The sequence below is a fragment of the Methylocystis iwaonis genome, assembly GCF_027925385.1.
Classification (GTDB): Bacteria; Pseudomonadota; Alphaproteobacteria; order Rhizobiales; family Beijerinckiaceae; genus Methylocystis; species Methylocystis iwaonis.
In genome coordinates this window covers 1,723,060-1,780,055 of sequence record NZ_AP027142.1, presented here as the reverse complement: position 1 = coordinate 1,780,055, position 56,996 = coordinate 1,723,060, and the positions used below count along the sequence as shown (strand labels likewise).

At 64.7% G+C, this 56,996-nt stretch carries 52 protein-coding genes (2 of these 52 only partly in view); 21 read left to right on the top strand and 31 right to left on the bottom strand.

Translation table 11 applies throughout. The annotated features are described in order from the left end of the window. The 11 genes from QMG84_RS08490 to QMG84_RS08440 all read right to left on the bottom strand — a co-directional run. On the bottom strand, positions 1-523 hold the start of the coding sequence (locus QMG84_RS08490) for a zinc-dependent alcohol dehydrogenase (protein WP_281931790.1). Its footprint begins 653 nt before the window's first position; 523 of the gene's 1,176 nt are visible here — the first part of the coding sequence; its start codon is at positions 521-523; its stop codon lies off the left edge, out of view. Between the two features lie 430 nt (positions 524-953). After that, positions 954-2,486: an exopolyphosphatase gene (gene ppx / locus QMG84_RS08485; RefSeq protein WP_281931788.1), complete on the bottom strand. Its 1,533-nt coding sequence runs from the start codon at positions 2,484-2,486 to the stop codon at positions 954-956. Next, positions 2,479-4,713, bottom strand: a complete 2,235-nt coding sequence (locus tag QMG84_RS08480; RefSeq protein WP_281931786.1) for an RNA degradosome polyphosphate kinase — start codon at positions 4,711-4,713, stop codon at positions 2,479-2,481. Before QMG84_RS08480 ends, ppx begins: the two co-directional genes overlap by 8 nt. A 176-nt stretch (positions 4,714-4,889) precedes the next feature. After that, positions 4,890-5,585, bottom strand: a complete 696-nt coding sequence (locus QMG84_RS08475; protein ID WP_281931784.1) for a P-loop NTPase family protein — start codon at positions 5,583-5,585, stop codon at positions 4,890-4,892. 6 nt (positions 5,586-5,591) lie between these two features. Further along, positions 5,592-6,839: an AI-2E family transporter gene (locus QMG84_RS08470; RefSeq protein WP_281931782.1), complete on the bottom strand. Its 1,248-nt coding sequence runs from the start codon at positions 6,837-6,839 to the stop codon at positions 5,592-5,594. Between the two features lie 2 nt (positions 6,840-6,841). Next, positions 6,842-7,390, bottom strand: coding sequence for a CDP-alcohol phosphatidyltransferase family protein (locus tag QMG84_RS08465; protein WP_281931781.1), 549 nt, complete (start codon positions 7,388-7,390; stop codon positions 6,842-6,844). A 28-nt stretch (positions 7,391-7,418) separates the two neighbouring features. Further along, a complete protein-coding gene (locus QMG84_RS08460) occupies positions 7,419-8,201 on the bottom strand; it encodes an ABC transporter permease (protein WP_281931779.1) in 783 nt (260 codons plus the stop codon). Next, positions 8,198-9,112: an ABC transporter permease gene (locus QMG84_RS08455; protein WP_281931777.1), complete on the bottom strand. Its 915-nt coding sequence runs from the start codon at positions 9,110-9,112 to the stop codon at positions 8,198-8,200. Before QMG84_RS08455 ends, QMG84_RS08460 begins: the two co-directional genes overlap by 4 nt. A 232-nt stretch (positions 9,113-9,344) precedes the next feature. Beyond that, positions 9,345-10,394, bottom strand: a complete 1,050-nt coding sequence (locus tag QMG84_RS08450) for an ABC transporter ATP-binding protein (RefSeq protein WP_281931776.1) — start codon at positions 10,392-10,394, stop codon at positions 9,345-9,347. After that, the gene (locus tag QMG84_RS08445) at positions 10,391-11,098 is read right to left on the bottom strand and encodes a class I SAM-dependent methyltransferase (protein WP_281931773.1); all 708 of its coding nucleotides are present in this window, start codon (positions 11,096-11,098) and stop codon (positions 10,391-10,393) included. The genes QMG84_RS08450 and QMG84_RS08445 overlap by 4 nt, the downstream gene beginning before the upstream one ends. Continuing rightward, positions 11,095-11,679, bottom strand: coding sequence for a DNA polymerase III subunit chi (locus QMG84_RS08440; protein WP_434085979.1), 585 nt, complete (start codon positions 11,677-11,679; stop codon positions 11,095-11,097). Before QMG84_RS08440 ends, QMG84_RS08445 begins: the two co-directional genes overlap by 4 nt. A gap of 40 nt (positions 11,680-11,719) precedes the next feature. On the opposite strand from QMG84_RS08440, the gene QMG84_RS08435 reads away from it, so the two are divergent. Then, positions 11,720-13,198: a methyltransferase domain-containing protein gene (locus tag QMG84_RS08435; protein WP_281931771.1), complete on the top strand. Its 1,479-nt coding sequence runs from the start codon at positions 11,720-11,722 to the stop codon at positions 13,196-13,198. A 4-nt stretch (positions 13,199-13,202) separates the two neighbouring features. Here QMG84_RS08435 and QMG84_RS08430 read toward each other — a convergent pair whose 3' ends face one another. From QMG84_RS08430 to QMG84_RS08420, 3 genes are all read right to left on the bottom strand, one after another. Next, the gene (locus QMG84_RS08430; RefSeq protein WP_281931770.1) at positions 13,203-13,517 is read right to left on the bottom strand and encodes a BON domain-containing protein; all 315 of its coding nucleotides are present in this window, start codon (positions 13,515-13,517) and stop codon (positions 13,203-13,205) included. 68 nt (positions 13,518-13,585) lie between these two features. Then, positions 13,586-13,990 carry a DUF4383 domain-containing protein gene (locus tag QMG84_RS08425; RefSeq protein ID WP_281931769.1) on the bottom strand — a complete coding sequence of 135 codons (405 nt, stop codon included), beginning with the start codon at positions 13,988-13,990 and terminating at the stop codon, positions 13,586-13,588. Between the two features lie 193 nt (positions 13,991-14,183). Then, positions 14,184-15,728, bottom strand: a complete 1,545-nt coding sequence (locus tag QMG84_RS08420; RefSeq protein ID WP_281931768.1) for a leucyl aminopeptidase — start codon at positions 15,726-15,728, stop codon at positions 14,184-14,186. A gap of 366 nt (positions 15,729-16,094) precedes the next feature. Between QMG84_RS08420 and lptG the strand changes: the two genes are divergently transcribed. From lptG to aat, 7 genes are all read left to right on the top strand, one after another. After that, on the top strand, positions 16,095-17,180 hold the full coding sequence (gene lptG / locus QMG84_RS08415) for an LPS export ABC transporter permease LptG (protein ID WP_281931766.1): 1,086 nt from the start codon (positions 16,095-16,097) through the stop codon (positions 17,178-17,180). Beyond that, complete coding sequence (locus tag QMG84_RS08410) at positions 17,180-19,783, top strand: LPS-assembly protein LptD (protein WP_281931764.1); 2,604 nt, start codon at positions 17,180-17,182, stop codon at positions 19,781-19,783. The genes lptG and QMG84_RS08410 overlap by 1 nt, the downstream gene beginning before the upstream one ends. 124 nt (positions 19,784-19,907) lie before the next feature. Further along, on the top strand, positions 19,908-20,702 hold the full coding sequence (locus QMG84_RS08405; protein ID WP_281931762.1) for a DsbA family protein: 795 nt from the start codon (positions 19,908-19,910) through the stop codon (positions 20,700-20,702). Between the two features lie 158 nt (positions 20,703-20,860). After that, a complete protein-coding gene (aroQ, locus tag QMG84_RS08400) occupies positions 20,861-21,292 on the top strand; it encodes a type II 3-dehydroquinate dehydratase (protein WP_281931761.1) in 432 nt (143 codons plus the stop codon). 19 nt (positions 21,293-21,311) lie between these two features. After that, a complete protein-coding gene (gene accB, locus QMG84_RS08395; protein WP_281931759.1) occupies positions 21,312-21,923 on the top strand; it encodes an acetyl-CoA carboxylase biotin carboxyl carrier protein in 612 nt (203 codons plus the stop codon). 9 nt (positions 21,924-21,932) lie between these two features. Then, entirely contained in the window at positions 21,933-23,291 is a 1,359-nt protein-coding gene (gene accC / locus QMG84_RS08390) for an acetyl-CoA carboxylase biotin carboxylase subunit (protein ID WP_202072770.1), read from the top strand. Positions 23,292-23,550: 259 nt separating this feature from the next. Next, the gene (gene aat / locus QMG84_RS08385) at positions 23,551-24,219 is read left to right on the top strand and encodes a leucyl/phenylalanyl-tRNA--protein transferase (protein ID WP_281931758.1); all 669 of its coding nucleotides are present in this window, start codon (positions 23,551-23,553) and stop codon (positions 24,217-24,219) included. 168 nt (positions 24,220-24,387) lie between these two features. Here aat and QMG84_RS08380 read toward each other — a convergent pair whose 3' ends face one another. The 8 genes from QMG84_RS08380 to QMG84_RS08345 all read right to left on the bottom strand — a co-directional run bounded on the left by QMG84_RS08380 (position 24,388) and on the right by QMG84_RS08345 (position 30,799). Continuing rightward, positions 24,388-25,140, bottom strand: coding sequence for a DUF2155 domain-containing protein (locus QMG84_RS08380; RefSeq protein WP_281931949.1), 753 nt, complete (start codon positions 25,138-25,140; stop codon positions 24,388-24,390). An 89-nt stretch (positions 25,141-25,229) separates the two neighbouring features. Continuing rightward, positions 25,230-25,637, bottom strand: a complete 408-nt coding sequence (locus QMG84_RS08375; RefSeq protein WP_202072768.1) for an NADH:ubiquinone oxidoreductase subunit NDUFA12 — start codon at positions 25,635-25,637, stop codon at positions 25,230-25,232. A 111-nt stretch (positions 25,638-25,748) separates the two neighbouring features. Continuing rightward, positions 25,749-26,396 (bottom strand): hypothetical protein, encoded by a 648-nt coding sequence (locus QMG84_RS08370; protein WP_281931756.1) that lies wholly within the window; start codon positions 26,394-26,396, stop codon positions 25,749-25,751. After that, a complete protein-coding gene (locus QMG84_RS08365) occupies positions 26,393-26,806 on the bottom strand; it encodes a RusA family crossover junction endodeoxyribonuclease (RefSeq protein ID WP_281931755.1) in 414 nt (137 codons plus the stop codon). The genes QMG84_RS08370 and QMG84_RS08365 overlap by 4 nt, the downstream gene beginning before the upstream one ends. Positions 26,807-26,809: 3 nt before the next feature. Continuing rightward, positions 26,810-27,742 carry a YVTN family beta-propeller repeat protein gene (locus QMG84_RS08360; protein WP_281931754.1) on the bottom strand — a complete coding sequence of 311 codons (933 nt, stop codon included), beginning with the start codon at positions 27,740-27,742 and terminating at the stop codon, positions 26,810-26,812. 128 nt (positions 27,743-27,870) lie between these two features. After that, positions 27,871-28,458, bottom strand: coding sequence for an SRPBCC family protein (locus QMG84_RS08355; protein ID WP_281931752.1), 588 nt, complete (start codon positions 28,456-28,458; stop codon positions 27,871-27,873). A gap of 42 nt (positions 28,459-28,500) precedes the next feature. Next, the gene (locus QMG84_RS08350; protein WP_281931750.1) at positions 28,501-29,052 is read right to left on the bottom strand and encodes an SRPBCC family protein; all 552 of its coding nucleotides are present in this window, start codon (positions 29,050-29,052) and stop codon (positions 28,501-28,503) included. 91 nt (positions 29,053-29,143) lie between these two features. After that, positions 29,144-30,799, bottom strand: coding sequence for a hypothetical protein (locus tag QMG84_RS08345; protein WP_281931749.1), 1,656 nt, complete (start codon positions 30,797-30,799; stop codon positions 29,144-29,146). A 227-nt stretch (positions 30,800-31,026) separates the two neighbouring features. Here QMG84_RS08345 and QMG84_RS08340 point away from each other — a divergent pair. Next, positions 31,027-32,159 (top strand): IS3 family transposase gene (locus QMG84_RS08340; RefSeq protein ID WP_281927849.1). Its coding sequence is split into 2 segments (ribosomal slippage): positions 31,027-31,282 and positions 31,282-32,159, totalling 1,134 coding nucleotides; the frame shifts between segments, so codons are not numbered across the junction. 36 nt (positions 32,160-32,195) lie between these two features. On the opposite strand, the gene QMG84_RS21395 is transcribed toward QMG84_RS08340, so the two are convergent. Continuing rightward, the gene (locus QMG84_RS21395; protein WP_350356508.1) at positions 32,196-32,489 is read right to left on the bottom strand and encodes an ATP-binding protein; all 294 of its coding nucleotides are present in this window, start codon (positions 32,487-32,489) and stop codon (positions 32,196-32,198) included. Between the two features lie 112 nt (positions 32,490-32,601). Between QMG84_RS21395 and QMG84_RS08335 the strand changes: the two genes are divergently transcribed. After that, positions 32,602-33,372: a lysophospholipid acyltransferase family protein gene (locus tag QMG84_RS08335; protein ID WP_281931747.1), complete on the top strand. Its 771-nt coding sequence runs from the start codon at positions 32,602-32,604 to the stop codon at positions 33,370-33,372. Between the two features lie 117 nt (positions 33,373-33,489). Here the strand turns inward: QMG84_RS08335 and olsB are convergent, their stop codons facing one another. Next, complete coding sequence (gene olsB / locus QMG84_RS08330) at positions 33,490-34,380, bottom strand: l-ornithine N(alpha)-acyltransferase (RefSeq protein ID WP_281931745.1); 891 nt, start codon at positions 34,378-34,380, stop codon at positions 33,490-33,492. Positions 34,381-34,508: 128 nt separating this feature from the next. On the opposite strand from olsB, the gene QMG84_RS08325 reads away from it, so the two are divergent. Further along, positions 34,509-35,066 carry a hypothetical protein gene (locus QMG84_RS08325; RefSeq protein WP_281931744.1) on the top strand — a complete coding sequence of 186 codons (558 nt, stop codon included), beginning with the start codon at positions 34,509-34,511 and terminating at the stop codon, positions 35,064-35,066. Between the two features lie 474 nt (positions 35,067-35,540). Continuing rightward, positions 35,541-39,173, top strand: coding sequence for a vitamin B12-dependent ribonucleotide reductase (locus tag QMG84_RS08320; RefSeq protein ID WP_281931743.1), 3,633 nt, complete (start codon positions 35,541-35,543; stop codon positions 39,171-39,173). 171 nt (positions 39,174-39,344) lie between these two features. Here the strand turns inward: QMG84_RS08320 and QMG84_RS08315 are convergent, their stop codons facing one another. Beyond that, on the bottom strand, positions 39,345-39,626 hold the full coding sequence (locus QMG84_RS08315) for a GIY-YIG nuclease family protein (protein ID WP_281931741.1): 282 nt from the start codon (positions 39,624-39,626) through the stop codon (positions 39,345-39,347). 351 nt (positions 39,627-39,977) lie between these two features. Here QMG84_RS08315 and QMG84_RS08310 point away from each other — a divergent pair, with 351 nt between their 5' ends. Then, positions 39,978-40,553, top strand: coding sequence for a hypothetical protein (locus QMG84_RS08310; RefSeq protein WP_202072760.1), 576 nt, complete (start codon positions 39,978-39,980; stop codon positions 40,551-40,553). A gap of 42 nt (positions 40,554-40,595) precedes the next feature. On the opposite strand, the gene QMG84_RS08305 is transcribed toward QMG84_RS08310, so the two are convergent. Beyond that, positions 40,596-41,444, bottom strand: a complete 849-nt coding sequence (locus QMG84_RS08305; protein WP_281931739.1) for a hypothetical protein — start codon at positions 41,442-41,444, stop codon at positions 40,596-40,598. Between the two features lie 442 nt (positions 41,445-41,886). Between QMG84_RS08305 and QMG84_RS08300 the strand changes: the two genes are divergently transcribed. Continuing rightward, positions 41,887-42,228, top strand: a complete 342-nt coding sequence (locus QMG84_RS08300; RefSeq protein WP_281931947.1) for a septal ring lytic transglycosylase RlpA family protein — start codon at positions 41,887-41,889, stop codon at positions 42,226-42,228. 5 nt (positions 42,229-42,233) lie between these two features. Here QMG84_RS08300 and QMG84_RS08295 read toward each other — a convergent pair whose 3' ends face one another. Both QMG84_RS08295 and QMG84_RS08290 read right to left on the bottom strand, forming a co-directional pair. Beyond that, the gene (locus QMG84_RS08295) at positions 42,234-43,085 is read right to left on the bottom strand and encodes a hypothetical protein (RefSeq protein WP_281931738.1); all 852 of its coding nucleotides are present in this window, start codon (positions 43,083-43,085) and stop codon (positions 42,234-42,236) included. 106 nt (positions 43,086-43,191) lie between these two features. Continuing rightward, positions 43,192-48,663, bottom strand: a complete 5,472-nt coding sequence (locus QMG84_RS08290) for a GH36-type glycosyl hydrolase domain-containing protein (RefSeq protein ID WP_281931737.1) — start codon at positions 48,661-48,663, stop codon at positions 43,192-43,194. A 209-nt stretch (positions 48,664-48,872) separates the two neighbouring features. Between QMG84_RS08290 and QMG84_RS08285 the strand changes: the two genes are divergently transcribed. Further along, positions 48,873-49,622, top strand: coding sequence for a hypothetical protein (locus QMG84_RS08285; RefSeq protein ID WP_281931946.1), 750 nt, complete (start codon positions 48,873-48,875; stop codon positions 49,620-49,622). On the opposite strand, the gene QMG84_RS08280 is transcribed toward QMG84_RS08285, so the two are convergent. Next, a complete protein-coding gene (locus QMG84_RS08280) occupies positions 49,607-50,503 on the bottom strand; it encodes a metallophosphoesterase family protein (protein WP_281931735.1) in 897 nt (298 codons plus the stop codon). The two genes, QMG84_RS08285 and QMG84_RS08280, sit on opposite strands and share 16 nt — an antisense overlap. Before the next feature lie 167 nt (positions 50,504-50,670). Here QMG84_RS08280 and QMG84_RS08275 point away from each other — a divergent pair, with 167 nt between their 5' ends. The 4 genes from QMG84_RS08275 to zapE are packed head-to-tail and all read left to right on the top strand — an operon-like array spanning position 50,671 to position 53,436. After that, on the top strand, positions 50,671-51,186 hold the full coding sequence (locus QMG84_RS08275; protein WP_281931734.1) for an NUDIX domain-containing protein: 516 nt from the start codon (positions 50,671-50,673) through the stop codon (positions 51,184-51,186). Between the two features lie 40 nt (positions 51,187-51,226). Beyond that, entirely contained in the window at positions 51,227-51,706 is a 480-nt protein-coding gene (locus tag QMG84_RS08270; protein WP_281931732.1) for an EF-hand domain-containing protein, read from the top strand. A gap of 51 nt (positions 51,707-51,757) precedes the next feature. Continuing rightward, positions 51,758-52,255 carry a GNAT family N-acetyltransferase gene (locus tag QMG84_RS08265; protein ID WP_281931731.1) on the top strand — a complete coding sequence of 166 codons (498 nt, stop codon included), beginning with the start codon at positions 51,758-51,760 and terminating at the stop codon, positions 52,253-52,255. Next, positions 52,255-53,436, top strand: a complete 1,182-nt coding sequence (zapE, locus tag QMG84_RS08260) for a cell division protein ZapE (protein ID WP_281931729.1) — start codon at positions 52,255-52,257, stop codon at positions 53,434-53,436. Before QMG84_RS08265 ends, zapE begins: the two co-directional genes overlap by 1 nt. Here the strand turns inward: zapE and QMG84_RS08255 are convergent. Beyond that, the gene (locus QMG84_RS08255) at positions 53,411-53,704 is read right to left on the bottom strand and encodes a hypothetical protein (RefSeq protein WP_202072749.1); all 294 of its coding nucleotides are present in this window, start codon (positions 53,702-53,704) and stop codon (positions 53,411-53,413) included. The two genes, zapE and QMG84_RS08255, sit on opposite strands and share 26 nt — an antisense overlap. 266 nt (positions 53,705-53,970) lie before the next feature. Between QMG84_RS08255 and QMG84_RS08250 the strand changes: the two genes are divergently transcribed. Both QMG84_RS08250 and QMG84_RS08245 read left to right on the top strand, forming a co-directional pair. After that, complete coding sequence (locus QMG84_RS08250) at positions 53,971-55,764, top strand: putative bifunctional diguanylate cyclase/phosphodiesterase (RefSeq protein WP_281931727.1); 1,794 nt, start codon at positions 53,971-53,973, stop codon at positions 55,762-55,764. A 230-nt stretch (positions 55,765-55,994) separates the two neighbouring features. Then, positions 55,995-56,300, top strand: a complete 306-nt coding sequence (locus tag QMG84_RS08245; RefSeq protein ID WP_281931725.1) for a YkgJ family cysteine cluster protein — start codon at positions 55,995-55,997, stop codon at positions 56,298-56,300. 101 nt (positions 56,301-56,401) lie between these two features. On the opposite strand, the gene QMG84_RS08240 is transcribed toward QMG84_RS08245, so the two are convergent. Further along, a protein-coding gene (locus QMG84_RS08240) for a LysM peptidoglycan-binding domain-containing M23 family metallopeptidase (RefSeq protein WP_281931724.1) crosses the window boundary here: on the bottom strand, positions 56,402-56,996 show its end. The gene runs 1,019 nt beyond the window's last position; the window shows 595 of its 1,614 coding nt (coding positions 1,020-1,614); the start codon falls outside the window, past its right edge; its stop codon occupies positions 56,402-56,404.

Genomic DNA, 56,996 nt, shown 5'->3' with positions numbered 1-56,996 from the left:
CGGTGGGGAGAATGTCTCCCAGGAAAAGAAGCTGCTCGTCGCTGAGCCCTTCCGGCGCCTTGATGTGCGTTTTGTCGGCATAAGGCACGCGCACATATTCCGCCTGACCACCCGGATAGCCGCCCGTCAGATGGGTGTAGCCGAACAGGCCCGCCGTGGCGTGGCCGTAGACCTTGTCGGCGAGCTGCTTGTTGCGGTTCGTCGTCTCGCAGACCGAATAGTTGCCCCGCTTGCACTGCTCGCATTCGCCGCAAATGATGGTGAAAGGCACGACGATGCGATCGCCTTTCTTGAGGCTGCCGTTCATGCCCGAGCCGACCTCGACCACTTCGCCCATCATCTCGTGCCCCATGATGTCGCCTGGGAGCATCGCCGGGATGAAATTATGGAAGAGGTGAAGGTCGGAGCCGCATATGGCGCAGCTCGTCACTTTGACGATCGCGTCGCGCGGGTCCTCGATCTCGGGGTCGGAGACGCTGTCGCAGCGAATGTCTTCCTTGCCGTGCCAAACGAGGGCTCTCATGCGGCGCTCTCCCCATTCCAGCGGCGCAGCCTCGCACGGGCGTACGCAGCTTCCGGAACGGCTGGGGCGAGCCTTGGTTCCGCCGAGAGCGATGCGCGGAACAACGCTTGGCGATGCTGACGCGATTTCCACTTGAACAGCTCGCATTGGGGAATGTCATTCCCGGCGGGCTGAAAGCCCGACCGGGAATCCAGAGCCGCAAAAGCGCCGGTTCTGCTCTGGATTCCCGATCGCTCGCTGCGCGAGCGTCGGGAATGACAGCGAACCGATGACAAGGTGGCGTTGACGCCCCTCGTGCTTCGAGACGGCTGCTGCGCAGCCTCCTCAGCATGAGGGGCTTCTGCATTCGCGCAAAACACTTAGGCCTCATCCTGAGGAGCGAGCGAAGCTCGCGTCTCGAAGGACGAGACCGCCTGCGAGGTTTTGCGGGCTAAGCCTCGATCTCGATCTGCGCATCGACCCCCGCAAGCCGGCCAAGCGTTTTCAGCCGGCTGAGCACGCGGTCGCTTGCAAGATCGGCGAAGTCGCGCGGAAGCGTCAGAACGAGCGCATCCTTGCGAATGAGAATCTTCGTGCGCGGCAGGACGCCCGGCATCGATGCCGACAGCAGATAGGCCGCCCGCATCGCCGCGCCGAGCACGCGGGCGCGCACGAAGAGGCGGGTCGTCAGCAGGCTGCGCACGGCGCCGATGCCCTCCCCCGCTTCCGTTCCCTCGTGACGCATCACGATCGCAAGCGAGAGATAGGCGCGGCCCGGATGATCGACCGACACGAAGGGGCCGTGCGTGACGATGTTCATGGCGCGCTGCGCGCGATACTCGGGATGCGCGCGCCAGGCGATGTCGGAGAGAAGGCAGGCGGCGTGGCGCAAGCGCTTCTCCTCCGGCGTTTCGTCTATGTCGCTCGAGGCCATCAGCGCGTCGGTCCAGGAGATCAGCTCGTCGCCATAGCCCGGCGCGCGCGCGAACAGCGTCTCCAGCTCGCGCGAGGCCGAAATCAGCGGATCGATCTTGCGCTCGGCCTCGGAGAGCCGCTCGAACAGCATCCCCTCGCGCACGCCCGCGGCCGAGATGACGATCTCGCGCGGCTTGGCGCGGCGAATGATTTCGTCGAGCACGATCGCGCCATAGGCGAGAAGCGGCCGGCGTGCAGCGGAGACAATGTTGATGTCCTCGATCGCCGTACTGTCCACATGCTCGACCAGCGCGGCGAAATCCGACGCCTCGCTGGTCTGGATGCGGTAGTTGTGCATGACGCCCAGCGGATAGTTTCGCTGGCGCATGTGGAGTTTGGCGAGCGAGCGCCAGGTGCCGCCGACGGCATAGAAGGCGCGGCCCTTGAGATGCTCCAGAGGCTTCGCCTCTGCGATCGCCTTGCGGGCGATCCTGGTCGCTTCGCGCGGGTTGCGGCGGGAAGCGTCCATCAGAGCGAGGCCGCCGAGCGGCAGAGTGACGCCTTTGCCCAGTTGGTCGCCCGTCACGTCGATCAGCTCAAGCGAGCCGCCGCCGAGATCGCCGACGACGCCGTCCGGCTCATGCACCGAAGACACGACGCCGAGCGCCGACAGCTCGGCCTCGCGCTTGCCCGACAGCAGCGAGATTTCGCGTCCGATCACGTCGCGCGCCGCGGCGATGAAGGCCGGGCCGTTCTCGGCGTCGCGGGCCGCCGCCGTGGCGATGACCTCTATGTCCAGCACGCCCATCGTCTCGCAGAGGGCGCGATAGCGGCGCAGCGCCTTCAACGCCTTCTCGACGCCCTCTTCCGGCAGCCGCCCGGTGGTGACGACGCCCTTGCCGAGCCCGCACATGGCCTTTTCGTTGAAGATCGGCGTCGGCGCGCGCGCGAGCCCCTGATAGGACACGAGACGAACCGAGTTGGAGCCGATGTCGACGATCGCGACAGGCCGGGTCGAGCTCGGCGCCGGCTGCGCGATGCGCTGCGGCCGAAGAATGCCCTTAAACATCTTGCTTGCGCTTCAGAAGCGAACGCGGGCGCCAATCTTTGAGCGATTTGCCGCGGCCCGAGAGACTCGGATGCGTCATGAAATATTGATGCGCATTGAAGTGCTCCTCGCCCTCCCCCGGGCAGATGCGCTGCGACGAGCCGTCGGGGAGCACGCGGTAGCTTTGCTCATTGTCCATGAGATTGGCGAGCATGATCTGATCGAGCAATTGCTGATGCACCGTCGGATTGGTGATGGGCAGAAGAACCTCGACGCGGCGATCGAGATTGCGCGGCATGAGATCGGCCGAAGAGATATAGACATGCGCGCGCGGGTGCGGCAACGGATGGCCGCCGCCGAAAGCGTAGACGCGCGCATGTTCGAGAAAGCGCCCGACGATCGATTTCACGCGGATATTCTCCGACAGGCCCGGAACGCCCGGCCGCAGGCAGCAGATGCCGCGCACCACGCAATCGATCGAGACGCCGGCCTTGGAGGCCATATAGAGCGCGTCGATGATCTCGGGATCAACGAGGGCGTTGCATTTCAGCCAGATCGCGCCGGACTTTCCGGCTTTCACGAACTCGACCTCTTGCTCGATATGTTCGAGCAGACGTTTCTTGAGCGATATGGGCGAGACCGCCATGCGCTCGAGCCCGGCGGGCTCCGCATAGCCGGTGATGTAATTGAAGATGCGCGAGACGTCGCGGCCGATCACCGGATCGGCGGTGAAGACCGAGATGTCCGTATAAATGCGCGCCGTCACCGGATGATAATTGCCTGTGCCGATATGGCAGTAGGTCGCGAGCCCGGCGCCCTCGCGCCGCACCACCATCGACAGCTTGCCATGCGTCTTCAGCTCGATGAAGCCGAAGACCACTTGCGCGCCGGCGCGCTCCAGATCGCGCGCCCAGCGGATATTGGCTTCCTCGTCGAAGCGCGCCTTCAGCTCCACCAGCGCCGTGACGGATTTGCCGGCCTCCGCCGCCTCGGCGAGCGCGCGCACGATCGGGCTGTTGTTCGAGGTGCGGTAGAGCGTCTGCTTAATGGCGATGACGTTGGGGTCGCGCGCCGCCTGCTGCAGAAATTGGATGACGACGTCGAAGGACTCGTACGGATGATGAACCGCGAGGTCTTTCTGCTTGATGGCGAGGAAGCAATCCCCGCCATTGTCGCGCACCCGCTCGGGAAAGCGCGGATTATAGGGCTTGAACTTCAGATCCGGCCTGTCGAGCGCGACAAGCTCGGAGAGATCGTTCAGCGCCAGCATGCCGTCGATCTCGAAGGTCTCGCCCTCCTGCACGTCCAGCTCGTCGGCGACGAGGGCGCGCAGCGACTCGGGCATGTCGGCGGCGACTTCGAGACGAATCACGGAACCTCTGCGCCGGCGCTTCAGCGCGGTCTCGAAGAAGAGAACCAGATCCTCCGCTTCTTCCTCGACTTCGAGGTCGCTGTCGCGAATGACGCGGAAGAGCCCCTGCCCGCGCGGCAGATAGCCGGGGAAGAGCCGCTGCGCGTTCATCCCGATCAGCGCTTCGAGCTGCATGAAACGCGCACGCGCGCCGCCCTGGTTGGGCAGGCGCACGAATCGCTCGATCTTCGGCGGCAGACGCACCAGCGCCTGCAATGTTTTGCGGTCGCCTGGCCGCACCAGCTCCAGCGCCAAAGTGAAGCCGAGATTGGGAATGAAGGGGAAAGGATGCGCCGGATCAACGGCGAGCGGGGTCAGCACCGGGAAGATGCGGCTGAGGAAATAGTCTTCCAGCCATTCACGGTCGGCTTTGGAAACGTCGGCGGGCTCGACGATGACGATGCCGACTTCCTCGATCTCGCGCCGCAGCTCGCGCCAGCGGCGTAGCTGCTCGTTGGTCAGCAGCACCGCGCGCTCGTTGATCTTGGCGAGCTGCTCGGAAGGGCTCAGCCCGTCCTGCGAGACGGCGGTAAGGCCGGAGCGTATCTGGCTGCGCAGGCCCGCGACGCGGACCATGAAGAATTCATCGAGATTATTTGCAGAGATGGACAGGAAGCGCACCTGTTCGAGCAGCGGATGGCTCTTGTTGGAGGCTTCTTCCAGAACGCGCCGGTTGAATTCCAGCCAGGACAGCTCGCGATTGATGAAGCGCCGCGGCGAGAGGGCGAGTTCTTCCGGGCGTACCAGAATCTCGTCGGCCCGGTCCATCACTTCGATCGTCGCGGCCTCGATGGCCGTCGACGCCCGCTCGCTCGTCTCTCGCATATTGGCTGTCATGCCGCTTTCCTGATCGTTTCTATTCTTATGCCACAATCGCGCCGCCGGCGGCAGGGCGAAAGCGCCGCATGGGGAAGGACTGCGCTCGTCGCCGCGTGCGCGCCTGAAGGCGCGCGGTCCGAGATGCGTCCCCCTGGACCGCGCGCCTTCAGGCGCGCTTCTTGGCGATCGACCGCTCACTCATCCCCATTGGCGGACGCTGCGAAGGCCTCCATAACCTCAGCAGTAAGCGCGCGTGTGACAGGCCGGCGCTGGGCCAGCGCTTCGCGATCCAGCGCGGCGACGAAGGCGCGGGCCGAGTCGAGCGAGCGTTCGAGACGCAGCGCGGCATAGGCCAATGCCGGCGGCTCGACGAGAAGCTGCCGGTCGCGGAACAGCTTTTCCAGCACCGCGCGCATCAGATCGTCGTCCGGCGCGCCGATCTCCGCCATGGGCGCGCGTCGCAGCCGCGACAGGAGATCCGGCAGGCGCACCTCGGCGGCCGAGGGTGCGCGGCGCGCGGCCATCAGCACGAAAACGCGGTTTTCGACGGCGAAGTTCAGCAAGTGAAAAAGCGCCGTCTCGTCGGTGATGCGGTCGATCTCGTCGATGGCGATCGCCTGCGGGGCGGCGGCGACGAGCGCCTCCAGAGAGGGCAGCGCCCCGCCTTGCGCGCGCAACGCCGAGGCGCGCTCGGCCCAAATCGCGAGGAGGTGGCTCTTGCCGCTGCCGGGCGGGCCGATGAGCGTCAGAATGCGGTCCGGCCAATCGGGCCAGCGCTCGACCATGGCGAGCGCCGCCTCATTCGACGGCGCCGCAAGGAAATCCGCGCGCCCGAGGCGCGGCGCGAGCGAAAGCTCCAGAGGCAGTTGCGCCGGTCCCCCGTCGCCCATGGGTCTTTACGCCCGGTCCTGCGCGTAGGCGGAATCGCGATAGAGCGCGCTGGCGCGATAGCGGCGCGCGAGAAAACGCATCAGCGCGCCGATCGCCGCCGCGGTCGGCACCGCGACGATGAGGCCCGTGAAACCGAAGAGCGCGCCGAACGCCAGCAGCGCGAACATGATCCACACCGGATGCAATCCGACCGAGGCGCCGACAAGCCGTGGCGACAACACATAGCCGTCCAGGACCAGGCCGATGGAGACGACGACAATGGCCTCCAGCGGCAGATCGATCTGCGGCCAGGCCTGCACGACGCCGATGATGATGGAGAAAACGAGCGCCGTCAGCGTGCCCACGTAAGGGACAAAGCTCAGAAAGCCCGCGATGACGCCGATCAGAAAGCCGAAATTCAGCCCGATCAGCGACAGGCCCAAGGCGTACCAAAGCCCCAGAAAGACGCAGACGAGCGACTGCCCGCGCACAAAGCCCGCGAGCGCGCGGTCGATGTCGCGCGCCAGCATCCGCACATCCTCGCGATGCCGCGGCGGGACGAGATCGTCGATGATCTTCACCATATTGTCCCAGTCGAGCAGCATGTAGAAGGCGACGACCGGCGTGATGACCACCAGCGAAATCACGTTGATGAGCGCGTAGCCGCGCCACAGCAGCGATTTGAGAAAATCGGCGGCATAGGCGGCGCTCTGGCCTGCGAGATCGTTGAAATATTTCTCGACGTCGAGACTGACGCTCGTCCCCGCGAGCCCGTATTTCTCCAGGAACTCCTTCAGATATTCGTTGGAGAAACGTCCGCCCCAATCGGTGGCGAGGCCGTGCAGCGTTTGCAGATAGCCGGGCAGCGCCGCAAGCAAGCCAGTGAGCTGATGGGTGAAAATCGGCAGCAGCACGACAAGCGCCGTCACCACAAAAGCGATGAAGATCGCGAGCAGCAACAGCGCGGCGCCCAGGCGCGAGCACCCCAGCCGCTGCAGGCGATCGGCGATCGGATCGAACAGATAGCCGAGCGCCGTGCCCGCCACGAAGGGCGCAAGCACGGGGCTCAGCACATAGAGAACGCCGGACAAGACGAGAAGCGTCGCCGCCCACAGGCCGAGCTGGCGTTCGAGGCTCAAGCCCGCCCATTTCACGGCGACAAGCTGTACGGGCTCCGTCGGTGGGGCCTCGACGGCGGTTGCCGCCGAGGACAAATTCCGGGGCGCGCGCGCGCCTTGCGCGCGAGGGGCCGCCGGCCGCGTCTGCTTCGCCATTCTCAAGGCCTCATATGCTGGACCCAGAGCCACAGATAGACGCTGGCGGAAGCAATGGTCAATGCAGCGACGCTCGCGATCAGCGCGTCTTCCAGCGCCCCTATCCGGACGCCAAAAGCTTGGCCCGCCAATATCACGGCGGCAAGCACGATTTGGACGGCGGTCGTTATTTTCGAGGAGAAATGCGGCCTGATCTTGAAGGGGCGGGCAAGAAACCAAGCCACGAGGACGCCGCCCAGAATCAGCGCGTCGCGCGAAACGATGAGAATGGCGAGCCACGCCGGCAGATTACCGCCAACCGCAAGCGACACATAGATGGAGATGATGAGCGTCTTGTCGGCCAGCGGATCGAGAACGGCGCCGAGATCGGACTGGAGATGGAAGGTCTTCGCCAGCCAGCCGTCGAGCGCGTCGGAGACGCCCGCGACCACGAAGAGCGCAAAGGCTGCGCCCCATTTCTCGTCGATCACAAAGCCGATGATGGCCGGCGTGAGGACCAGCCTGCCAATAGTGATGAGATTGGGCAGGGACGCAAACCAACGAGAGGCCATGAGCCCTATGTGGCGCGTTACAGGGCTTTCACAATCCCCGGCGCTTGCCCGCCTGCATGACAAGCGCGGAGCCGCCCAGCGCAAGGGCGACCATGCCGAGAAGCAAAGTCGATATGGCGTTGATCTGCGGCGAAACGCCGAGCCTGACCTGGGAGAAAATACGCATCGGCAACGTCGTCGCGCCCGGGCCGGTGGCGAAGCTCGCGATCACGAGATCGTCCAGCGACAAGGTGAAGGCGAGCAGAAAGGCGCTCATCAAGGCCGGCGCGATTTGCGGGAGCGCAACGAGCGCGAAGGCCTGAAGCGGCGTCGCGCCGAGGTCCATCGCCGCCTCCTCCAATGCGAGATCGCAGCTACGCAGCGCCGAGAGCAGCGCCACGGTGGTGAAGCACATGGTCAGCGTGACATGGCCGATGACCAGCGTCGCAAAGCCGCGTCCGATTCCGAGCGCCACGAAGCAGGACAGCAAGGCGAGCCCCAGCACCACCTCGGGCAGGACGAGCGGCGCATGCACCGCGCCAAAAAACAGCATGCGCGAGCGGAAAGCCCCGAAACGCGCCAACGCCACCGCCGCCAGCAGGCCGAGGAACGTCGCAATGGCTGCGGAGAGAACGGCGGCGGCGAGGCTGATCTTCGTCGATTCGATGAGCGGCTCGTTTTCCAGCAGCGCCGCATACCATTTGGTCGAGAAGCCGCCCCAGACGGAGACGAGGCGCGAGGCGTTGAAGCTCATCGCCGCAAGAATGGCGATGGGCGCGTAGAGGAAGACAAAGCCGGCAGTTAGAACGCCGATGCGGAAGATGTTGCTCATCCGCGCCGCTCCTCTTCGCGCAACCGCGCGCGCTCCCATAAAAGCAAGGGCGCGAGCAGAATGCTCACCAGCGCGATCGCCGCTGCGGAGGCCGCCGGCCAATCGTGATTGGCGAAGAAGTCGTTCCACAGCGTGCGGCCGATCATCAGCGTATCGGAGCCGCCAAGCAGCTCGGGGATGACGAATTCGCCGACCGCCGGAATGAAAACCAGCAAGGCGCCGGCGATCACGCCGTCACGCGAGAGCGGCAAAGTGATGCGCAGAAAGACCTGCCAGGGCGAGGCGCCGAGATCTTCCGCCGCCTCACGCAGGCTCGCATCCTGACCTTCGAGCGCGGCGTAGATGGGGAGCAGCATGAAGGGCAGATAGGAATAGACGATGCCCACCACGACCGCGCCGGTCGTCGCGAACATTTCGAGCGGCGCGTGGATGAGGCCAAGCGCCATCAGCGCATTGTTGATGAGGCCCTCGTCGCGCAAGAGCGCGATCCAGGCGTAGACGCGGATCAGAAAGCTGGTCCAGAACGGCGCAGCCGCCATGCCGATGAGAAACGGGCGCCACTTGCGCGGGCTGCGCGCCATGGCGAGCGCGAAAGGATAGGCGACGAGCAGCGTCGCGAGCATCGAGACGCCGGCAATGAGAAGCGACGAGACATAGGCGTCGAAATAGAGGCTGTCGCCGACGAGCGCGCGATAATTGGCGAATGTGAGCGACTGGATTTTTGCCCAGATGTCGCCGAGCGTATCGGACGGCAGAAAGCGCGGCTCATAGGGCGGGCGCGCCAGCACCGAGTTCGAGAGCGAGATTTTCGCAATGAGCAGCATCGGCGCAAGGAAGAAGGCGGCGATCCAGAGATAGGGGATCGCGAGCGCGGCGCGCTGGCCGAGGGAGAGGCGGCGGGACGCTTTCATAGGGCAGAACCGTCATTGCGAGCGAAGCGAAGCAATCCAGAGCCGTGATGTGGCTCTGGATTGCTTCGTCGCTGACGCTCCTCGCAATGACGGCGACCCGGCGGGTTGCGGGTGTCATTCCCGACGCGCGGAGCGCGATCGGGAATCCAGAGCAGCATTCGAGAAAGCTGCCCTGGATTCCCGGTCGGGCTTTCAGCCCGCCGGGAATGACATTGACCGCCTGTGCAAGCGCTCATGCCGCCTCCGCAAACAGAACGCCCGCCTCGGGCGCGATCGTCAGCCTCACCTCGTCGCCAATGGCGAAGCGCCCGTCATAGGCGCCGACGCGCAGCACGGCGTCGGGCGCCACGCGCACGCGCAGCAGCGTATATTCGCCGCGAAAGACGTAATCCTCCACGCGGCCCGCGATGCCCTGCCCTTCCCGCGAAATCTCGATGCGCTCCGGCCTGATCGAGAGCGTCGCGCGCGCCCCTTCGGGAAGCGCGCATTCCTCGCGCGGCAGCCGCGCGAAGGAGGTCACGAAGGCCGCGCCGCCGTCCCGCGCCACCACGCCCTCGATGAAATTGGTCTCGCCCACAAAGCCGGCGACGAAACGCGTCGCCGGTTTTTCGTAGATGTCGATCGGCGACGCGATCTGCTCCAGCCTGCCCGCCCGCATCACGGCGATGCGATCGGCGATCGCCAGCGCCTCATCCTGATCATGCGTTACGATGACGAAGCCGGTCTGCGTCTTGCGCTGGATTTCCTTGAGCTGAAACTGCGTCTCCTCGCGCAGCTTGCGATCGAGCGCGCCGAGCGGCTCGTCGAGAAGCAGCAGCGCCGGCCGCGGCGCCAGCGCGCGGGCGAGCGCGACGCGCTGACGCTGGCCGCCCGAGAGCTCATTGATCCGCCGCGCGCCGAAGGACGCAAGCTGCGTCATCTCCAAAAGCTCGCCGACCCGCGCGCGGATCGCGTCCTCGCGCGCGCCCTTCCGACGCAGGCCGAAGGCGATGTTCTCGAAGACGTCGAGATGCGGAAATAGCGCGTAGGACTGGAACATCATATTCACGGGCCGCCGATAGGGCGGCACGCCGGCAAGATTTTCGCCGCGCAGCGTCAGACGGCCGGCGTCGGGCGCCTCGAAGCCGGCGATGCAGCGCATCAGCGTGGTCTTGCCGCAGCCCGATGGACCGAGCAGCGCGAAGAATTCGCCGGCGCCGACATCGAGCGTGATCTCGTCGAGCGCGACGACGGCCCCGTATCGCTTCGATACGCCCTCGACCGAGAGGAGCGGCGCGCTCACTTCGCGGGCTCCTCCTTGGCGAATTCAGCGCGCCAATGCCGCACAAGGCTGTCAGTGGCGGGAATATCCTGCAACGAGGCAAGACGCAGCCCGTCGACCGCGAGCGTCTCGATCTGCGCTTGCGTCAGCGGCCATGGTGGGCGGGCGCTCTGCTGGCCTTCGTCGCGGGCGCGGGCGATCACGAGCAACTTGCCGCCCGGCGCGACGAAGGACGCAAGCGCCCGCGCGGCTTGCGGCAGGAGCGCCGCCGGCAGCGCCTGCAATGTGTAAAGCTCGTGGACGAGATCGAAAGCGCCGCGCCATTCAGCCGGCGCGTCAAAGAGATCTGCCGCGCGATAGCGAACCGCGCTTTGCGGAAAGCGGCGCTGCGCCCATTCCACGGCGCGCGGCACGAGATCGAAGGCCGTGACCTCCGCCCCCGCTGCAGCGAGCGCCTCGGCATTGTCGCCGAGCCCGCAGCCGACGTCGAGCGCGCGTAGCCCCTCGATCGAATGCCCTTCCAGCCATTGGGCGAGCAAGGGATGCGGGATGAGATTGGCCCAGGGCACGCCCGCCGGATCGTCGGCGGCAAGCTCATAGACCGCCTCGAACCAACCCTTGCGCTGCGGATCGGCCTCGGCGCCGCCCTCGCGCATGTGGGGATCGATCGCGTCGAGCCGTTCTCTGGCGCGCGCGCGTCTGTCGCCGAATTCAGCGTCTCTCATGCTTTTGCCTTTGGTTCGCGCGCCTTCTCCACCCAACGGCCGCTCTCGTCCTGTTGCTGATAGACGAGCGTCTGGCCGGCGTCGCGCAGCTCTTTCCATTGCGCGCGGGCGTTGGCGAGCTCTTCCGGGTTTTCGCCGTCGAAGAGCAGCACCGCTCGCTCTATCGGCGCGGCTTCGCCCGCGAGAATCGGCGCGATATGCGCGCCTTCGACGAAGAAGCGCACATCGGCGTGGTTGGGATTATCGTTGCCGCTGGTGAGGTAGATCGGTTGGGTCTCGGGCGACGCGTCCCGCTTCGTTCCGTGCGGTAGAAAACTCTCGGGCCGATAGGACCACAACCGCTGATCCAGCGCATTCACCCGCGCGTCGCTCGTCGCCTGCACGACGACGCGCCAACCGCGCGCGAGAGAGCGCTCCAGCAGCGTGGGCAGCGTGTCTTCGATCTTGCGGGTCTGGTGGTGGTAGAAGGAGATATCGACCATTGGCCCCTCGCGACCGGCGGCGGGGCCTTTGATGGCCAATTCGGCGGCCGCGCGCAAGAGCCGAGCGGATGGCCAGCCCCGCACCAGACCGGCGCGCAATCTTCCTCCTCAGTTTTTTCCTGAAGAGGGATTGATTGAGATGGCTTTCGAACGCCCCGCCGCGCCTGCAACGAACGTCCAGAACGCCGGTCTTCCGGCCGCGAGCCCGATCGATCCCGCCGCATGGGAGGCCGCGAACCTCAGGCGCCAGGGTCTGTCCCTATGGGCGGTGGGCGCGCTCGTCGAAGCGACCGAACTCCTCGAAAGCGCGGCGCGTCTCGCGCCGGCCGATGCGCGCATTCTGAGCGACTTTGGCAGCCTTCTCTACGCGACCGGCCGGCCGGCGGAGGCCGTCCATTACCTCTCGACGTCTCTGAGGATCGACCCCGCCCATCCGCAAACCTGGTTGATGCTCGCCAACGCCGCTCACGCGCTCGGCGACATGAATGTCGCGGAACAGGCCTTTCTCGCCGCGCTCGACATTGCGCCGAATCTGCCGGGCGCCGTGACGGGCCTGGGGCTGCTCCATTTCGAGCTGCGTCGCTTCGAGAGCGCCGAACGCCTGCTCTCCGCCGTCGCATCGGACCAGGCCGCCACCGGGCCGGCAATCTATGCCTGTCTCGGCGAAGCGCAGCGCATGCTCGGGCAATTCTCGCAGGCGCGCGAGTCCTTCCAAAAAGCCGCCGCCGGATTTCCTCTCGAAGCCGGGATCCAGCGCAAATATGCGCGCGTTGCGCTCGTCGCCGCGGCGATCGACGAACCGGTCGAGGCGGCGTTGAGAGTCTATGAAACGGCCGCAGGCGACCATGCGGAAGACGTCGAAACTGTCTTGCGCGACGCCTTTCAGATGCTCTGCGGCTTCGGTCATGAGGCCGGCGCCATCCGGCTGGCCGAAGCGCTGCTCGATCTCGCGCCGGAAGATCGCGTCATCCGCTATCATCTCGACGCGCTCCAGGGGACGGCCCATGCGCGCGCGCCCGACGCCTATCTGACCGCCTGCTTCGATAAATTCGCCCCCAATTTCGAGACGCAGCTCATCGACGTGCTGGGCTACAGCCTCCCCGCCACCTGCGAGAAGCTCCTGTCCGAAACCGGGCGGCGCTTCGGTAAAGTCTTGGACCTCGGCTGCGGGACCGGACTTGCGGCGCCCTTCCTGGCGCGGCTCGGCGAGGAACTTACCGGCGTCGACATCTCTGCCGGCATGCTGGAAAAAGCTGAGGAACGCGGTCTCTATCACCGGCTTGTCGAGAGCGAAGCCATCGCCTTTCTCGCGGCGGACGACGCGCGTTTCGACCTCGTCACGGCGCTCGACGTCCTCGTCTATTTCGGCGATTTGTCGACCCTCTTCGAACAAACGGCGCAGCGTCTGACGCCGGGCGGTCTCTTCGTCACGAGCTTCGAAACTGGCGAAGGCGCGGACTACCGCCTGCGCCCCTGCGGCCGGTTTGCGCATGCGCCGGATTATGTCGCCGCCGTCGCAGGAACGCGTTTCGAAACGCTCACCCGCGTCGCGACGACGCTAAGGCTGGAGGCCAGCGCCCCAGTGGCCGGCGAAGTCGTGGTCCTGAGACGCCTCTGAGCGGTCACGCCCGCCCGGAGCCTGGGGTCCAGGAGGGCGGATCGCTAGCGGGGAAAGATTCGACGCCCGCTTCGTAAACCGTGTCCTCCTCCCCCTCATAGATTAGAGCGACGTCGAGTTCGCAGCGCATCTTGGCGCGGCGCGAGAGGCGCTCGATCGCCTCTTCCGCCGCCTGCTTTTCCTCCTGCGTGTTCACGGCGCCCTTCACCACGACCTCGTCGCCATGGACGTCGACGCGGATGCGCGACACATCGACCGCGTTCTCCCGCATCGCCTCCAATATCGCGGTCTTCACATCGTTCGGCAGCGCCGCCGTCATGTTCTCGACTCCGGAACCGATGGCGCGCCGCAGCCAAGCCGCGGCGCGACGTGATTGCGCCGAAACGCTCACATGTGAGCGGTGGTCACGCGGTCGGCTCCCTCCGACGGCAGCATGTAGCCGCCCCAGATCATCAGCGCCGAGATCGCGAGATGCAGCCAGTTGTCCGGCCCGTTGACGGCCATCCAGCTCAGCGCGTCGGTGGAGATGAAGCCGATGACTGTAATGATGCCGTAGACGATGCCGATGACGCGCAGCGCCATGCCGGAAGAGTTGTAAGAGGGCGCCGCCAGCAGAATGCCGCCGCTCACCAGATGGACGACATTGTGGACGGTGTTGACGTCGAAAAGGCCGCGCCAGGACACGAGCGGATTGGGAAAGAATCCCAGAATGCCCACGATGAGGAAGATGCCGCCGATGATCTTGGCCAGCGTGTCGGCGTTCACGTTCTGGCCGGCAATGCTGCGTTGCATTTCATGTTCCTTTCGCTCTGCCGCATCCAACGGATGCGCCGATCGACCGGGAATGCGCGCATTCCCTCAGGGCCGATAGGTGGGACGGAGCCAAAGGTTTTCAAATAAAAATCATGTGCTTGGGCGCGGCCGGCCGGACCGCGGGCCTTCAGGCCCGCACTCCGAGCGAGCCTGAAGGCTCGCGGTCCGGTTCTTACCCCTCGTAATGATCCTTCACCAGCCGATCGAGCAGCCGCACGCCGAAGCCGGAGCCCCAGCTCTGGTTCACGTCGCTCGAAGGCGAGCCCATGCCCGTGCCGGCGATGTCGAGATGCGCCCAGGGCGTCTTGCCGACGAAACGATGGAGGAACTGCGCCGCCGTGATGGAGCCGCCATGGCGCCCGCCGGTGTTTTTCATATCGGCGAATTTCGAGTCGATGAGCTTGTCGTAGTACGGGCCCATCGGGAAGCGCCACAGCTTCTCCCCCGTCGCCGTCCCCGCCTTCGTTAGCCGCTCGGAGAGATCGTCGTTGTTCGAGAACAGCCCCGCATATTCCTGGCCGAGCGCCACGAGAATCGCGCCGGTCAGCGTCGCCAGATCGACGACCGCGGCGGGCTTGTGCTTCTCGATCACATAAGTGAGCGCGTCGGCGAGCACCAGGCGGCCTTCCGCATCGGTATTGATGACCTCAATGGTCTGGCCAGACATGGATTTCACAATGTCGCCGGGCCGCTGCGCCTTGCCGTCGGGCATGTTCTCGACGAGGCCGAGCACGCCGACGACATTGGCCTTCGCCTTGCGCGCGGCGATAGCGTAGAGCGCGCCGGTGACGGCCGCCGCGCCGGCCATGTCGCCCTTCATATCCTCCATCGAGGCGGCGGGCTTGATCGAAATGCCGCCGGTGTCGAAGACGACGCCCTTGCCGACGAAGGCGACGGGCGCGGCGCCGGCCGCGCCGCCGTTCCAGCGCAGCACGACAAGGCGGCTCTCATTCTCGGAGCCCTGCCCGACGCCGAGCAGCGCCCGCATGCCGAGCTCCGCCATGGCCTTCTCGTCGAGGATTTCGACCTCGACGCCGAGCTTCATCAGCTCCGAGGCGCGGCGGGCGAATTCGGTCGGCGACAGAACATTGGCGGGCTCATTGACCAGCGTGCGGGCCAGAACCACCGCCTCGGCGGTGTGCGTAGCCTCGAGCACATGCGCTTTCGCGCTCTCCGCGTCGGCGACGCCGAGCTGGATCTCGATCGGACCGTCCTTGTCCTCGTCTTTCTTCTTCGTCTTGTATTGATCGAATTTATAGGCGCGCAGCCAGCCGCCGAGCGCGAATTGCGCCGCCGCAGCGGCTGGCTCGGACGGCGCTTCCGGCAGGTCGAACAGGACCACGGCCGCCGCGCCCACAGCCAGCTTCCCAGCCGTCTGGCCGCCGAGCGACAGATAGTCCTCGAATTTGGCGGGCTTGTCGGAATCGTCCGAATTGCCGGCCCCCACGCCGATAACAAGGAGCCGGCTCGCCGCCACGCCGACAGGCGCGAGGATCTCCAGCGCCGAACCGGCCTTGCCCTTGAACTTCGTCGCGCCCGCAGCGCGCTCGATCTGCGCCTGCGCCTCCTTCAGCAGCGCCTTGACGCGCTCCGACATGGCAAGCTCGTTTCCGGCGAAAACGACGAGGGTTCGCGGGCGGGCGGCGTCCTCGGGCGCGCGCAGAGCGGCCTCCGCCTCATCGAAGGAAAGGGCCTCGAATTTCGCATTGAGAGACATTGCCGCCTCGCTGGAGGGTCGCGCGGCGCTAGAATTGGCCGCGCTGAAGAAAACATTGGTCGCGCAATATCGCGGCCAAGGGCCCCGGTCAAATAGCCTCGCCGGGTCGCGCCCCCAAATCGCCGCGATCGGGCCAGAAAATGCCGACGTTGCGCAAAAGCAACGCTCGAGAAATGAATTAGTCTGAACCTCGACCGTATCCGGAGCGGCGCTTGCCTGGACGCGCGGGAGCGTCTAGCGATCGTTAATGAGCGTTTAACGCTGCGTTTTGAGTCACTTGAGAAGGAGCGAACCGAGGCCGATGGCGACGATGACGCGATGCCGCGCCCCGGCCTATGCCCCCGTCCGCCGCGCCGGAGCGCGGTCGTGATCGGCGTGACCATCACCCGCTATTTCGGCATGCGCTTCACGCGCGCCATTCTGGCGATTTTTTTCGCCATCTTCTGCCTGATGTTCGTCGTCGTCTTCGTCGAGACGCTGCGCCGCGCCAGCGACAATCCGGCGGCCGGAGCGGGAATGATCGCGCTGATGACGGTCATGAAGGTGCCTGCCGCGGCGGAGATGATTCTCCCCTTCGCCGTCCTCTTCGGCTCCATGGCGACCTTCGTCGACCTGACCCGCAAGCTTGAGCTGATCGTGGCGCGCGCCGCCGGCATGTCGGTCTGGCAATTCGTCGCCGCGCCGGCGCTCGCCGCGCTTCTCATCGGGATCGTCTCGGTGACGATCTACAACCCGCTCTCCGCCAAAATGAAGCAGCGCTCGGATCAGATGGAGCTCGAGCTGTTCGGGCGGGAGGGGAGCGTTCGCGTCGATCGCGGCGTATGGCTGCGTCAGCATGGCGTCGACGGCCTTGCCGTCATTCACGCGAATCTGACGGCCAACAGCGGCGTCGATCTCGAGGGCGTGAGCGTCAATATCTATTCTGCCGACGGGGGCTTCGTCGAGCGCGTGGAGGCCGGCAAGGCGCATCTCGAGCCGGGCGTGTGGGTGCTGCAAGGGGCGACGGTCAGCGCGCCCGGCGAACCCGCCCGCCAGGTCGATTCTTATATGCTCGCGACCGACATCACCCCCGAGCAAGCCGCCGCCGCCACGACGCCGGCGCAGGGCACGCCCTTCTGGGATCTCCCGGAAATGACGGCCCGCACGACCGAGGCTGGACTCGACGCGACAGAATATAAGCTGCAGTTCCAAACCCTTCTGGCGCGCCCCCTGCTTCTCGTCGCCATGGTCCTGGTCGCCGCGAGCTTTTCGTTAAGGTTCTTTCGGTTCGGCGGCGTGGCCAGGACGCTTTCCGGTGGCGTTGTGGCTGGCTTCGTGCTTTACATCGCCACTAAAATCTTCTCCGACCTCGGGGGCGCCGGGATGATCTCTCCACTCGTCGCCGCATGGTCGCCTGCACTCGTCGGGAGCATGTTGGGCACGCTTACTTTGCTCTATTCGGAGGACGGCTGATGTCTCGCCGCCTTCGCCGCCTCTCGGCTCTCCTCTCCAGCGTCGCCGCCTTAACGGGCGGCGCGGCGGTCTTTGCTTCGCTCGCCTCGGCCGCGCCGGAAGGCGCCGGCGCGCGCATGGTCGTCGAGGCCAAGGAGATGATCTACAACGAGAAAGCCAACACCGTCACGGCGCGTGGCCAGGTGCAGCTTCTCTACAAAGGCCGCCTGCTCGAGGCGGACCGCGTGGTCTATGACCGCAACACGTCACGGGTCTATGCGGAGGGCCACGCCAAGCTCACCGAGACCAATGGCACGATCGCCCGCGCAGAGCACTTCGATCTCACCGACGACTTCAAGGCCGGCTTCATCGAGAGCCTCCAGGTCGACACGGCCGACGACACCCATTTCAGCGCGCCGCGCGCCGAACGCACGGATGGCGTCACGACCTTCGACATGGGCGCCTATACGGCCTGCGAGGCCTGCAAGGACGACCCCTCGAAGCCGCGCACCTGGCAATTGAAGGCCAAGCGGATCATCCACGACAACGCCGAGAAGACGATCTACTACGAGGACGCGACCTTCGAGTTCCTCGGAACGCCGATCGCCTATGTGCCCTTCTGGTCCTCCGCCGATCCGACGGTGAAGCGCAAGTCCGGCTTGCTGACGCCCGTCTTCACCTATCGCTCACAGCTCGGCGCGGGCGTCGGGGTTCCCTATTTCTGGGCGATTTCGCCCGACTCCGACCTCACGATCACGCCCACCATCTTCTCCCGCCAGGGGCCCTTCCTGACGAGCGAGTTCCGCAAGCGCTTCGAGAACGGCGGATTTTCGGTCCGCGCCGAAGGCACGCATGTCGGCGATCCGAGCGCCTTCGCCATCGCTCCCTATGGCGCCCGCAATCGGGAATGGCGCGGCGCGCTCCAGACTCAGGGCGACTTCTGGCTCAACGACCGCTGGCGCGCCGGCTGGGACATAACGGCGCTCTCGGATCGCTATTTTCTGCAGGACTACAAGCAGTTCAACTATCTCCTGCAGAACTATTACTTCCGCGAATCGTCCTCGACGATCTATCTGAACGGCCAGGGTCCGCGCAGCTATTTCGACATGCGCGGCTATTACTTCCAGGGTCTCTCGCCCAGCGACGTGCAGGCCCAGCAGCCGCTCGTGCATCCGGTGATCGACTATAATCGTGTCTTCGACGTCGATCCGACCAAGACCGCCGGCGTCGGCGGCCAGATCGAAATCGACGCCAATTTCACGAGCACCTCGGCGGACGTCGCCAATTACGAGTCGATCAACCCGCGCACGCTGGACAGGATCTACGGCCTTTACAACGTCTGTCAGTCCTACAATCGCGACGTCGTTCCACAGCGCAGCACGTGCCTGTTGCGCGGCATCGGCGGCGCCTACCAGCACGCCACGGTCATGGGCGACTGGAAACGCAAGGTCATCGACCCCGTCGGCGGGGTCTGGACGGCCTTCGCCTTCGCGCGTTTCACCGGCAGCTATCTCGATTACGACCGGCAGGGCCTCTACCCGATCTACAATAGTTCCTGGCAACCGATCCCCAACGCCAATCAGGGCCTGTTTCTGGACGGCCTGGATCAGCGTTTCCGCGGTCAGGCGACGCCGGGCTTCGGCGCCGAATGGCGCTATCCCATCCTCGCGCGCAGCCCCATCGGCAATTTTGTCGTCGAGCCCATCGCACAAATTGTCGCGCGCCCGAACCAGACGTCGATTCCCTCGCTCGTCAATATGGACGCGCAGAGCCTCGTCTTCGACGATTCGACCTTGTTCGAATGGAACAAATTCTCGGGCTACGACCGCTTCGAGACCGGCACGCGCCTGAACTACGGCGGGCAGGCCACGCTGACGCTCGGCAATGGCGGCTTCGTCAACGCCATGGTCGGCCAGTCGACGCAGCTCGCCGGCGCCAATGGCTACGCCACCGCCGACGCCGCCAATGTCGGCCTGAACTCGGGCCTCAACAGGCGCACGTCCGACATCGTCGGCCGTTTCGCCTTTGCGCCCGCCTCCTTCATGAGCTTTGTCGCGAAGGGTCGCTTCGACAAGGAAAGCCTGATCGCGAAGCGCATCGATCTGTTCGCGACATTCAACTTCGATCCGCTGTCGCTGCAGTTGCAATACGCCAATTACGCGTCCCAGCCGGCGATCGGCTTCGACGTCCGCCGACAGGGTCTTTCGGCCACTGGCCGCTACGACATCACGAAGAATTATTTCCTGAACGGCACCGTCACTTTCGACATGAGCCGTTATCTCTACAATAATCTCACTCAAAACCCGTATCTCTACACCGCCTATACTGGCGCCAATCTCAACGGCACGGCGCCGCTCTTCTCGGTCGCGGCGCTGGGCGCGGGCGTCGGCTATCACGACGAATGCACGACGCTGTCGATCAATTACTCCCAAATCTATCAGCCGCAGGCGAACACCGGCCTGCCGGCGCGCAACCAGGCCGTCATGGTGTCCCTGCAGTTCCGCACGCTGGGCGAGGCGCGCTTCAATTACGGCCTCGGCTCGGTGCTCGTGAACGACGGCGTGCGCAACGCCACGTCGGGCAGCTCCTATTCGAGCGGCTACGGCGGAAGCTACATGCGCTGATCAAACGACGGCCTCGGCCCCCTGAATGACAGGGGCGAGGCCGTCTGTTAAAAGCGGCCTCACTCCAGAACACGCCCCGAATTGCGGAAGGCGCTTTATCGCCCCGCGCATGAAGGAGAAATCGATGCGCCTTTCCCCGTCCCTCGCTGCGTCCTGGCGCGCTCTTGCCGTCGCCGGCGCCCTTGCAGGGGTCATTTTCGCCGGCGCGACGCCGTCGCGGGCGGCCGACGCCTTTTCCGACCAGCAAAAGGCCGGCATCCAGAAAATCATCCACGACTATCTCGTTTCGAATCCGGAAGTGATCCGCGAGGCGATCGAGGCGCTCAAGAAACGCGAGGAAGCGGCGGAGCTGGCGTCGCGCGAGAAAGCCGTCGTGGAACACGGCGAGAAGATCGTCCATTCGGCAAATCAGGCCGTCGTCGGCAATCCGGACGGCGACGTCACGCTGGTCGAATTCTTCGACTACAACTGCGGCTACTGCAAGCAATCGCTCGCCTCGGTCGCGAAGCTCATCGAAACCGATCCGAAGCTGCGCGTCGTTCTCAAGGATTTCCCGATTCTCGGGGCGGACTCGGTCGATGTCGCGCATATCGCGACCGCCGCCCGCATGCAGCTCTCACCCGCGAAATTCTGGGAATTCCACAAGAAGCTGCTCTCGACGCGCGGGCACATCGGCAAGCAGCAGGCCATCGCGGCGGCGAAGGAGGTCGGCGCGGATATCGACCGGCTCGAGAAAGACGCCGACAGCGCCGAGACGCAGGCCGCGCTGAAGGAAGTCGCCGCTCTCGCCGAGCAGCTCAAATTCGACGGCACGCCGTCATGGGTCATCGGCAAGGAGGCCGTCGTGGGCGGCCTGCCCTTTGCGCAGCTCAAGGCGAAGGTCGACAACATTCGCAAATGCGGCAAGGCGACCTGCTGAGGACGCGAGGACCGCGAGCCTTCAGGCTCGGATTAAAGAGCGCGCCTGAAGGCGCGCGGTCCGGCGCGCCCTTTCCTGCCGGGCTTCCTTTGCGGGGCCAATGCGGCTAAGAGAGACGCGCTTCGCCCTTTGAAGAAAATCGATCGTTCGGGAAGGCAATGTCAGCCGTACACGTGCTCAACGGTCCAAATCTCAACCTTCTCGGCAAGCGCGAACCCGGGATCTACGGATCAGCGACCCTGGACGACATCCGCGCCCAGCTCGACCAACGCTGTAGCGCGAAGGGCGTCTCGCTCGTCTTCAAGCAATCGAATTTCGAGGGCGATCTCGTCACTTGGATTCAGGAGGCGGGCGCCGCGGGCGCGCCGGTCATCCTCAACGCCGGCGCCCTGACCCACACGTCGATCGCGCTTTACGACGCGATCAAAGGCGCGCAGGCGTCCGTCATCGAAGTCCATCTTTCCAATGTGCATGCGCGGGAGAGCTTCCGCCATCACTCGTATATTTCCCCGGCGGCGCGGGGAGTCATCGCGGGCTTCGGCCCGCTTTCATATTTGCTGGCCCTCGAGGCCATTCTCCAAAACATCTGAGAAAGACCTGGGAAAAACCATGGCGCGCAAAGCACAGCCCACCAAGACCACGCGCGGCCGCCGCTCCTCGGCCGCCGCCGCCCCCGTTCGCACGCCCGCCCCGACCCGTACGGCCGCGCCTCGCGCCGCCGTCGCGCCCGCGCCTTTGATCGACCCTGCGCTGCTGCGCACCATCGCCGAGCTCGTCGCGCAGAGCGATCTCACCGAGTTCGAGGTCGAGAAGGGCGATCTGCGCATTCGCGCCGCCCGCACGCCGGCGCCGCTCGCCGCGCCCGCGACCGTCACCATCGCCGCCCCGGCGCAGACGGCTTATGCGCCCGCGCCTGTCGCTGCGCCCGCCGCCATCGCAGCGCCAGCGCCCGCTGCGCCGCCGACCGAAGAATCCCTCGCCGAACATCCTGGCGCGGTCAAATCGCCGATGGTCGGCACAGCCTATCTGCGCCCCAACCCCGACGCCAAGCCCTTCATCGAGATCGGCTCGCGCGTTTCGGCCGGCGACAAGCTGCTGCTGATCGAAGCGATGAAGACCTTCAACGACATCGTCGCGCCGAAATCGGGCGTCGTCACCGCCATCATCGTCGAGGACGGCCAGCCGGTCGAATATGGCGAACCTCTCCTCGTGATCGAATAAGGCGCGCGGATGTTCGACAAAATCCTCATCGCCAATCGCGGCGAAATCGCGCTGCGCGTCTTGCGCGCGGCGAAGGAGCTCGGCGTCGCCACCGTGGCGGTGCATTCGACCGCCGACGCCGACGCCATGCATGTGAAGCTCGCCGACGAGTCCGTCTGCATCGGCCCGCCGGCGGCGCGCGATTCCTATCTCAATATCCCAGCGCTGCTGTCGGCCTGCGAGATCACAGGCGCCGACGCCGTGCATCCCGGCTATGGCTTTCTCTCCGAGAACGCCCGCTTCGCAGAGATCCTCGAAGAACACAACATCACCTTCATCGGCCCGAAGTCGGAGCATATCCGGCTGATGGGCGATAAGATCGAGGCGAAGGCCACCGCCAAGCGCCTCGGCATTCCCTGCGTGCCGGGCTCGGATGGCCCCGTGCTCTCCGAGAAGGAGGCGCTGAAGGTCGCGCAGAAGATCGGTTTCCCCGTGCTGGTGAAAGCGGCTTCCGGCGGCGGCGGACGCGGCATGAAGGTCGCGCGCGACGCGCATGACCTCGGCGTCGCCATGGCGACGGCGCGCACGGAAGCCAAGGCCGCCTTTGGCGACGACACGGTCTACATCGAGAAATATCTCGAAAAGCCGCGCCATATCGAAATCCAGGTTTTCGGTGACGGCAAGGGCCAGGCCATTCATCTGGGCGAGCGCGACTGCTCTTTGCAGCGCCGTCACCAGAAGGTGTTCGAGGAAACCCCCTCCCCCGCGCTCAACGACACGCAGCGCCGCGAGATCGGCGAAGTCTGCGCCAAGGCCATGCGCGAATTGCAATATGCCGGCGCGGGCACGGTCGAGTTCCTTTACGAGAATGGCGAGTTCTATTTCATCGAGATGAACACGCGCATTCAGGTCGAGCACCCTGTCACCGAATCGATTACGGGAGTCGATCTGGTCTGCGAACAGATCAGGGTTGCGGCCGGCTCGCCACTCTCGATGAAACAAGAAGACGTGCAGTTCTATGGCCATGCGATCGAGTGCCGCGTGAACGCCGAACATCCGTTGACCTTCCGCCCCTCGCCGGGCCGCATCGCCTATTACCATCCGCCGGGCGGCGTCGGCGTGCGCGTCGATTCGGCTGTCTATCAGGGCTATTCGATCCCGCCGAATTACGACTCGCTCATCGGCAAGCTGATCGTCCACGGCCGCAACCGCACAGAGGCGCTCATGCGCCTGCGCCGCTCGCTCGACGAATTCATCGTCGACGGCATCGACACGACGCTGCCGCTGTTCCGCACGCTGGTGCGCAACGCCGACGTGCAGAACGGGATCTACGACATCCATTGGCTCGAGCATTTCCTGGCGACAGGCGGGATCGAGCCGGAGGTTTGATTATCCTCACCGAGTTGCGGACGCCCGAGTAAGCGAAGGGAAGTCCGTCATTGCGAGCGGAGCGAAGCAATCCAGAGCGTCATCGCGGCTCTGGATTGCTTCGTCGCTGCGCTCCTCGCAATGACGGAGACCGCCGGAAGGACCGAACTCTCCCCCCACCCGCCGTCTCCGCATAAGTGGCGTCCGCGGCGACGACCTGATAAAGTTTGTCAGATAGCGACCGCTGCATTTTTCGAGATAAGGCGCTATCCTTTTACCTATGTCGAAACCCGGCGCCTCCTACGCCATCACGCCGCAGCTTTTGCTGCGCGCCTATTCCATCGGTCTCTTTCCCATGGCGGAGAGCGCCGAGGACGACCAGCTCTTCTGGGTCGACCCTGAAAAGCGCGCGATCTTTCCGCTGGACACATTCATCGTGTCGCGCTCACTCGCCAAGACCGTGCGCTCGGATCGTTTCGAGGTTGTCGTCGACCGCGACTTCGACGCGGTGATCGAGGCTTGCGCCGCCCCCACGCCGGATCGCGAGAAGACCTGGATCAACGACGAAATCCGCCGCCTCTATCGCCAGCTTTTCGACATGGGCTTCGCCCATACGGTGGAATGTTGGCGCGACGGTCAGCTCGTCGGCGGTCTCTATGGCGTGGCGTTACGCGGCGCCTTTTTCGGCGAGAGCATGTTCCATCGCGAGCGCGACGCGTCCAAAGTAGCGCTCACCCATCTCGTGGCGCGGCTGCGCGCCGGCGGCTTCCAGCTCCTCGACACGCAGTTCATGACCACGCATCTCGCCTCGCTGGGCGCAATCGAGATCTCGCGGGATTCCTATCATCGCGCGCTGGAAGAGGCGCTCTGCGTCGTGGCGAATTTCCACGTCTGGAAGCCGGACGAGAAGGTCTCCGGCCAACAGGCGCTCGCCGCGCTCGAGGATTGATTGCATTTCCGTTTGAACAGCGCGCGTGAGGATTTGTCATTCCCGGCGGGCTGAAAGCCCGACCGGGAATCCAGAGCCACAGATGAGCTGGTTTTGCTCTGGATTCCCGATCGCTCGCTGCGCGAGCGTCGGGAATGACAGCGAACTAATCAAGCGGATCCCGTATGATCAGAACGGCAGAAGCCCGCCCGGCTGTGGCTCCACAGGCGTCACGGCGGGCGACGACCGCCTCTTCTTTTTCTTCTGCGGCTGAGGCTGCGCCGGGGCTTCGGCCGCGCCAGCGTCGGGCGCGGGGGCGCCGTCCATGGCGGGCTGCGGCGGAACAGAATCGGACGGGCCGATCGGCGCGTTCTCCACCGGCGCCGGAGCCTTGGGCTCCACCTTGCGCGAGCGCTTCTTGCGGCCCGTTTCCGGTGCAGGCGCGGCGGCGCCGTCTACGGACGGCTCCTCGGCGGCGACTGGCGCCGGCGCGTTCTCCTTGCCGCCCTTACAATCGACGAGCCAGACGTCGTAGACCGGATGCTCGACGCCGTGGAGGCCGGGACTCGCCGCGAACATCCAACCGGAGAAGATGCGCTTGGCCTCCTGTCGCGTCTCGGGCTTGGCGTCCGCGCGCGCGTCCTTCAGCTCGGCCTTCGCCTGCCGCTCCAGCCGGCTCGCAACCTCATCGACCTCGACGAAGCTCGTCGTCTGCGGCGCTTCGGTCTGCGGCCGCGTGTTGCAGACGCGCGGCGTCACATTCAACGAGCCGAATTGGACGGTCTCGTCGATCGCCACGTCGAAGTTGATGATGCGGCCGGTGGTCTTGTCGAGACCGGCGAAGATCGCGGTGGGATGGCGGATGGGTTCGGCGGCGGCCACGCCAGAGAGCGCGGCCATGAAGGCGCCGAGCGCCAAGCCGTAACGAAGGGATGAGATCATCATGTCACCGCGCCGCGCGCAGCGGCCAGAGGAAAACGCTGGACCGACATAAACAGGCAAGAAAGGCGTTTCCGTGGACGGAAGGGGAATCAGCCCTCCGGCCGCCAGGCGACATAATCGCCGCCGCTCGGCGTTCGCTCGCCGGTCGAGAGTTGCGATCCCGGCGGACGGTAGGCGAGCGGCGTGCCGGTCAAATTCGCCTGATGCGGCAGCTCCCACTCCTTGCGGGCGTAGTTTTCCTTGGTGGGCGGGGTGTCGACCGTGTGATGCAGCCAGCCGTGCCAGCCCTGCGGAATCGCGGAGCCCTCGCAATAGCCGTTGAAGATCACCCAGCGGCGCTCGATGCCCAGCGCCTTGTCCTTCTTTCCGCCGCGGCGGCGATAATAGACGTTGCCGAATTCGTCCGTCCCCACGCGTTCGCCATAGAGCGCAGTCCACAGGCTCGTGTTGAGGGTCGCGCGATCCCACCAGGTGAAGAAACGGGTGAAGATGGACATAATGCGTTCGGCCTCTTCTTTGCGGCGCGCCTTGCGCCGGCCAGTCGGCGTCGTTGCGCTCCTTATGGCGTTGCGGCGCGGCGGTGTCTAGGGGCGCCGGGCCAAGCTTATTCAGTGCACCCCATCGACGGCCAAGGTGCGCAGCTCACGCAGCACGGCGATAAGCCGCCGAACATCGCCTTCCTTGACGCCCCGCTCCAAATCGCCGTGCGCCAAGCTATTGCGAAGCCGGCCCGCTTCACGGAGGAAATCCGCTTCCGAGGGCGTGACATAGCCGCTGTTCGCGAGAGATTCGACCAGCCGCGCCGGCGTTTGCGGCTTCCGGTATTTATCGGGCGCCAGATACCTCGCCAACGCCTCGAAAATCCCCCAGCCCATTATCAAGGCCGCCGCCAGAGCGCCTGCCTGCGCCAAGCTCTCGAGCGATTCTATGGCGTCCTCAATCGCGTGGAGGGAGACCGGAGAAAGCTCTGCTGCTTCGCCCGGCCGCACGAAATAGACATTGAGCTCCCAGTCGCGCGCATCTCTGAAGAGCCGCCGCAAATCGCGCTCCTTGGCCTCACTTGACTGGCCTTCGACAATGACCTCGATTGCGATTTTTTTGTCCTGCCCTAGCGCGATTGCGTCGGGCACGTAGCTCCCCATGAACGGAGGCAGCAGTTGCCGGGGCGGTTCATAGACGACCGAATAACCCTCCGCCTCCAGCCGGGGCGCAAGCTGGTCGATAATGAGCCGTCTCGAATGCTCGGGCTCTCTCATGCCAGTTCCTCGAACGGATCATCGGAAAGCTTTACATAGAGAAGCGGCTTCGTCTGCGTGAGAGCTTTTTCCAGCGTGGAGCTCGGCGCGGCGAAACGGAATATGCCGTCAGGTTCGAATTTCTGCACGACAACCCGCTCAACTTGTCCATCGTCAAGGTAAACCTGCTGGCTCAGCGCGTCCAGGATCGGCTTGACGATATTGTCTATGTCGCCGTCCATTGCGCTGTCGGGGAAATAATAGAGCGTGACGGCGATCCGGTCGTCGCTCGCGAAGTAATCGGAGGGTAAGGCGAAGCGGATTGCCGCCCGCACCCTGTCCTGCCAATCACGCTTAGAAGCCGCTCTTTTCGTCTGTAGGGAAACCGGCGCGCCTTCAACAATAAATTCCAAAGGAAAACAGATTTCCAAAGTTCACTCCATCGTCTTGACGAACGCCCCGAAAGCTCTCGGCCCATCCCCGGTCTCGACCTTGCCCTCGACCTTCAGGGTTTTGGCGTCGATGGACCAGAGTTCGTTTGAAAACCAGCTCGCCACGTAAACCCGCGAACCATCGCCGCCCGCAGCAATTCCTTCCGGATATTCGCCGACTTTCACGACGCTGAGGGGCGCGAATGTCGCCGCGTCGAAGACGCTCACGCTATCGGCGTGCTGGTTCGCGACAAAAACCCGCCCGCTCGCCAGCGCCGTCGTATAGGGCCGGCTCTGCGTCTTCAGCGTCCCGACGACCTTGCGGGCGGCGATGTCGATCACGCTGACATCGTCCGATTCGACATTGGCCGTATAGGCGCGGGCGCCTGTGGCGTCGATCGTCACGCCGAACGGATGTTTGCCGACCGGCAGCGTCGCAACGCGGGCGAAGCTTTGCGCGTCGATGAAGGAGATGGCGTTGTCGTCGCGATCGGCGACGATGATCGTCTTGCCGTCCGGCGTCACCGCGACCCCCGAGGCCATCGCGCCGACGCCGACGCTGCGCAGCTCGCCCTGCTCCGGGTCGATCTCGACGAGCCGGCGCCCGTAGAGGTCGGCGACATAGACGCGCTTGCCATCCGGGGCTGCGGCCACGCCGAGCGGCCCACCGGCAATCGCGATGCGCCGCTCGACCTTATGCGCTTTGGCGTCGACGATCGTGAGAAACTTGCCTTCCGGACTCGTCACATAGGCGCGCGCGCCGTCGCGGCTGACGGTAATCCCCGCTGGCTTTCCGCCGATGGGGAGGCGCGCGAGCGGCGTCATGGTTGCGACGTCGATAATATCGAGCGCATCGGCCCCTTGTGATGTGACGAAGGCTTCGTCGGCGTGGGCCACGGAGGAGAAAAGCATTGCAGCAAGCCAAACCGCGCCCATTACCCTCTCCCGCTTGCGGGAGAGGGTGGCCCCTGCGTCAGCAGGGGTCGGGTGAGGGCGGCCCTCATCCGTCACGCCTTCGGCGCGACACCTTCTCCCGCAAGCGGGAGAAGGGAGGCTCGGACGCTTCATCTCCCCTCCACCCGCGCCTTTAGAGCCGCAAGACCGGCGCGGTGCAGCGCCGTGACGGCGACGAGGGCTGTGTCGTCGTCGAGGCCCGGCGGCGGGTCGTTGAAAGGATGGCCGCGATAGAACCGGCCCTTCCATTCGGCGAGCGACTTGCCTTCGCCCGTGGGTTTCACCGTCACATGCGTCATGTAATTGATGGCCGGCAGGCGCTTCACATCGTCATGGTCGCGATGCCAGGCGATCGTCATGCGCTCCGCTTCCCATCGCACGAGCGTTTCCTCCACCGCGCCGCCATCGGCCATAAGGAGCTTTCGCTTGGCCTTCTCCGGCTCGTTGCCGCCGCTCGCTTCGACGCTTTTCACGCCGGGGAGCCAGTCGTAATGGGCGAAGTCGCCCACCACCGCCCAAACCTTTTCGGGCGGCGCGTCGATGACGATGGTCTCGACCGATTTGAGCGGGGCCGCGCCATGGGCGGCCCAGGAATTGGGCCCCGGCGTGGGGGGCTCGGCGCCGGCGACGGCCGCCGACGCCATTGAAGCGAACGCCGCCAGCGCGAGAAGCGCGGCGCGGCGGGACAGGTTGGACATTTTACAATCCTCCCGGCGCCCCTCTCGCGCTGGGCTATCGGGTTACTTGCCTTCGGCCTTGGCCTTCAGCCCGGCGAGGCCGGCGGTATAGACGCCCGTGACGGCCTTGATCGCCGCTTCGTCGGAGAGCTCCGGCGGCGGGTCGTTGTTCATGAAGCCGCGATAGAAGGCGCCCTTCCATTCGACTTCCGTCTTGCCGCCCGCGTCCTTGACGGTGATCGTCGAGGAATAATTGTTCACCGGCAGCACCTTCACGTCGACATTGTCGATCTTATAGCTGATCGACTTGCCGGCCGCGTCGTATTTCGTGACCGACTCCTCGATCACACCGCCGTCCTTGAGCGTCAGCTTGCGCTTGGCGCCGACCTCATTGCCGCCCGTGCCTTCGGTCTTGGCGACCGGGGGCAGCCAATTGATGTCCTGGAAATTGCTGACGATGGCCCAGACCTTGTCGGCCGGCGCATTGATCTCGATCTTCTCGACCACTTTCTGGCGCGAGGGGCCATGCGCGAAGGCGGGGGCCGTCGCCAGCCCGGCGGAAACGAGCGACAGGGCCGCAACGACGACAGCGCGGCGCGCAATCACAAAGGACATGGGAATTTCTCCTGGGGAACCTTCCTCCACCGCCAGCGCGGCGGCTGAGCACATAAGGGCGCCGCAAGCGGCGGCGTCAAGGGCGGCGCAATCAGCCAGCGTCTTCCAGCGCGGCAATTTTGGCCTTTACCTCTTCGCTCAAATAATCAGCTTTAATTGTCTTGAGGTATCGTATGGCCTCAGTATCGTTCGCCGCATATTCGAGACGCCGCTTGTAGAAAGTTAAGCGGCCTTCCGCTTCAGCAATTATTTCAGACCAAGGTTTTATCCAGACTCGCATTTTTGGGTCATCCAATTCAAATACGAGGCCCCGCGGCTTGCCGCTCTGTCTCGCTTCAAGTTGGGCATCCTCGGTCATTCTGTTTGAGACTGCAACGAAATCCCATTCCACACCGGGGTGCTTGAAACGGTCATCAAGAGCTACAGCTTTTGCGTACCTTTTAATTTGAGTGACAACATCCTCGTTGATTGACTGCGCAGGTCGCTTCAACTCGACCACCAAATGCCTTCTCTCGTTATCAGTCGGAGTCGGGACACGGCACGAAAGCATAAGGTCGACCACTGCGGTGTTCCCATCAGCATCGACAACAGGCTCAACGGGCGCAAGATTATCCCGGTCTTTTCCTAAAATCCGCAAATGGGCTCTCAAAACAGAAGTAAGGTCTTCATCGTCGTTCATAAGATTGAACTGTTCGCCAAATATCCAAGTCTCCTGCGCCAAAATCCGGTGCAATTGCGAACGCTCCAACAGCTGCCGCTTCGATTTTGGATCAAACACAAGGATTTGCAGGGCCTTCAGAAAATCAAGGCGGTCCGTCACTGCTTTCGCCGCATTAATAACAGCCGTCAAAGACGTCTTACGCAGCAGTTCTGCCATCTCATCTTGCTTTGCTTGCGGCAATTCAATTACATTTTCGAAAATATATTTGAGAGACGTCGGACCGCTTTCAATAGCGGCCTTTACAAGCTGCAATACCAGTTTTTGCTGTTTTGGAGACGACCTTTCAAAGTCCTGACTGTAGTCGGATAGGTTAAGTGCGACCACATCGAAGAGCTGCCGCTCGTTAATCTCAATCGCATCAATAGGATGGCCTTCATAAGGGTAAATTTTGGCTTCCTGCCACTCTTGTATCTTGTAGCGCGACCGCTGGGCCTCCTGCGCCCGAAAATGCTCTCGCAATTTCGCTTTGCATGCCTCAATCAAGGCAGACGCACCCTTGTCCAACTCAACTAGCTCTTCAGTGTTTTCGTCTGCCAACTTTTGAAAGTAGTCGGACGTCAAATAGGCGGTGAATTCGAAACCGCGAGCATGAATTCCTGGTGCCATATCATGGAAGCTGAAGCGACCGGGAAGGCACAACATTAGCTTACGCTCGACGCGCTTATTCCACTCGACCACCTCGAGCTCGCCCGTGAGTTCGTCTCCTTGTTCAACAAAGGCAGTTATATTGTAAGGAGTCACACGTCGGATCGACTCGCGCGCATCGACCCGTTCGCCGTCGTATACGATAGAGAAAGTGGGGTCTTGAAATAACTGTAAAGCGAAAACATCACGCAGCTTCTCAACGAATCCATGAGTAGCTCTTATTTCGAAGTCTTTGTTAATCTCACAGATTTCAACGATGCACCCACGGGCCTTTGTGGCGATAGGATCTGAAACCGTAAAGGTTTTCAGGTTGCTGCGCTTTCCTGAGATAGAGAACTGTTTTCCCTCCGCAGATGAAACCCAGGAGACACTATCTCCCAATGAAAATGCCTTAAATCTACCCTGTCCTTTTTTACCGTGGATAATACGGCCAGAGGGAGTCTTGGCGGCCAGTTTTTTCCATGACCCTCCGAGTGACTTGAAGCTTTGGGCAGCCTGCTCAAACGCAATCCCGACGCCAGAGCCGGCCTCACGAATTCGGACAGTAGCTTGAGTGGATTTTCTGCCTGACAGCGGCGAGGATTCTCGCTGCGAATCAGGAGCATTCGATGACGAAGCGAAGCCGCCGGACGCATTCTCCGGCCTTCAAGGCGAAAGTGGCTTTGGCCGCGATCAAGGGCGAGAAGACGCTGGCCGAGCTGGCGCAGCAGTTTGACGTCCACCCGAACCAGATCACGACGTGGCGAAGCCAGTTGCTGGAAGGCGCGGCCGGCGTTTTCGGGCAGGATAAGACGGAGCCGAAAGAGGCCGCCGTCGACCTGAAGGGTCTTCACGCGAAGATCGGCGAACTCACGTTGGAGAACGATTTTTTGTCCGGCGCGCTCACAAAAGCGGGATTGCTGAGCGCAAAAAGATGATCGACCGCGATCACGATCTTTCGATCGCCCGGCAGGCGAAGGCGCTGGGCGTCGCCCGCAGCTCCGTCTACTACAGGCCGCGGCCGGTTTCGGCCGAGGACCTCGAGCTGATGCGCCGTCTCGACGCGCTGCATCTCGAACACCCCTTCGCGGGCGCGCGGATGCTGCGCGATCTTCTGCGGCGCGAGGGCGTCGCCGTGGGCCGCCGGCATGTCGCGACATTGATGAAGCGGATGGGGATCGAGGCGCTCTATCGGCGGCCGAACACGAGCAAGCCTGCGCCGGGACACAAGGTGTACCCGTATCTGCTGCGCGGGGTGAAGATCGAACGGCCGAACCAGGTCTGGGCGACGGACATCAGCTACATCCCGATGCGGCGCGGCTTCGTCTATCTCGCAGCGGTCGTCGACGTCTTCACGCGGCGCGTCCTGTCGCATCGCGTGTCGATCACTATGGAGGCGGAGTTCTGCGTCGAAGCCTTGAAGGAGGCCCTGGCGAAATACGGCAAGCCAGAGATTTTCAACACGGACCAAGGCAGCCAGTTCACCAGTCTCGACTTCACCGGCGTGCTGCTCGATGCGAAAATATCGATCAGCATGGACGGCAAGGGCGCGTGGCGGGACAATGTCTTCGTCGAGCGGCTGTGGCGCAGCGTGAAATACGAGGAGGTCTATCTCAAGGCCTATGACAGCATGTCCGAGGCGCGCGCCTCGATCGGCCGCTATCTGGCCTTCTACAACGAGGGGCGCCCGCATACGGCGCTTGACGGGCGCACGCCCGACGAGGCCTACTTCGGCATCAAGGAAACGGCGATGGCCGCATGACCATCGCCGTCGATTTTGTCGCAGCTCTGGTCGGGCCTAGGCCCTCCCGCCGCCGCGACAAAATCGAAACGCCCCGCGTTCGGCAAACCCCGGCAGAGATCCACTCAAAATCCGCGGGGAGCTGTCCAGACAAGCGAGGCCAGCTCTGCCGTCGTCCTTTACTCTTATGGAGCCAAGCTTTGTGAGTGGCCCCTCAGAAATTTCAACGATGACAGCGTTCGCATCGGCGTCGTATGAATTCCAAACTAATTCAGAAATTGCGGCTAGAGGCTTCGCAGTTGTTACGCGTTCGATATGGTCGTTTTCAACTTTGACTTCAATTTGCTGCACAACATCGCTCCAGTAGGCAATCAACGGAGAAAAATGCTTCGCACGCAGACCCGAACGAAGCTACTTGCATCAGCTTAGCAGCCGCCGATTTTTCGGCCAAGCTGTCACACGCTTGTCTCACGCTCGCGCGATCAGCGCGCCGATGCCTTACATCCGCGCTTTCGCCTTCGTCGCCGCCATGGCGGCCGCCTTCGTCTTTCTCGTTCCGATCCAAACGATCGCGCGGCGGCGTGGCTGGGCGGTTCAGCACTCGATCCAAACCGGCTTCTGCCGGCTGATGTGCATCGTGATCGGCATCAAGGTTGCGCCCGCGGGCGCCCTGCCCGCCTCGCGCCCGCGTTTCGTGGTCTCGAACCATGTCTCCTGGACGGACATCATCGCGCTCGCGAGCCTTTATCCGCTGGTCTTCCTGGCCAAGAGCGAAGTGGCGGGGTGGCCGGTTCTCGGCTTTCTGGCGCGGCTGCAGGGCACGGTTTTCGTGCCGCGGGGCTCGCGCAAGGACATTCCGCTGGTCAACGCCGCGCTCTGCGGCGTTTTGCGCGGGGGCCGCGATCTCGTCGTCTTTCCGGAAGGCACATCGAGCGCGGGCGTCGACGTTCTGCCGTTCAAGCCGGCGCATTTCGACGCCATTCAGGCGTATGACGGCGCTGCGGCTATTGCCCCGGCGGCCATCCTTTACACGGACGGGGCGCGGCCGGTCGATGTCGGCTGGTATGGCGACATGACTTTCCTGCCGCATCTGTGGAGCCTCATGAAACGCGGCGGCGTCCATTGCCGCGTCGCCTTTGGCGACGCAATCGCGTTCGAGGGCAAGGATCGCAAAGCGCTGGCGGCGGAGACTGAAGCGCAGGTGCGGGCGATGTTGCACGAGATGCGCGGGTAAGGCCCCTCGCTCGCCGTCATTGCGAGGAGCGTAAGCGACGAAGCAATCCAGGGCCGTGATCGCTGCCCTGGATTGCTTCGCTCCGCTCGCAATGACGGGCGTTGCTGGCCAAGAGAATTAAGCGGCGCGGCGTTCGACGCCGCTGAAATATTCGATGTAGCGCGCGCCGATCTCGGCGACCGGCATCACGACGAAGACATCCGTCGTGTTGAACTTCAAATCCACCACCGCGCCGTCGCCGAAGCGCGCGCCGAGGCGTAGATAGCCCTTGATGAGCGGCGAGAGCGCTTCGCGCGCCGCCTTGGCGTCGAGGCTGTCCTTCGGCGCCATGGCCATGGGCACATAAAGATCGGTCTTCGCCTTCACCCGCCACTCGCCCTGCGCGCCAGCGTAATGGGCGAGGTAGCTCAGCGCCTGGGCGTGGGCGAGCGGGCTCACGCCCGGAAAGCTCGCGCAGCCGATCATCACGTCGATCTGATGGGCGCGGATGTAAGCCAGCAGGCCGCGCCACAGCAGCTCGATCGTGCGCTTGCTGCGATGCGACTCGAGCACGCAGGAGCGGCCGAGCTCGAGAATCCGCTTGCCGGCGTGACGCGCGAGCAAGGGCGCGATGTCATATTCGCCGGCCGAGTAGAAACCGCCGGCCTTCTGCGCCATGTCGCCACGCAGCAGCCGATAAGCGCCGACGATCTTCGGCTTCACCTTGCCGCGCTTGTTCGTCCAGGCGTGGTCGATGACGATCAGATGGTCGCAATATTTGTCGAACTTGTCGGCGTCGCGCCGGGTGAAGGCGGTCTTGGCGTCCGGGATCGCGCCGCCTTCCTTGTAGAAGACGTCATACCGCAGGCGCTGCGCCTTGCGGATCTCGCCCTTGCGACACGCGAGCCGCGCCTCGAGCGAGCCCATGCGGCCAAGCGTTTCAACAATGGTCTTTTTCTGTGGCGACGGCGGCTGAAGATTTGTCAGAGCGGCGATCGTCCGCCCAATATCCGCGTGGCTGGTCCACATCCGCGATAATTCCCCCGCGATTACAGAAATTTTTTCATCACGATTCCACAAAGCTTTTGTGACGCGCCGATTGGTGACACAAGCCCCGCCAGGCTCTAGTTTTGCCCGCGAACTTCCGGAGGCAAAGCATGATTTTTGGGCGGCAGGCGCTTTTCCTCGCGGCGTCGATCGCGCTCGCGGCGCCGTCCTACGCCGAGGAGATCGTCCCGCTCGCGGGCTGCTACGAACGCGTCTACGACGCCGCTTGGCTCGCGGCCCATCGCGGGCAGATCGTGCGCAAGATCGCCCTCTCGGTCGCCAAGACGTCCGTGCCCGAGACGCCCGGCGAAAAGCAGCGCATCCTCGCCGACGCCATGCTCGCCATGTGGTCGGGCAAGACCGCCTTCAGCACGATTGGCGCCTGTTTTTGGGAGCGCACCGGCCTCGTCTGCAACGCCGCGCTCTCCGCGCAGGAAACCGAGCGGTGCAAGAGCAAGGAAGACGGCGTGCGCGCCTGCCGGGTCTCGTTCAACGACTCGGGCTCTTTTAAGCTGGAGCAGAAGTCCGAAGGATTGATGCTCACGATCCGCGAGCGGCTGGAGCTTCCGGGCCCCGAGGCGCGCGGAACCTATCTTTATCTTAGCCCCGCAAACGCCGAGAACCATGTTTTTCTGCTGAAGCCCGCGCCGGCGGAACGGTGTAAATAGGCTGCTAGCTCAGTCGTCCCCGTCATTGCGAGGAGCGAAGCGACGAAGCAATCCACAGCCGCACCGCCGCCCTGGATTGCTTCGCTTCGCTCGCAATGACGGGGTAGCGCCGCCCTTTTCTGGCCTTGCCTCTGGATTTATCCCCAGAATTCACCGATTTGTCCACATGTTGTCTCCCTGTTAATATCCACCACCATATCTTGACGACATCTTCAGACTCGCGCAGTGTGGAGGCACAAGATCATGACGTCACGGCGAGCGTTCTTCCCAACGTCTGGCTGTGTCCGGCTTCCGCCGGATGTCGTCATTTTCCTTGAGCGTAATCCTCGTATCCGGCGTTCCAACCTCGCGAGCAGATTCGGCCGCGGGCGACGGCGCGCCTCTAACCGAGTTCGTATTGGCGGATATTTGCGTCGCGGGCCGGCGAACGGCTGCGCGCGAGCGCGGCCTCGCGCCTGAAGGAGATTGAAGGGCATGAAAATCGAGCGGCGTTACACCACGGCGGGCGAGTCTCCTTACGCGTCTATCGAGTTCCGCACGGCCAAGAGCGAGATCCGTAATCCCGACGGGTCCGTGGTGTTCTCGCTCGACGGCATCGAAGTGCCGGCCCAATGGAGCCAGGTCGCCTCGGACGTGCTCGCGCAGAAATATTTCCGCAAGGCGGGCGTTCCCGCGCGCTTGAAGAAGATCGAGGAGACCTCCATCCCCTCCTTCCTGTGGCGCTGCGTCGCCGACACGGAAGCCCTCGCCGCGCTCCCCAAGGATCAGCGCTACGTCTCCGAAATCTCCGCCAAGCAGGTCTTCGACCGGCTCGCCGGCGCCTGGGCCTATTGGGGCTGGAAGGGCGGCTATTTCGACGCAGAGGAAGACGCCCAGGCCTTCATGGACGAGCTGCGCTACATGCTCGCCATGCAGATGGCGGCGCCCAATTCGCCGCAATGGTTCAACACCGGCCTGCACTGGGCCTATGGCATAGACGGCCCGAGCCAGGGGCATTTCTACGTCGACTTCGCCAACGGTAAGATGGTGAAGTCGAAGTCGGCCTATGAGCATCCGCAGCCGCACGCTTGCTTCATCCAGTCGATCGAGGACGATCTCGTCAACGACGGCGGCATCATGGACCTTTGGGTGCGCGAGGCGCGCCTGTTCAAATATGGCTCCGGCACGGGCACGAATTTCTCGAAGCTGCGCGGCGAGAAGGAAAAGCTCTCGGGCGGCGGCTCGTCCTCGGGGCTGATGTCCTTCCTCAAGATCGGCGACCGCGCGGCGGGCGCCATCAAGTCGGGCGGCACCACGCGCCGCGCGGCGAAGATGGTCGTCGTCGACGTCGACCATCCCGACATCGAGGCCTTCGTCGATTGGAAGGTGAAGGAGGAGGAGAAGGTCGCCTCGCTCGTCACCGGCTCCAAGATCGTCAAGAAGCATCTCAAGGCCATTCTGCGCGCCTGCGTGAATTGCGAGGGCTCGGGCGACGATTGCTTCAATCCGGAGAAGAACCCGGCGTTGAAGCGCGAGATCAAGCTCGCGCGCAAGAACGACGTGGCGGACAATTACATCAAGCGCGTCATTCAATTCGCCAAGCAGGGCTACAAGGATATTTCCTTCGACACCTATGACACGGATTGGGACAGCGAGGCCTATCTGACCGTCTCCGGCCAGAACTCCAACAACTCCGTGCGCGTGACGGATGAATTCCTGCATGCGGTCGAGAACGACGGCGAGTGGAGCCTCATCAAGCGCCTCGACGGCAAGGTGGCGAAGACGCTGCGCGCCCGCGATCTGTGGGAGAAGATCGGCTACGCCGCCTGGGCGTCGGCCGATCCGGGCATTCAGTTCCACACCACGATCAACGACTGGCACACCTGCCCGGCCGGCGGCGACATCCGCGCCTCCAATCCGTGCTCGGAATATATGTTCCTCGACGACACGGCCTGTAACCTCGCCTCGCTGAACCTGCTGCAGTTCCGCGATCCGACGACCAAGCGCATCGACGTCGAATCTTACGAGCACGCGGTGCGCCTGTGGACCATCGTCCTCGAAATCTCGGTGCTGATGGCGCAGTTTCCCTCCAAGGAAATCGCGCAGCTTTCCTATGAGTATCGCACGCTGGGCCTCGGCTTCGCCAATATCGGCGGCCTGCTGATGTCCTCGGGCGTCGCTTACGACAGCGAGGCTGGCCGCGCCATCACCGGCGCGCTCTCGGCGATCATGACGGGCGTCTGCTACGCCACCTCCGCCGAAATGGCGAAGGAACGCGGCCCCTTTGTGCGCTTCATGGAAAACCGCGAGGCGATGCTGCGCGTCATCCGCAATCATCGCCGCGCGGCGCGTGGCGAACGCGCGGGCTATGAGGGCCTTTCCGTCAATCCGGTGCCGCTCGACATCGCCGCCTGCGCCGACGCGCGGCTCGCCGAACATGCGGCGGCCGCCTGGGACAAGGCGCTCGCGCAGGGCGAGCTCTACGGCTATCGCAATGCGCAAGTCAGCGTCGTCGCGCCCACGGGCACGATCGGCCTCGTGATGGATTGCGACACCACCGGCATCGAGCCCGACTTCGCGCTGGTGAAATTCAAGAAGCTCGCGGGCGGCGGCTATCTCAAGATCGTCAATCGCGCCGTGCCGGAAGGACTGCGCGCGCTCGGCTATCGCGAAAGCGAGATCGCGGAGATCGAGGCCTATGCCGTCGGCCACGCCTCGCTCGCCAATGCGCCGGCGATCAACACGGCGTCGCTGCGCGCGCGCGGTTTCACCGATGAGAAGATCGCGGCGGTCGAAGCCGCCCTGCCGAGCGCCTTCGACATCAAATTCGTCTTCAACAAATGGACGCTCGGGCCGGACTTCCTCACCGGCGTGTTGAAGGTGACCCCCGAGCAGCTCGACGACAAGAATTTCGATCTGCTGACGCATCTCGGTTTCTCCAAACAAGAGATCGAGGCGGCGAATATTCACGCCTGCGGCGCCATGACGCTCGAGGGCGCGCCTTTCCTGAAGGGCGAACATTACGCCGTCTTCGATTGCGCCAATCCGTGCGGGCGCACGGGCAAGCGCTATCTCTCGGTCGACTCGCATATCCGCATGATGGCGGCGGCGCAGCCCTTCATCTCGGGCGCGATCTCCAAGACCATCAACATGCCGAATGACGCGACGATCGAGGATTGCGAGCAGGCGTACTTGCTCTCTTGGCGCCTCGGCCTCAAAGCCAATGCGCTCTATCGCGACGGCTCCAAGCTCTCGCAGCCCTTGTCGGCCCAACTCATCCAGGGCGAGGACGAAGAGGACGACAAGGTCGAGGAGCTCATCGCGCAAAACACGCCGGCGCGCGCCGCCAATGTCGCCGAGCGCATCGTCGAGCGCGTCATTCATCAGTTGGTGCGCGAGCGCGAGAAGCTCCCCGATCGCCGCAAGGGCTATACGCAGAAAGCGGCGGTCGGTGGCCACAAGGTCTATCTGCGCACCGGCGAATATGCCGATGGGCGTCTGGGCGAAATCTTCATCGACATGCACAAGGAAGGCGCGGCCTTCCGCAGCTTGATGAATAACTTCGCCATCGCCATCTCGCTCGGCCTGCAATATGGCGTGCCGCTCGAGGAATATGTCGACGCCTTCACCTTCACCCGCTTCGAGCCCGCGGGCCCGGTGCAGGGCAATGACGCGATCAAGAACGCGACGTCGATCCTCGACTATGTGTTCCGCGAGCTTGCCGTCTCCTATCTCGGCCGCAGCGACCTCGCCCATGTCTCGCCCGACGACATCGGCCACGACGTGCTGGGCAAGGGCGAGCACGAAGGCAAGGCCACCGAGACGAGCGCCATCGTCTCGCGCGGCCTGTTGCGCTCCAAGACCGACAAGCTGATGGTCGTGCACGGCGGCGCCGTGGCGCTGCGCGAAACGCCGGAAGTAACGCGCGAGGAAGCCAGCGAGCCGCTCTCGCAGCTCGGCTGGACTGAGCCGACGAAATCGGTGCAAGGCATGGCGGAAAAACGCGCCGAGGCGCGGATGAAGGGCTATGTCGGCGAGGCTTGCCCGGAGTGCGCGAATTTTACACTGGTGCGCAATGGGACGTGCTTGAAGTGCGAGACGTGCGGAAGTACGACGGGGTGCAGCTGACCGCAGCTGAACGCGTGCGTGTGCGTGCGTAACCTCTCGACCGTCATGGCCGGCCTTGTGCCGGCCATCCACGCCGAGAGGCTCCGCAAACGCAGCAAGGCGCGCACAGGCGCGGCGTGGATGCCCGCGACAAGCGCGGGCATGACGGCCGAGAAGTTGCCGCTCACACACTCAGTTCGCCAAGTCTTCGTACAAATCGCGCCACTCGGGGTTCATGTCCAGAATGAGCCGCACCTTCCAAGCGCGCGGCCAGTGTTTCATTGTCTTTTCGCGCTGAATAGCCGTGCGAAACGGCTCGTACCAAACCAGCCGCTTCAGGCCATATTGCTTCGTGAAGCCGTCTATGACGCCTTCCCGGTGCTCCCAACCCCGGCGCGCAAGATTGCTCGTCACGCCCAGATAAAGCGTCCCGTTTGGCCGATTGGTCACGATGTAAACCCAGCCGCCGCGCATCTGGCGATGATATCGCCAAGGCCATGCCGCTCAAGCCCGGGCTTGCCGCCCGACAACCTCTCAACCGTCATGGCCGGGCTCCGTCCCGGCCATCCACGCCGAGAGGCTGCGCGAACGCTTCAAGGCGCGCGCAGCGGCGCGGCGTGGATGCCCGCGACAAGCGCGGGCATGACGAAGAGGTCCCCGCTCAAGAGGTAACGTTGGGTGCGCCCAGCGCATCAACGTGCGCTTCGCACCCCCCCAAAATCCCCCACCCGAACCTTGCCACCCTGCCCTCTCCGCTCCCTTTAACAAAGCGAGAGCGCGGTTGGTTCAGGCGGCTTCGTCGCGCCGCGCTCGGGGAGCACGGGAATGGAAACGCAAAAAGCTCTTACGCCCGAGCAACGTGGCGAGCTGCGCGAGGTCGTCGGCGTGTTCGACAATCTCGACCAGATGCAATCGGCGATCGACGATCTCCTCGTCGACGGCTTCGACCAGGCGACAATCAGCGTTCTGGCGCCGCAGGCTGTGGTGCGCGAGGCGCTCGGCGACTCCAGCCTGTCGGCGGAAAAGCTCGGCGGCAGCGCGGCGGCGCCGCACGGCGCCTATATCGACCCGGAGGCGCGCAACGAGGCCAAGGCGGGCCTGATCGGCGCGCTCTTTTATATCGGCGCGGTCGGCGGCGCCGGCATGGCGCTGGCCGCCGGCGGAACGCTGGGCGCGGCGATCGCGGCGGCGCTGGCGCTCGGCGGGGGCGGCGGCATCATCGGCGCGACTCTCGCCCAGCTCCTGGGCTCAGCGGAGGCGACCTGGGTGAAGGCGCAGATGGCCCATGGCGGCATGCTGCTCTGGGCGCGCGCCTGGGACGAGGCGAAGGAGAAGATCGCCATCGACGTCATGCAGAAAAACGGCGGGCACGACGTTCATGCCCGCTCGGCCGCCGCCTGAAAAAAACCCTCCCCCGCGCATCGGCGAGGGAGGGATGTTTCATCACCAGAGCCAGCCTGGTCCCCAGCCGACGCTCAAGACCCCGGGCCCGCCCCAGCCGCCATAGCCCCAGGAGGGATAGCCCCCGGAGGGATAACCCCAGGTGCTGCAGACATTCACCCAGCGGCGCCGCCAACCCCAGTAAGTGCGAATGACTCGGGGCCGCCAGCAGGTTCCGTAATCGTCCCAATAGGGCCAGCCATAGCCGCCCCATCCCCAGCCGGCGCCGAGGAGACCGGCGCCATACAGCGGCCAGCCGCCATAAAAGCCGCGGTGGCGCCACCAAGGCCGCCGCCAGCCCCAACCTCCCCAGCCATAGGCCGCGCGGCGATAGCCGAAGCCCGCCCATGGGCGTCCCCAATGCCCGCCCCAGGCGAGGTTACGGCCGCCCCACATCCCATATGGGCGCCCGCCCCAGGCGAGGCCGCGACCGCCCCACATTCCCAATGGGCGTCCGCCCCACGCGCCGCCGAACGCGCCCATGCGGGGAACGCCGCCGAAAGCGCCAGCGATGGGGCGTCCCGCGCCGAACATCGCGCCGCCGCCCCCGAGTCCGCCAAAGGGACGCGCCATTCCGCCGCCGGCAAACCCACCCCCGCCGAGCCCGCCGATCGGCCCGTGTGCAAATCCCCCGCCGCCGAGACCGCCGCCGCCAAATCCGCCGCCGCCAAGTCCGCCCCCGCCAAGCCCGCCGATCGCGCCATGCGCCATTCCGCCGCCGCCGAGCGCTGCGCCGCCGCCAGCAAATCCGCCGCCGCCGCGCAGTTGCGCGTCAGCCGCCCCCGTCTGCGCGAGCAGAGCCGCGGCCAGCGCCGCGCTCGCGAGGGCGGCGTTGAATTTCAGGGTAACCATCTCCGCCTCCTTGCAGAAGGCGGCGCGCGGCGAAGAAAAGCATGGGCGCGCGTCTTCCTCCGCAACGCCGCCAGAAGCCGCTAGATGCGGCCGCCAATAGGCAAATCAAGCAACACGCGCCTGCTCTGCCGCCAGGCTAGCGTCCGGATGATTTTTTCGCCCTGTTGCGATTATGCAACGACGCTTGCAGATCAACATCTGACATGCATCGTATAACAGACTATTTTCTTTCTATTATGAGAGACTGACCGCGCGTCGTTTGCGCCGCACAATTTATAGTGAATCGCCGCACTTCTAGACGTTCTTATCCCGAGCACGTCTTCTTCCTACCTTTATTTTGCCTAAACGCCTCTCTACTGACAGCAGCCACGCTGGCGCAATGATCGCCGGCGCAAACCGCCGCAAGCACGCATGTGCGAGGAGGAGACTGCTGTTGAGGAAAATGTTTATTGGAGCCGTCGCGCTGGTTGCGTTGACCGGCGGCGCCGAAGCAGGTTGGGTCGGTAAGGCTTCCTATTACAAACTCGGCGGACGCACCGCGAGCGGCGGCCATGTCGGCGCCTATACGGCGGCTCACCGCACGCTGCCCTTTGGATCGAGGGTGCGGGTCACCAATCTCGTGAACAATCGATCTGTCGTCGTCACCATCAACGACCGCGGGCCCTTTAGAGGCGGCCGCGTGATCGACGTCTCCGCCACGGCCGCAGATGCGCTCGGGTTCCGCTCGGCCGGCGTCGCCCATGTGAAGGTCGAACCCGTCTCGGCCATCGCCGAGGCGCAATAACCCTTTCAATAGCGCCACCAGACTCCGCCGATGAGGCCGTGCTCGGCCGGCGCATTGACGCCATTGAGCGCAGTGAGGGCCCCGATCTGCAGCGATATGGCGGGCGTCGCCTCATAGACCGCGCTCAGTTGAAATTTCTGCGCGGCCATGAAGGTCGAGAGCCCGCCGCGCGGCGCGAGCGCCGAGAAGCTTTGCGCCATCACCATGAGGCGGTCGATCGGCCGAAGCCCCGCGGTGAGATCCAGGCGGATTTCATCGCCATTCTGTCCGCGCGTTCGATAGCCGATCTGCGCATCGAGGAAACCCGTGAAGCCGAACAGGCTCACAGAGCGCCCCATCAGGAGGCGCGCGTCGAATTGCGTCGGACCGCGCATATCGAGGAAGCAACGCGCCGCGCTCGACGCCGCGCGCAGACTCGTTTCGACCGAAACCACATAGTCGGCGTCAGCGTAAAGCTGCAGACGCGCGCCAGCGGCGCCGAGGCCGAGCCCCTGAAATTTTATCCCCTTTTCCGCCGGCAGAATGAGAGGCGAGCCGCCCTTTGCTTGCGCGATCAGCGCTTCGAGTTGCGTGAGCCGCGCCGACTCGCCGCCGCCGTGAAAGCTCATCGCGCTTCCCTCGGCGACGAAGGTCAGCCAATCGGTCACGCCATGTTCGAGGTAGAAGCGGTCTTCGAATTTTCGATAGGAGGGCGTTTGCGCCAGCCGGCCGCTGGCGTCGAAGGCGCCTCGCGCGTCGGCGAAGGCGGTTGTGAGGATAAGCTGCCCGTGACCTTCCGGGTAAAGCCAAGCGCCCGCCCGTGCGGTAGCAGGGCTAAGTAGATAAATAAAAATAAAAAATAACGCCGACGCACGCATGAGAGCACGCCAATACAGGCGCCCAAACGACGCCTGTTGACATTGACGCTACAGTAAACGCCGCGCGCGTGACAATTGGAATTTAAACCTCTTCCGGCCGTTCTACTTATACCCCTGACTTGTTCTCTTTTGTGAAAGCTTTGCCTTTGTAGGAGACCTCCTCCAACTGCACCCCGCCCTTGCGGTCGAAGGCGTCGGCGCGCAGGCGCAGCTCGCCATTCTCGAACTCCAGACCGAGCACGGCGTAGGCGGCGGAAATCATGCGCGCGGCGGCGCCCGTGTACCAGCTCCATCCGCCGCGGCCTGCATAGCCCTCGCCCTCATAAACGTCGGCCGGCTGTTGATGCGGCGGCAAGCCGTAAACATCCGCCTCAGCCGGCGTGCGCAGCTTGGAGATCGGCGAGATGGCGATCCAGCTCTCGAACGCCAGAGCGAAGAGTTCCTGCGCGGCTTTCTCGTCGCCGGCCGCTTTGGCCTCTCCGCCGAGCTTGGCCAGCGCGTCGACGAACCAGGAAACGCCATGCGAATATTGCCCGCCGTTTTCGCGCACGCCCGGTGGATATTCGGCGCTGCGGCCGGGATAGGGATCGGAATGCTCGTCGAAGGGCGGCGTGACGAGCAGGATGCGGTTGGAGCGGCCGAGCACGGCGAGCGCCTTCTCGATCGCCTCGCGGCCGCGCGCCGCATCCACGGCATGGGTGAGCGTCGGCCAATGGGCGGTCATGGCGCTCATCGGCGAAAGCTCGCGGCCGTCGTCCGCGAAGTCGCGCACATAGCGATCGCCGCGCCAGCATTCTGCGAGCGCTGCGCGCAGTTTCTCGGCGCGCGCGAGATAGCGCGCCGCGCGGGCGCCGTCGCCCTTCGCCTCGAAGAAGGGCGCGATATCGACCAATATGCCGTGCAGGAAGAAGCCGAGCCACACGCTCTCACCGCGGCCTTGCGCGCCGACGAGATGCATGCCGTCGTCCCAATCGCCGGAGCCGACGAGCGGCAGGCCATGGGCGCCGAAACGGTCGAGCGTATAGTCGATGGCGCGGGCGCAATGGCCGAGCAGCGTGTCCTTGTCGCGCGAGTTGAGCGGGACCGTCGCCTCGCCCTCCTGATCCATCGGCACCGGATTGGCTTCGAGGAAGCTCTCGACCGCGTCGAGGATCGCCGCATCGCCCGTGCCCTTCACATAGCGGATCGTGACATAGGGCAGCCAAAGATGCGGATCGGAGGAATGGGTGCGGTCGGCGAGGCCCGTTCCGCCATTGGGGGCGCGGTGCCACCATTTGCAGGCGTCGCCTTCGAGATACTGATGCCTGGCGTGCAGCAAGATCTGCGCGCGGGCGCGCTCGGGCGCGAGATGCACGAGCGGAATGACGTCCTGCAACTGATCGCGATAGCCCGTTGCGCCGGAGCGTTGCGCCGGTCCGGTGCGACCCCACAGGCGCGAGGCCAAGAGCTGATAGGGCAGCCAATCGTTGACGAGACGATCGACGTCCGGGCGGTTGGTCTTGATACGCAGCACCGAGAGCTGCGCGCTCCAGGCCGCGTCGCTCGCCGTAAGCTGCGCCTGCGCGTAAACCGGATCATGGGCGAGAGAGGCGAGGCGCTTCGCCTCTTCCAGCGTGGTCGTCTGGCCGAGCGCGACGACGACGATCGCCTCCCCGCCGGCCGCCACGTCGATCGAGCCGGAGAAAGCCGCCACCTTGCGCTCGTGCTCGGGCGCGCCGGCGTCGGGATGGCCGTGCTCGACCATGTAGGGAAGATAGGGATTGCGGCTCTCGTGGCCGAGGAAGCGGCGGCGTGACGTCTCGGCGAACTCCGCCGGGATCGAGGTCGTGACGAAGGCCCAGCCCTTCACGAAATTATTCTGAGGATTGCGGAAGTAGATCGAGCGCACGTCGTCGTCGATGACGGATTCCACGACCCCGAGGCTCTCGTTGGGAATCTCGGCGAGAATGACCTCCATCGCCGGCACGATCTGCAACAGCCGCTCGTGATCCGCCTTGTTGCGGATTTTGAGCAGGCGGAATTCGATCGGCTCCGTAGGGCTCACGAAGACCGTCATCTCCAGCTCGAGATTGTCGCGCTCGGAGCGGAAAACTGCCGAGCCCGGCGCGAAAGTCACCTCATAGCGCGCGTCGCGCTGGCGCAGCGGCACGAAGGTCGGGCTGTGCGGGTCCGTCCGGGCGAGATCATAGACATAGATCATCTGTCCGGGCGGCGCCGCGCGGCCTTCGCCCATGCGGAAGGGCGTAAAGCTGTTGAGCCGCGAGTTGCTGGAGAAGGAGAAGATGTCGCCGTCGTTCGTCAGCACGCAGCCCTGGCCCACGGCGTTGGCGATGACATGGGCGAAGGGACGCGGCGTGCCGGGCGCAAGCGTGAGGCTGCGGCCGTCTTCCGAGAAGGCGTAGCGATGCTGCGCCGGCGTCGGCGGCATGACGAGCGCGCGGCGGCGCGTCAGCGCCTTGTCCAGAACCTCCGGCGCGATCGGCGCAAGGCCGAGGTGGCGCGTGACGGAGGCCGTCGCGCGGCCCATGTCCTTCGCCCAGCCGTCGACGACGACAAGCTCGGCCGTGCCGGCAGGCGCGATGTCGATCTCGACGCGCAGGCTCGCGCAGGGTTCGAAACCGTAGAGAAGCCCTTCGTCCTCGGGGCTGCGCGGCGCTTCCCCCAGGCCATTGAGACTGTCCGGCGCGTTTGTCGGCCCCATGCCGTAAAAGCGCGATTTGACGTCCTCATAGCCGAGGATCGTCATCTTCGTGTCCGGACCGGCGGCGATGGCGTGGAAGCCAATCTCGGGCGAGAGGCGGCGGTCGGCCTGACGCCGCGCGCCGCCCTTCAGCAGGCGGTTCTGCGCGAAGATGGCGTTCAGCGACTGCACGTACCACGTGCCGACATGGATGGCGTTATAGGCCGCGTCGCGCAGCTCGACCGCGGTTTCGTTCAGCACCCATTCGCGTAGCGAGGCGAGCGTGAGCTTGCGGGGCCGCTGCTCGAGATTGACGACCTTGATATGCTGGATCTCCACCGCCTCGTCGGGGGCGAGCGAGACGCGCGCCTCGACGGCGAAGCCGTTCTGCTCGGCGATGAAGAAGAGGCAGTTTTCGCCCGCGTCGGTCAGTTGCGCGCAGGCGCCCGGGCAGCGCGTCGGCGCCTCGCCCACCGACCAGAGTTCGCCGCCGTCCTCGCGCAGGAACAGGAACCGCCCGCGCGGATGGGCGTGATCGTCCGGGCGCCGGGTGAGATCGATCGCCGGGCCGCCGCGCGCGACGCCCTCGATGCGGATCGCGCCCTGCCCGTCCTGGAACCATTCGCTGGTCATCAGGCCGTTGGTGAGCTTCAAGGGCCGCGAGCCGGGCGCGCCGCCGGCGCCGGTGATGCCCTCGAGCGGTATCTTCTGCGCCTGCGCGAGCCGCCCGAGCAGGAAAAGCACCAGCCCCAGAGCGATGAAGCCCGCATAAGCGAGATAGCCGCCCACGAGATAGGTGTAGGACGGCGGACGCGAGCCGGCCATCTGCTCGGCGGCGCTCCAGGCTTTGTCCCATTCGGCGCCGCGCGGGATGTAGAACGGCAACAACAGCGGCGCCCAGGTGCCGAAGCGGCGGATGCCTTCGGGAATGGCGCGGCTCACCTGCTGCTTGCCAACGAAACGCGCCGCCCGCTCGTCCAAAGCGTCGCCGCCAACGAAAGAGAGGTTCACGAGCGTCGCGACGCGCAGGCCCATGTGATCGAACCAGATCAGCACGCGGATGACGTCATAGGCGAGGAGCGCCGTGAAAATGTCGAGGCTCCAGGAGCGGAACTCATTGTCCGGCAGGACGTAGCTCATCCAGGTCGCGACGCCGGTGCGGACAAGGCCGTCCTGATTGTACCAGGTCGGATCGGGCGTGGCCTTGAGGAAGGAGTAGATGACCGGCGCCATCCATAGGCCCCAGCGCAGCACGCGCACGGCGTTCTCGACGAGCATGTCGAGACCTTCCCAGCTCGCGAGCTGCTTGAGCGGCTGGAGGCTGCGCCTCACCAGCGCGGTCAGGAAGAAGAGATTGATCGAGAAGAGCGGCGCCGCGAAGACCCACTGAATGACGCCGGAAAGCGACTCGTCGTAGAGAAGCCGCACACCGCCGTCGACGACGCCGAGATTGGTCGCGCCCCATTTCGAGAACAGCGGCCGGACAATATAGGCGTTCAGCGGCCGCCCATCGGCGGCGTAGTCGAGCGAAACATAATCGAAGAACTTCCGCACGACCGTGCCGAGCTGGTCCGCGTCGAAATACCAGGCAATGGCGCCTGCGACCGATGCGCCGAGCAGCGCGGCCAGCATATAGACGCGCCAGCTTCTGAAATGCTGGCGGCGATCGCGCATGAGCGCGGCGAGGTCGAACGCCAGGTCGACGCCGGCATAAATAAGAACGCCGGCGGCGGCGCCGAAGAGGAACCGGTTGCTTCCGCTCTGCGAGGGGAGATCGATCATCAATCCGATCGCCACGGCTGCGCCCGCGACGGCCCCGCGCGCGAAATTCGCCCGACGCCGATAGGCCTCTTGCAGGCGCCCGAAAAAGGGCGGCGTCGAATCCGTGCTCTCCACGATCGTGCGCGCGAGCGGATAAAGCGCCGCGCCGATGATGGCGCCGCCGATGGGGCCGGAATAGGCGATGGCGGCCGCCGCCGGCGGGAAAGAGACGACGAGCCCGGCGACCAACAGCAAGCCCATGAAGGTGAAGCCGTAGACCGCGCCCTTCTCCGCGCCGGTCTTCCAATCCTGATAGACGACGACGGAGAGCGACGGCGTCGCCCGCAGCAGGCCGGCGATCGCCTGGGTGACGAGATAGGTCTCGCCCCAGAGACCGGCCTGCGCCAGCCCCTCGGCGACGGCCGCGGCAATGGCGGCGATCGGGGCCGGCACATAAGGGGTGACGAATTGGGAAACCGCCGTCGCCATGAAGGGCGTCAGCGACGCGATGAAGGCGGAAGCGAAGAGAATGCCATGCGGGCGCCATTGCCGCGGCAGGAAACGGCCCAGCGCCAGCGGCACGCCGATGACAACGGCCTCGTTGAGGAGAAATAGCGCCAGGGTCCGCGCCGCGATTTTCGCCACCGGCTCAGGAACGTCGAGGCCCAGGAACAAAGCCGCGCCGATTTGCGTCATGGGCGGCGCGCCAAAGGCGATGAACAGGCTGAAGAGGAAGGGCAGAAGAAACAGCGCGCCGCGCAGCCGCATGCGCGAGCGCGCCGTCAGCGCAACCGCGCCGCCAATGTAAGCGACCGTCGCGACGCCGGCGCCCACGGGCGAGAAGCGGAAGAGCTGCTCCAGCGTCTCGGGCGCCCGCCAGAGCACGCCGGAACGGTCGCAAAGCGCCGCGAAAACGCCCACGGCGATGAAATCGATCGCGAAATTGGCCGCCTGACGGTTCGTATCGCTCGCCGGGCGCAGGAGATAGAGAGCAGCGGCGGCAAAAAAGCCGGCGATCAGCAGATGCGTCGGCCCGCCGGAAGCCTCCAGCGCCGCAACGGCGGCGAAGACGAGCCCGAAAAGAACCCGCTCGACCAGAGCCACGCCAGTTTCCGATTCGCCATGGGCGTTCGCCATGGGGGTCCTCCGCGCGTATTTCGCCGCGTTTGGTGGTTAATTGCCGGAATCACCGGCAGCCTGACGATTCCCTAGCCGGAGCATGGGGGAAAAGTCGACTCCCCGCCTCAGCTACGCCCTTGCGGCGCTTCGCAACTCCCGCCCAAGCCGCTATAGTAAAAGAACTCTTAAGTTGCACACGCCGGCCGAGGGCGAAGCGAGTGAGCGACATGGAAGATCCTTTGCCTGCAAGACCCGACAACGGCCGCCCGACAGCCCTCAAAAAGCCCGCGCCCGCCCCCGCCGAACGGATTTCGTCCATCGTCGGCGGCGAAAGCGGCGTCGGAAAGGCTGGCGACGCGGATAAGCAGGCCCAGGCGCCGCTCGAACAGCGCATGGCCAGTCTCGCAGCCGCCCTGCGCCGCGCGCGCATCGAAAATGCAGAGCATTCGGCCGCCCTCGCCGATCTTCGCGCCGCCGAAGCAGCGCGGCTCGAACTCCTCTGCGACGCGCTCGCCCCCGTGCTGGCGCAGGTCCCGCCCGACTGCGATATTTTCGACATCGCCGTCGCGCCCGGAGAGCGCCCGCGCCTGTTCATCGACCAGATCGGCTTCGTGGAGATGGACCGTGACCGGCGGACCTATCGTTTTCTGCAGGACACGCGCCACGGCCGCATCACGCTGCGCGAGACCGCGGACATCGACGAAGCTGTCGATGCCGTGACCGACTACATCGCCCATCGGCTGATTGAGCGCGAAAAAGCGCTGGCGGTCGATTACGCCAGCGGCGGCGCCGCCCGCGCGCTGCGCAGCGGACCGCCGGCCGTCGTGAAAGAGCAAGAGAAAGAGAAAGTCGGCGCCCTCGACGGCAAGGCTTTTCGTCTCTTCCTCTATCTGGTCGAGTTTCTTGGCTCCGCCGCCTTCTTCGGCCTTCTCGCGGTCATTGCGGCCTGGGCCTATAAAACCTATGTCGCCGGCTGAACCAGCTCCTCGGCGCCTGCCTCTACGACTTCCCCCGCTTCGTTCAATTCCCGGCGGCGCAGCTTGATGCGCAGAACGTCGCCCGCCCGCTCTATGGCGTAGAGATTATAGGCCGCCGCGGGATAATGCCCGCCCGGCCGGGCCGAGGCGGAGGCGACGCCGACGACCGGCGTTCGGCCCTTGGGGTTCGCAATATAAGCGACGCTCGGCTTGTGATTATGGCCGTGCAGCACGAGTTCCGCGCCATGCTTGGCGATCACCGTCTCGAACGCCGCTGCGTCGTCCAGCCCGCGCAGCAGGCGCGCGCCGCCGACATGGGGCGGATGATGCAGGAACACGACGCGGGTGAGGCCCTCCGCCCTTGTCTCGTCCAGAAGCGCGCCGAGCGCGGCGAGCTGTTTCTCGCCGAGCCGCCCCGAGGCGACGAATGGCGCGGTTGGCACGCCGGAATCGAGCCCGATCAACGCCACGCCCGCGCGGCGGCGCAGATAGGGAAAGCCCGGCGCCGGCAATTCGCTGGTCGTCCAAGGCTCGAACACCTCGTGCACGAGCTTCGTCACGTCCGGCATATAGGCGTCGTGGTTGCCGGGCGTGAAGCTCACCTCCTGCGCCGCGCCGAGCGTGGCGAGCCAGTCCTTGGCGAGCGCGATCTCGGCCGGCAGGCCGATATTCACAATGTCGCCCGTCATCAGCACATGGTCGGGCCCCTGCGCCCGCATATCCGCAACCAGCCGCGCGAGCACGCCCATATCGTGTTGGCCGGCGCGCTTATAGAGCCAGTTCACATAGCCTGTGACGCGTTTCCCGAGGAGCTCGGCAAGATTGGGGCGCGGGATCGGCCCGATATGGGCGTCGGAGAGATGGGCGAGTAGGAAGCTCACATTCGACCTTTATTCGCAACCTTTATTCGGAGAGACGGTAGCGGGCGCCTTTCGGACCGCGCGCCTTCAGGCGCGCATTTTTTAAGAGCGAGCCTGAAGGCTCGCGGTCCGCACCGTCAACAAGAATAGTCCTAGAGCCTTCCCGCGCCATTTGCCATAGTCGAAACATGAGACACCAGCCGCCAACGAAAACTGCGCCGGTCGAGGCGTCGCCGCAGCCGACGTTTCAAGCGCGGCTCGTCTCGCGGATCATCACCTTTGGCGCACTGTTCCAGCGGCCGATGACGCTCGGCGTGCGCGGCCTCGTCATCGACGCCGACGATCGCGTGCTGCTCGTGCGCCACACCTATGTTCCGGGCTTCTATCTGCCGGGCGGCGGCGTCGAGAGCGGCGAGACCATGCTGCAGGCGCTGACCCGCGAGCTGGAGGAAGAGGGCGGCGTGCATATTCTGGGCGCGCCGGCGCTGCATGGCGTCTATCTCAACCGCCGCGTCTCGCCCCGCGATCATGTGGCGCTTTATGTGGTGCGGCACTTCCATTTCGACGGCCCGCCTGCGCCAAACCACGAAATCGCCGAGGCCGGCTTCTTCCCGCTCGGCGCCCTGCCCCCCGACGCGACGCCCGCCACCCGGGCGCGGATCGCCGAAGTCGTGGCGGGAGAGCCGGTCTCGCCCTATTGGTGACGTGACCGGCGACTGCCGCTGTCTTTTTTCGGGATTATAAATGAACCGCTTTCTTACCGCGCTGGCCTTCCTCGTCGCGATCGGCGCCCTGCCCGCCCGCGCGCAAAGCGACGCCGTGCATATGCTCGATGCGATGTTCCAGACATTCGACGAGAACCGCGACGGCGTCATCACAACGACCGAGGCCAACCACTTCATCGACAAGACCTTCGCCGAGATGGACATGAAGCATACGGGCGCCATCTCCCGCGACGCCTGGATGCGCTTCAGCTTCGGCCTCGCCGATCTTGCGGCGGAGGAAGGCCGCTCGGACGCCTACGACCTTGCGAAATACAAGATCTTCAAGCGTTGGAACAAAAGCAAATCCGGCGCGCTCTCGCTCGAGGAATATCGCGCCGGCGTGCTCGGCGACGCGCGAAAGGCCGTTGGCGGCAAGCCGAAGGATGGGGAAGGCATGAAGATCGACCTCGCCGCCTTCAAACGCGCGCCCTTCGTGCGGCAATTGTTGCATAGTCTCTAGCGGCTCTTTTGCCTCCGGCGCGCGCCGCGTGCTATGGCCTCGCTCCGGCTCATGATCGACCTTGTCATCCAATTCTTCCCCATGACGGCCGCCGATGAGGCGCAGATCGAGAAACTCGACGAGCGCGCCTTCGGCCCGGGCCGCTACGCCCGCACGGCCTATCGCCTGCGCGAAGGCGTCGCGCCCGATCTGTCGCTCTCCTTCGTCGCGCGCGTCGGCACGCTGCTCGTCGGCGCCAATCGCATGTCGCATATTCTCGTCGGTGAGACCCCCGCCCTTCTGCTGGGCCCGCTCACCGTCGAACCCGCCTTCCGCTCGCAGGGCGTCGGGGAGAAGCTGATGAAGCACTCGCTCGACGCCGCACGCGCCGCGGGCCATGGGCTGGTGCTGCTCGTCGGCGATCTGGACTATTATTCTAGGGTCGGCTTCGCCCGCGCGCCGCGCGGCAAGTTCGTCATGCCCGGCCCCGTCGACCCGGACCGCGTGCTCTATTGCGAATTGCGTCCCGGCGCTTTCGAGGCCGCCAGCGGCCGGATGCGGCGCGCCTGATGAAACGTCCCCTGGTCGAACGCTATGACGCGCTCGTCGTCGAGCGCGGGCTTCATCCCGATGTTTCGCAGCGCGAGGCGGTGAAGCGGCTGCAGGCGCTGATCGACACGCTGGCCAAACCCAGAAAGCAGCCGGCCGGGCCGCTCGCGCGCGCCTGGCGCCTGCTGAAACCGGAAGAACAGCCGCGCGGCCTCTATCTTTGGGGGCCGGTCGGTCGCGGCAAAACCATGTTGACGGATCTCTTCTGCGACATGGCGCCGGTCGAGAAGAAGCGCCGGGTCCATTTCCATGGCTTCATGTTCGACGTGCACGATCGGCTGCACCGGCTTCGGCGCGAGGCGGCGGCCGGCGTCGCCGATCCGGTGACGCTCGTTGCGCAAGAGATCGCCGCCGAGACGCGGCTGCTGTGCTTCGATGAATTCGCGGTGACGGACATTGCCGACGCCACCATTCTCGCGCGGCTCTTCGTGACGCTCTTCGCGCAGGGCGTCGTGGTCGTCGCGACCTCCAATGTCGAACCGTCGCGGCTCTATGACGGCGGGCGCAACCGCGACTTGTTCCTGCCCTTCATCGCGCTCCTGCAATCGCGCATGGACGTGCTGCGCCTGGCTGCGCCGATCGACTATCGCGCGCGGCACGACTGCACCGGGGAGGTCTATTTCGCGCCGGTGGACGACAACGCCCATGCCGCCATGGACGCGCTCTTTCTCGCCCTTGCCGGCGTGCGGCGCGGCGCGCCGGCGACCTTGGAAGTAAAACGGCGCGCGATTTTCATTCCGCAGACAGCGGGGCGCGTCGCCAGGCTGAGCTTTGCGGATCTTTGCGGACGGCCGCTCGCGGCCTCGGACTATATGGAAATCGCGCGGCGCTTCGACGCCATTCTTATGGATGACGCGCCCATTCTCGCGCCGGAGCAACGCAACGAGGCGCGACGCCTCATCACGCTCGTCGACGTTCTCTACGAGGCGCATGTGCTGCTGGCGATCTCCGCCGCCGCCGCGCCCGAGCTGCTTTACGACGCCCCGCATGGGAACGAGGCGCGCGAATTTCAGCGCGCCGTCTCCCGTCTCGCCGAAATGCGCGCAAGCGCCTATCTCGATCATTGCGTCGCCGGGAAGGCGCTGGCGGCCAGAGCGTCGGGCGGCGGACGAAGCCTTACGGCTTCGACATGCAGTCCTTGATGTCGCTCGCCTTCTTCATCTGCTCGAACGTATCCGTGCAATAGCGCGCGAGATCGGCGCGCTTCGCCGGATCATTGGCGACCGCCCGCATCCCCATGGCGCCGTCGAGCAGCTCCTTCTGCGCGGCATGCACCTGCTTGCGCGAGAGCTGCGACGAGCAAGCCTCGTAACGCTTCAGCAAGGCGTCGCATTCAGGGATGCCGGTGGGATCGACGGCGAGCGCGGGCGTGACGGCGAAAACGAACAGGCAGGCAAGACGATATTTCACAGATCGAGGCTCCTTTACGAGTTGCTGTTCCGGCGGGCGCTTCCCGCCACGGCGTTCCAGTCTTCTGCCTTAGCGCGCTTCGCGCAAAACCGAAACGTGCTTCAGCGAAGGTTAACGCCCGAGGCCGCGCTCAATAAAGCGCATACCCTCCACAGAGCTTTTCTAAAAACACAACTCCCAGTTTAACTTAGGTGATACGCAAGGCGTCGAAGCTGCAAACGCAACCTCGAGCGCCCTCAGCCGGGCGCGTAACAACCGAAAGCCGCATGATCGACCAGGACAGAGACGCCGCCTTCGGACGGGGGTTGAACAGCATTCCGGTCCGTTTCTGTCTGATGAGCATGACCCTCTCGGGCGCCTGCGCCTTGGGGCTGACCTATCTCCTGCTCTACGCCATGGAGGGGGGGCCGGATTGGCGGATCATAGGCTTGGCCGTTCTTTTCACCGCCGCTTTGCCGGCGATGGTCACCTATGCGGCGGCGCATCGGCTGGCCGGATCCATTGTCGCGCTTCGCAAGAGCGCCGACGCTATCGCGGCCGGCGACGTCAACAGCCCGATAGACGTCGAATGCGCCTGCGAGGTGGGGGGCCTGGCCAAGAGCTTCCACAAGATGGTCGAGCGCCTCAACGCCAATATCCGGCGGATGAATGCGCTGGCGCATAGCGACGCCGTCACCGGCTTGCCCAACCGCGCCGCCATCAACCACGTCTTGTCCCTCGGGGCGAAGCGGAGCGACGCGCCGGGCGACTGCTTTGGCGCCCTGTTCTTCATCGACCTCGACGGCTTCAAGTCGATAAATGACGCCTTCGGCCATCAGATCGGAGACGCGCTTTTGAAGGCGGTCAGCCGGCGCGTCGCCGCCGAGGCGTTCCAACGGCGCTTCGAGGAGCTCGCCACCTGCACGACGGCCTTTGGAGAGCTTTGCGACGCCTGCCCCGAGGACATCGTTTTTGCGCGTTTCGCCGGAGACGAATTTGTGGCGCTCGTTCCAGAGGTGAACGACCCGTCTCAGGTCGAGGAGATCGCGCGGGCGATCGTGGCCTCGCTCGAGGAGCCTTTCGAGATCAAGGGACAGAGGATTCAGGTCGGGGCCAGCGTGGGCGTCGCCCGGGCGCCGCAGGATGCGACGAACCCGCATGAGCTGCTCCGCCTCGCCGATATTGCGATGTACGCCGCAAAGCAAAGGGGCAAGAATAATTTCGTTCTTTTCGAGCCGGGGCTGCGCGCGACCGCGGTCGAGCGAAACGAGCTCGAATACGAGCTTCGCAAAGCCATTCACTCGGACGCCTTGTCCCTGCATTTCCAGCCGAAAGTCGAGTCGGCGGGCCTCTCGCTTTCGGGCGTCGAAGCCCTGCTGCGCTGGAGCCATCCAATTCGTGGCATGGTGCCGCCCGGCAAATTCATCCCCATCGCCGAGCACGCCGGACTGATGCCGGAGCTCGGCGCCGCCGTTCTGACTCTGGCGCTGCGGCAATGCCGGGCATGGGTGGATCAAGGGAAGCAAATTCCGATCGCGGTCAATGTCTCTCCGGCGCAATTCGACGACCCGCTTTTCGCGCCAAATCTCATCGCGCTGCTGACACAGCACGGCGTCGATCCCAGCCTGATCGAGGTCGAAATCACCGAGACCATGGTGATGACCGACTTCGACGCCGCCGCGGCGCGTGTCGCCGCCCTGCGCGACGCCGGCTTGAGGATTTCCGTCGACGATTTCGGCGTCGGTTTTTCGAACCTCTCGCAGCTCGCGAAACTTCCGGTCAATTTCCTGAAAATCGACCGCTCGCTCACCGAGGCGGTGAGCTTCGATCCCAAGGCGCAGGCGATCGTCCGCGCGACGATCAATATGGCCCATGCGCTGGGTCACGCGACGATCGCCGAAGGCATAGAGACCGACGAGCAGGCCGCCTTCCTGCGCCTCGCCGGTTGCGACATGATGCAGGGGTTCCTCTTCGCGCGGCCGATGCCGGCGCATGAGTTCGAAAAATGGCTCGCGGCGCGGGAGGACGTTGGGCTTAAATCGCAAGGGATTCGGTCCGAGAAAGCCGCAAGCGCCGCCTGACGAAGCCCAGCATTTACCCCCTCCCCAACCCTCCCCCGCAAGCGGGAGAGGGAGTTAGATTGTAGCCTTCATCGAGAGTGCTGCTCGTGAGCGTCCCCTCTCCCGCCATAGCCCGTCGAGAGACGGGCGTCTTGCAGACGCCCTATGCGGGGGAGGGACAGGGAGGGGGCCTTGCGGTTCTTGGGATTTCGTTCGCAAAAGGAATTGCCCGCCCGCTCGGTTTACCGCTCATGGAACGAACCAATCCCTGCACAGCCTGCGGCGCCTGCTGCGCCAATTTTCGGGTGTCCTTCTATTGGGCGGAGGCGCCCGAGCGCGGATTGCCGGAGGCGCTCTACGCGCCGCTCAACGCGACCATGGCCCATATGATCGGGACGAATTGCCGACATCCGCGATGCGCGGCGCTGAGCGGCGAGATCGGCCGGGAGACGCGCTGCGCCGTCTATGACGCGCGCCCCTCCCCTTGCCGATCGGTCGAGCCCGGGGACGATAAATGCCTGCAGGCGCGGGTGGCGTACGGGCTGGCTGAATTGTAGATATAGAAACGAATACAGGCGGCGGGCCTTTCTTGGGACCCGCCGCCTCGCTATCTCCGCCGCCAGTGTCTCGCGGACGCCGGAGAATTCTTTCCCGCTTATCAGAGACCCGCGAGGTAATTCGTCGGATCGACCGGCGTCGAGCCCTTGCGCAGCTCGAAGTGAAGCTGCGGGGAGCCGACATTACCGGACTGCCCGGAGCGGGCGATGGTCTGGCCGCGCTTCACCGTGTCGCCGCGCTTGACCTCGAGCTCGCCATTGTGGGCGTAGGCGGTCACGAAGCCGTTGGGGTGACGGATCAGCACCAGATTGCCATAGCCCTTCAGCTCGCTGCCGGCATAGGCCACCTGCCCGCCTTCGGCGGCCTTCACCGGCGTGCCCTCCGGCACCGCAATGTTGATCCCGTCATTGCCGCCGGACGAGAAGCCCTGAATGATGCGGCCGCGCGCCGGCCAGCGGAACTCCGGACGATCGCTTTCCGTCGCTGAGACCTTGGTTGTCTCCTCGGCCGCCGGGATGGAGGCGGTCGGCGTTCCCCGATCGACCTGCCGGGCGGCGGGAGCGGTCTCTGCGCTCGCGACCTTGGCCTGTTTTTCGGCCGCCGGCTCGGCGGTCGCCTTGGCGAGACGCTCGGCCTTGGCCGCTTTGTCGGCCTCTAGCTTCGCGAGCTTCGCCTCCGCCGCCGCCTTCGCGGCC

Bases quoted from the DNA above. Each gene is read 5' to 3' on its own strand.
- QMG84_RS08305 (WP_281931739.1), bottom strand. From the start codon at position 41,444: ATGGTTACCCTGAAATTCAACGCCGCCCTCGCGAGCGCGGCGCTGGCC.
- QMG84_RS08375 (WP_202072768.1), bottom strand. From the start codon at position 25,637: ATGTCCATCTTCACCCGTTTCTTCACCTGGTGGGATCGCGCGACCCTC.
- QMG84_RS08265 (WP_281931731.1), top strand. From the start codon at position 51,758: ATGATCGACCTTGTCATCCAATTCTTCCCCATGACGGCCGCCGATGAG.
- QMG84_RS08315 (WP_281931741.1), bottom strand. From the start codon at position 39,626: ATGCGCGGCGGCTGGGTTTACATCGTGACCAATCGGCCAAACGGGACG.
- QMG84_RS08380 (WP_281931949.1), bottom strand. From the start codon at position 25,140: ATGATCTCATCCCTTCGTTACGGCTTGGCGCTCGGCGCCTTCATGGCC.
- accB (WP_281931759.1), top strand. From the start codon at position 21,312: ATGGCGCGCAAAGCACAGCCCACCAAGACCACGCGCGGCCGCCGCTCC.
- QMG84_RS08360 (WP_281931754.1), bottom strand. From the start codon at position 27,742: ATGGGCGCGGTTTGGCTTGCTGCAATGCTTTTCTCCTCCGTGGCCCAC.
- QMG84_RS08350 (WP_281931750.1), bottom strand. From the start codon at position 29,052: ATGTCCTTTGTGATTGCGCGCCGCGCTGTCGTCGTTGCGGCCCTGTCG.
- aat (WP_281931758.1), top strand. From the start codon at position 23,551: ATGTCGAAACCCGGCGCCTCCTACGCCATCACGCCGCAGCTTTTGCTG.
- QMG84_RS08405 (WP_281931762.1), top strand. From the start codon at position 19,908: ATGCGCCTTTCCCCGTCCCTCGCTGCGTCCTGGCGCGCTCTTGCCGTC.
- QMG84_RS08420 (WP_281931768.1), bottom strand. From the start codon at position 15,728: ATGTCTCTCAATGCGAAATTCGAGGCCCTTTCCTTCGATGAGGCGGAG.
- QMG84_RS08435 (WP_281931771.1), top strand. From the start codon at position 11,720: ATGGCTTTCGAACGCCCCGCCGCGCCTGCAACGAACGTCCAGAACGCC.
- QMG84_RS08425 (WP_281931769.1), bottom strand. From the start codon at position 13,990: ATGCAACGCAGCATTGCCGGCCAGAACGTGAACGCCGACACGCTGGCC.
- QMG84_RS08410 (WP_281931764.1), top strand. From the start codon at position 17,180: ATGTCTCGCCGCCTTCGCCGCCTCTCGGCTCTCCTCTCCAGCGTCGCC.
- QMG84_RS08470 (WP_281931782.1), bottom strand. From the start codon at position 6,839: ATGGCGAAGCAGACGCGGCCGGCGGCCCCTCGCGCGCAAGGCGCGCGC.
- QMG84_RS08465 (WP_281931781.1), bottom strand. From the start codon at position 7,390: ATGGCCTCTCGTTGGTTTGCGTCCCTGCCCAATCTCATCACTATTGGC.
- QMG84_RS08430 (WP_281931770.1), bottom strand. From the start codon at position 13,517: ATGACGGCGGCGCTGCCGAACGATGTGAAGACCGCGATATTGGAGGCG.
- accC (WP_202072770.1), top strand. From the start codon at position 21,933: ATGTTCGACAAAATCCTCATCGCCAATCGCGGCGAAATCGCGCTGCGC.
- QMG84_RS08325 (WP_281931744.1), top strand. From the start codon at position 34,509: ATGATTTTTGGGCGGCAGGCGCTTTTCCTCGCGGCGTCGATCGCGCTC.
- olsB (WP_281931745.1), bottom strand. From the start codon at position 34,380: ATGTGGACCAGCCACGCGGATATTGGGCGGACGATCGCCGCTCTGACA.
- QMG84_RS08320 (WP_281931743.1), top strand. From the start codon at position 35,541: ATGAAAATCGAGCGGCGTTACACCACGGCGGGCGAGTCTCCTTACGCG.
- QMG84_RS08295 (WP_281931738.1), bottom strand. From the start codon at position 43,085: ATGCGTGCGTCGGCGTTATTTTTTATTTTTATTTATCTACTTAGCCCT.
- QMG84_RS08480 (WP_281931786.1), bottom strand. From the start codon at position 4,713: ATGACAGCCAATATGCGAGAGACGAGCGAGCGGGCGTCGACGGCCATC.
- aroQ (WP_281931761.1), top strand. From the start codon at position 20,861: ATGTCAGCCGTACACGTGCTCAACGGTCCAAATCTCAACCTTCTCGGC.
- ppx (WP_281931788.1), bottom strand. From the start codon at position 2,486: ATGTTTAAGGGCATTCTTCGGCCGCAGCGCATCGCGCAGCCGGCGCCG.
- QMG84_RS08275 (WP_281931734.1), top strand. From the start codon at position 50,671: ATGAGACACCAGCCGCCAACGAAAACTGCGCCGGTCGAGGCGTCGCCG.
- QMG84_RS08355 (WP_281931752.1), bottom strand. From the start codon at position 28,458: ATGTCCAACCTGTCCCGCCGCGCCGCGCTTCTCGCGCTGGCGGCGTTC.
- QMG84_RS08250 (WP_281931727.1), top strand. From the start codon at position 53,971: ATGATCGACCAGGACAGAGACGCCGCCTTCGGACGGGGGTTGAACAGC.
- zapE (WP_281931729.1), top strand. From the start codon at position 52,255: ATGAAACGTCCCCTGGTCGAACGCTATGACGCGCTCGTCGTCGAGCGC.
- QMG84_RS08370 (WP_281931756.1), bottom strand. From the start codon at position 26,396: ATGAGAGAGCCCGAGCATTCGAGACGGCTCATTATCGACCAGCTTGCG.
- QMG84_RS08455 (WP_281931777.1), bottom strand. From the start codon at position 9,112: ATGAAAGCGTCCCGCCGCCTCTCCCTCGGCCAGCGCGCCGCGCTCGCG.
- QMG84_RS08310 (WP_202072760.1), top strand. From the start codon at position 39,978: ATGGAAACGCAAAAAGCTCTTACGCCCGAGCAACGTGGCGAGCTGCGC.
- QMG84_RS08245 (WP_281931725.1), top strand. From the start codon at position 55,995: ATGGAACGAACCAATCCCTGCACAGCCTGCGGCGCCTGCTGCGCCAAT.
- QMG84_RS08475 (WP_281931784.1), bottom strand. From the start codon at position 5,585: ATGGGCGACGGGGGACCGGCGCAACTGCCTCTGGAGCTTTCGCTCGCG.
- QMG84_RS08460 (WP_281931779.1), bottom strand. From the start codon at position 8,201: ATGAGCAACATCTTCCGCATCGGCGTTCTAACTGCCGGCTTTGTCTTC.
- QMG84_RS08300 (WP_281931947.1), top strand. From the start codon at position 41,887: ATGTTTATTGGAGCCGTCGCGCTGGTTGCGTTGACCGGCGGCGCCGAA.
- QMG84_RS08290 (WP_281931737.1), bottom strand. From the start codon at position 48,663: ATGGCGAACGCCCATGGCGAATCGGAAACTGGCGTGGCTCTGGTCGAG.
- QMG84_RS08445 (WP_281931773.1), bottom strand. From the start codon at position 11,098: ATGAGAGACGCTGAATTCGGCGACAGACGCGCGCGCGCCAGAGAACGG.
- QMG84_RS08285 (WP_281931946.1), top strand. From the start codon at position 48,873: ATGGAAGATCCTTTGCCTGCAAGACCCGACAACGGCCGCCCGACAGCC.
- QMG84_RS08270 (WP_281931732.1), top strand. From the start codon at position 51,227: ATGAACCGCTTTCTTACCGCGCTGGCCTTCCTCGTCGCGATCGGCGCC.